General features: G+C 66.1%; 43 protein-coding genes and 1 riboswitch (1 of these 44 running past the window's edge). Of the genes, 19 read left to right on the top strand and 24 right to left on the bottom strand.

What is annotated here, in order from left to right; translation table 11 throughout:
* From mazG to gcvH, 4 genes are all read left to right on the top strand, one after another.
* On the top strand, window positions 1-273 hold the 3' end of the coding sequence (gene mazG / locus EGJ34_RS00215) for a nucleoside triphosphate pyrophosphohydrolase (RefSeq protein WP_125357902.1). 540 nt of this gene lie to the left of the window's left edge; only the last 273 of its 813 coding nucleotides appear in the window; its start codon lies beyond the left edge, outside the window; it ends in the stop codon at window positions 271-273.
* Entirely contained in the window at window positions 270-593 is a 324-nt protein-coding gene (locus EGJ34_RS00210) for a YnfA family protein (protein WP_125357900.1), read from the top strand. Before mazG ends, EGJ34_RS00210 begins: the two co-directional genes overlap by 4 nt.
* A gap of 84 nt (window positions 594-677) precedes the next feature.
* Window positions 678-1,790: a glycine cleavage system aminomethyltransferase GcvT gene (gene gcvT, locus EGJ34_RS00205; RefSeq protein ID WP_125357898.1), complete on the top strand. Its 1,113-nt coding sequence runs from the start codon at window positions 678-680 to the stop codon at window positions 1,788-1,790.
* 54 nt (window positions 1,791-1,844) lie between these two features.
* A complete protein-coding gene (gene gcvH, locus EGJ34_RS00200) occupies window positions 1,845-2,240 on the top strand; it encodes a glycine cleavage system protein GcvH (protein WP_125357896.1) in 396 nt (131 codons plus the stop codon).
* A gap of 807 nt (window positions 2,241-3,047) precedes the next feature.
* Here the strand turns inward: gcvH and EGJ34_RS22610 are convergent.
* Both EGJ34_RS22610 and EGJ34_RS00190 read right to left on the bottom strand, forming a co-directional pair.
* Complete coding sequence (locus tag EGJ34_RS22610) at window positions 3,048-3,554, bottom strand: hypothetical protein (RefSeq protein ID WP_260476855.1); 507 nt, start codon at window positions 3,552-3,554, stop codon at window positions 3,048-3,050.
* Between the two features lie 291 nt (window positions 3,555-3,845).
* Window positions 3,846-5,237: a serine hydrolase domain-containing protein gene (locus EGJ34_RS00190; RefSeq protein WP_125357892.1), complete on the bottom strand. Its 1,392-nt coding sequence runs from the start codon at window positions 5,235-5,237 to the stop codon at window positions 3,846-3,848.
* Between the two features lie 256 nt (window positions 5,238-5,493).
* Here EGJ34_RS00190 and EGJ34_RS00185 point away from each other — a divergent pair, with 256 nt between their 5' ends.
* Window positions 5,494-6,831 (top strand): MFS transporter, encoded by a 1,338-nt coding sequence (locus EGJ34_RS00185; protein ID WP_125357890.1) that lies wholly within the window; start codon window positions 5,494-5,496, stop codon window positions 6,829-6,831.
* Between the two features lie 28 nt (window positions 6,832-6,859).
* Window positions 6,860-7,216 carry a DUF1304 domain-containing protein gene (locus tag EGJ34_RS00180; protein ID WP_125357888.1) on the top strand — a complete coding sequence of 119 codons (357 nt, stop codon included), beginning with the start codon at window positions 6,860-6,862 and terminating at the stop codon, window positions 7,214-7,216.
* A gap of 645 nt (window positions 7,217-7,861) precedes the next feature.
* On the opposite strand, the gene EGJ34_RS00175 is transcribed toward EGJ34_RS00180, so the two are convergent.
* The gene (locus EGJ34_RS00175; RefSeq protein ID WP_125357887.1) at window positions 7,862-10,339 is read right to left on the bottom strand and encodes an acyl-CoA dehydrogenase; all 2,478 of its coding nucleotides are present in this window, start codon (window positions 10,337-10,339) and stop codon (window positions 7,862-7,864) included.
* The gene (locus EGJ34_RS00170) at window positions 10,336-11,256 is read right to left on the bottom strand and encodes an alpha/beta hydrolase (protein WP_125357885.1); all 921 of its coding nucleotides are present in this window, start codon (window positions 11,254-11,256) and stop codon (window positions 10,336-10,338) included. Before EGJ34_RS00170 ends, EGJ34_RS00175 begins: the two co-directional genes overlap by 4 nt.
* A gap of 143 nt (window positions 11,257-11,399) precedes the next feature.
* Here EGJ34_RS00170 and EGJ34_RS00165 point away from each other — a divergent pair, with 143 nt between their 5' ends.
* Window positions 11,400-12,002 (top strand): TetR/AcrR family transcriptional regulator, encoded by a 603-nt coding sequence (locus tag EGJ34_RS00165; RefSeq protein ID WP_125357883.1) that lies wholly within the window; start codon window positions 11,400-11,402, stop codon window positions 12,000-12,002.
* A gap of 121 nt (window positions 12,003-12,123) precedes the next feature.
* Here EGJ34_RS00165 and EGJ34_RS00160 read toward each other — a convergent pair whose 3' ends face one another.
* The 3 genes from EGJ34_RS00160 to EGJ34_RS00150 form a co-directional block, all read right to left on the bottom strand.
* Window positions 12,124-15,009 carry a TonB-dependent receptor gene (locus EGJ34_RS00160; RefSeq protein WP_125357881.1) on the bottom strand — a complete coding sequence of 962 codons (2,886 nt, stop codon included), beginning with the start codon at window positions 15,007-15,009 and terminating at the stop codon, window positions 12,124-12,126.
* 347 nt (window positions 15,010-15,356) lie between these two features.
* Window positions 15,357-16,181, bottom strand: a complete 825-nt coding sequence (locus EGJ34_RS00155) for a hypothetical protein (protein WP_185750017.1) — start codon at window positions 16,179-16,181, stop codon at window positions 15,357-15,359.
* Window positions 16,182-16,347: 166 nt separating this feature from the next.
* Window positions 16,348-17,244, bottom strand: coding sequence for an Hsp33 family molecular chaperone HslO (locus EGJ34_RS00150; protein ID WP_125358013.1), 897 nt, complete (start codon window positions 17,242-17,244; stop codon window positions 16,348-16,350).
* Between the two features lie 79 nt (window positions 17,245-17,323).
* Between EGJ34_RS00150 and mtgA the strand changes: the two genes are divergently transcribed.
* Genes mtgA through EGJ34_RS00135 form a run of 3 tightly spaced genes read left to right on the top strand, consistent with a single transcriptional unit; the run spans window position 17,324 to window position 19,529 of the window.
* Window positions 17,324-18,079 carry a monofunctional biosynthetic peptidoglycan transglycosylase gene (gene mtgA, locus EGJ34_RS00145; protein ID WP_125357877.1) on the top strand — a complete coding sequence of 252 codons (756 nt, stop codon included), beginning with the start codon at window positions 17,324-17,326 and terminating at the stop codon, window positions 18,077-18,079.
* 39 nt (window positions 18,080-18,118) lie between these two features.
* Window positions 18,119-19,138, top strand: a complete 1,020-nt coding sequence (locus EGJ34_RS00140) for a glycosyltransferase family 2 protein (protein ID WP_125357875.1) — start codon at window positions 18,119-18,121, stop codon at window positions 19,136-19,138.
* A complete protein-coding gene (locus EGJ34_RS00135; RefSeq protein WP_125357873.1) occupies window positions 19,098-19,529 on the top strand; it encodes a CBS domain-containing protein in 432 nt (143 codons plus the stop codon). The genes EGJ34_RS00140 and EGJ34_RS00135 overlap by 41 nt, the downstream gene beginning before the upstream one ends.
* A gap of 27 nt (window positions 19,530-19,556) precedes the next feature.
* Here the strand turns inward: EGJ34_RS00135 and EGJ34_RS00130 are convergent, their stop codons facing one another.
* The 4 genes from EGJ34_RS00130 to EGJ34_RS00115 form a co-directional block, all read right to left on the bottom strand.
* Window positions 19,557-21,506: an AsmA family protein gene (locus EGJ34_RS00130; RefSeq protein WP_185750016.1), complete on the bottom strand. Its 1,950-nt coding sequence runs from the start codon at window positions 21,504-21,506 to the stop codon at window positions 19,557-19,559.
* A 288-nt stretch (window positions 21,507-21,794) separates the two neighbouring features.
* Window positions 21,795-22,427, bottom strand: a complete 633-nt coding sequence (locus EGJ34_RS00125) for a hemolysin III family protein (RefSeq protein ID WP_125357869.1) — start codon at window positions 22,425-22,427, stop codon at window positions 21,795-21,797.
* A 59-nt stretch (window positions 22,428-22,486) separates the two neighbouring features.
* Window positions 22,487-24,091: a peptide chain release factor 3 gene (locus tag EGJ34_RS00120; protein ID WP_125357867.1), complete on the bottom strand. Its 1,605-nt coding sequence runs from the start codon at window positions 24,089-24,091 to the stop codon at window positions 22,487-22,489.
* Window positions 24,092-24,153: 62 nt separating this feature from the next.
* A complete protein-coding gene (locus tag EGJ34_RS00115) occupies window positions 24,154-25,029 on the bottom strand; it encodes a M23 family metallopeptidase (RefSeq protein WP_125357865.1) in 876 nt (291 codons plus the stop codon).
* Between the two features lie 144 nt (window positions 25,030-25,173).
* A riboswitch (SAM riboswitch) is annotated at window positions 25,174-25,294 on the top strand.
* Window positions 25,295-25,372: 78 nt separating this feature from the next.
* Here EGJ34_RS00115 and EGJ34_RS00110 point away from each other — a divergent pair.
* Genes EGJ34_RS00110 through EGJ34_RS00100 form a run of 3 tightly spaced genes read left to right on the top strand, consistent with a single transcriptional unit; the run spans window position 25,373 to window position 28,706 of the window.
* Complete coding sequence (locus EGJ34_RS00110) at window positions 25,373-26,401, top strand: homoserine O-succinyltransferase (RefSeq protein ID WP_125357863.1); 1,029 nt, start codon at window positions 25,373-25,375, stop codon at window positions 26,399-26,401.
* Complete coding sequence (locus EGJ34_RS00105) at window positions 26,398-27,642, top strand: O-succinylhomoserine (thiol)-lyase (RefSeq protein ID WP_125357861.1); 1,245 nt, start codon at window positions 26,398-26,400, stop codon at window positions 27,640-27,642. Before EGJ34_RS00110 ends, EGJ34_RS00105 begins: the two co-directional genes overlap by 4 nt.
* On the top strand, window positions 27,639-28,706 hold the full coding sequence (locus tag EGJ34_RS00100) for a homoserine dehydrogenase (protein ID WP_125357859.1): 1,068 nt from the start codon (window positions 27,639-27,641) through the stop codon (window positions 28,704-28,706). The genes EGJ34_RS00105 and EGJ34_RS00100 overlap by 4 nt, the downstream gene beginning before the upstream one ends.
* Before the next feature lie 29 nt (window positions 28,707-28,735).
* Here the strand turns inward: EGJ34_RS00100 and EGJ34_RS00095 are convergent, their stop codons facing one another.
* Window positions 28,736-29,734: an alpha/beta hydrolase gene (locus tag EGJ34_RS00095; RefSeq protein ID WP_125357857.1), complete on the bottom strand. Its 999-nt coding sequence runs from the start codon at window positions 29,732-29,734 to the stop codon at window positions 28,736-28,738.
* Between the two features lie 69 nt (window positions 29,735-29,803).
* Window positions 29,804-31,186: an L-serine ammonia-lyase gene (locus EGJ34_RS00090; RefSeq protein WP_125357855.1), complete on the bottom strand. Its 1,383-nt coding sequence runs from the start codon at window positions 31,184-31,186 to the stop codon at window positions 29,804-29,806.
* Between the two features lie 97 nt (window positions 31,187-31,283).
* Between EGJ34_RS00090 and EGJ34_RS00085 the strand changes: the two genes are divergently transcribed.
* A complete protein-coding gene (locus EGJ34_RS00085) occupies window positions 31,284-31,505 on the top strand; it encodes a glutaredoxin family protein (RefSeq protein ID WP_260476849.1) in 222 nt (73 codons plus the stop codon).
* A gap of 25 nt (window positions 31,506-31,530) precedes the next feature.
* Here the strand turns inward: EGJ34_RS00085 and EGJ34_RS00080 are convergent, their stop codons facing one another.
* The 3 genes from EGJ34_RS00080 to EGJ34_RS00070 are packed head-to-tail and all read right to left on the bottom strand — an operon-like array spanning window position 31,531 to window position 33,361.
* Window positions 31,531-32,103 (bottom strand): YceI family protein, encoded by a 573-nt coding sequence (locus EGJ34_RS00080; RefSeq protein ID WP_125357851.1) that lies wholly within the window; start codon window positions 32,101-32,103, stop codon window positions 31,531-31,533.
* A gap of 2 nt (window positions 32,104-32,105) precedes the next feature.
* Window positions 32,106-32,678, bottom strand: a complete 573-nt coding sequence (locus tag EGJ34_RS00075; RefSeq protein ID WP_125357849.1) for a cytochrome b — start codon at window positions 32,676-32,678, stop codon at window positions 32,106-32,108.
* Window positions 32,675-33,361, bottom strand: a complete 687-nt coding sequence (locus EGJ34_RS00070; protein WP_125357847.1) for a YceI family protein — start codon at window positions 33,359-33,361, stop codon at window positions 32,675-32,677. The genes EGJ34_RS00075 and EGJ34_RS00070 overlap by 4 nt, the downstream gene beginning before the upstream one ends.
* A 227-nt stretch (window positions 33,362-33,588) precedes the next feature.
* Between EGJ34_RS00070 and EGJ34_RS00065 the strand changes: the two genes are divergently transcribed.
* From EGJ34_RS00065 to EGJ34_RS00050, 4 genes are all read left to right on the top strand, one after another.
* Window positions 33,589-37,089 carry an ATP-binding protein gene (locus tag EGJ34_RS00065; RefSeq protein WP_260476854.1) on the top strand — a complete coding sequence of 1,167 codons (3,501 nt, stop codon included), beginning with the start codon at window positions 33,589-33,591 and terminating at the stop codon, window positions 37,087-37,089.
* A gap of 146 nt (window positions 37,090-37,235) precedes the next feature.
* On the top strand, window positions 37,236-40,730 hold the full coding sequence (locus tag EGJ34_RS00060) for an ATP-binding protein (protein ID WP_125357843.1): 3,495 nt from the start codon (window positions 37,236-37,238) through the stop codon (window positions 40,728-40,730).
* Window positions 40,730-43,921, top strand: a complete 3,192-nt coding sequence (locus EGJ34_RS00055; RefSeq protein ID WP_185750013.1) for a two-component regulator propeller domain-containing protein — start codon at window positions 40,730-40,732, stop codon at window positions 43,919-43,921. Before EGJ34_RS00060 ends, EGJ34_RS00055 begins: the two co-directional genes overlap by 1 nt.
* A 105-nt stretch (window positions 43,922-44,026) precedes the next feature.
* Window positions 44,027-47,563, top strand: a complete 3,537-nt coding sequence (locus EGJ34_RS00050) for an ATP-binding protein (RefSeq protein ID WP_125357839.1) — start codon at window positions 44,027-44,029, stop codon at window positions 47,561-47,563.
* 61 nt (window positions 47,564-47,624) lie between these two features.
* On the opposite strand, the gene mdtD is transcribed toward EGJ34_RS00050, so the two are convergent.
* The 6 genes from mdtD to EGJ34_RS00020 form a co-directional block, all read right to left on the bottom strand.
* The gene (mdtD, locus tag EGJ34_RS00045) at window positions 47,625-49,028 is read right to left on the bottom strand and encodes a multidrug transporter subunit MdtD (protein WP_125357837.1); all 1,404 of its coding nucleotides are present in this window, start codon (window positions 49,026-49,028) and stop codon (window positions 47,625-47,627) included.
* 10 nt (window positions 49,029-49,038) lie between these two features.
* Window positions 49,039-50,112, bottom strand: a complete 1,074-nt coding sequence (gene hemE, locus EGJ34_RS00040) for a uroporphyrinogen decarboxylase (protein WP_125357835.1) — start codon at window positions 50,110-50,112, stop codon at window positions 49,039-49,041.
* Window positions 50,113-50,145: 33 nt separating this feature from the next.
* Window positions 50,146-50,391: a WGR domain-containing protein gene (locus tag EGJ34_RS00035; RefSeq protein WP_125357833.1), complete on the bottom strand. Its 246-nt coding sequence runs from the start codon at window positions 50,389-50,391 to the stop codon at window positions 50,146-50,148.
* A 76-nt stretch (window positions 50,392-50,467) separates the two neighbouring features.
* Entirely contained in the window at window positions 50,468-51,589 is a 1,122-nt protein-coding gene (gene aroB / locus EGJ34_RS00030) for a 3-dehydroquinate synthase (protein ID WP_125357831.1), read from the bottom strand.
* On the bottom strand, window positions 51,582-52,127 hold the full coding sequence (locus EGJ34_RS00025; RefSeq protein ID WP_125357829.1) for a shikimate kinase: 546 nt from the start codon (window positions 52,125-52,127) through the stop codon (window positions 51,582-51,584). The genes aroB and EGJ34_RS00025 overlap by 8 nt, the downstream gene beginning before the upstream one ends.
* A gap of 37 nt (window positions 52,128-52,164) precedes the next feature.
* Window positions 52,165-52,983 carry a kinase gene (locus EGJ34_RS00020; RefSeq protein WP_125357827.1) on the bottom strand — a complete coding sequence of 273 codons (819 nt, stop codon included), beginning with the start codon at window positions 52,981-52,983 and terminating at the stop codon, window positions 52,165-52,167.
* A 60-nt stretch (window positions 52,984-53,043) separates the two neighbouring features.
* On the opposite strand from EGJ34_RS00020, the gene pdxH reads away from it, so the two are divergent.
* Complete coding sequence (gene pdxH / locus EGJ34_RS00015; RefSeq protein ID WP_125357825.1) at window positions 53,044-53,643, top strand: pyridoxamine 5'-phosphate oxidase; 600 nt, start codon at window positions 53,044-53,046, stop codon at window positions 53,641-53,643.
* Window positions 53,644-53,659: 16 nt separating this feature from the next.
* Here pdxH and EGJ34_RS00010 read toward each other — a convergent pair whose 3' ends face one another.
* Together EGJ34_RS00010 and EGJ34_RS00005 are read right to left on the bottom strand one after the other, a co-directional pair.
* Window positions 53,660-56,026, bottom strand: a complete 2,367-nt coding sequence (locus EGJ34_RS00010; RefSeq protein WP_125357823.1) for a hypothetical protein — start codon at window positions 56,024-56,026, stop codon at window positions 53,660-53,662.
* Between the two features lie 667 nt (window positions 56,027-56,693).
* Window positions 56,694-57,671 (bottom strand): sigma 54-interacting transcriptional regulator (locus EGJ34_RS00005; RefSeq protein WP_125357821.1); only part of this gene is annotated, 978 nt, incomplete at its 5' end.

Below are 57,671 nucleotides of genomic sequence, written 5' to 3'. Positions count from 1 at the left end.
GTCGCCGCCGAGTTCGCGCGTGGACCGGTACAGGACAACGCCGCTCGCCTGCAGGAGGAACTGGGTGATCTGCTGTTCGTGTGTGCCAACCTGGCCCGTCATGCCAAGGTGGATGTCGGTGCCGCACTGCGCCAGGCCAACCTGAAGTTCGAGCGCCGCTTCCGCGCCATGGAGGCGCAGGCTGCCCGTGACGGGCAGGCCATGCACGAGCTCGACCTGGACGCGCAGGAGCGGCTCTGGCAGCAGGTCAAGTGCAGCGAGTCCACCTCTTGAAGACGCTGCTGCTGTTCATCCTGACGGCGGTGGCGGAAATCGTCGGCTGCTATCTGCCGTGGCTGTGGCTGCGCAAGGGCGGCAGTGTCTGGCTGCTGCTTCCAGCCGCTGCCAGCCTGGCCCTGTTCGCCTGGTTGCTCACCCTGCATCCGGCCGCCAGTGGTCGGGTCTACGCCGCCTATGGCGGCGTCTACATCGGCACCGCACTTGCCTGGCTGTGGGTAGTGGACGGCATCCGCCCCGGTCGCTGGGACGTGCTGGGCGTTTCGCTGTGCCTGGCCGGCATGGCGGTGATCATGTTCGCCCCGCGCAGCGCCTGACGGGCGATACCGCATCGCCGCACGCGTTCGGGGGACGCATCGGCGATAATGGGGATCTTGCTTCTCATCCCCCGGACCGTGGTCATGACCCAGAAGACGCTGCTCAACGAAACCCACCGTGCACTCGGTGCCAAGATGGTCGATTTTGGTGGCTGGGACATGCCCATCCACTATGGCTCGCAGCTGGACGAGCACAATCTGGTGCGCGCCGACGCCGGCATGTTCGACGTGAGCCACATGACCGTGGTCGACCTGCACGGTGCGCAGGTGCGTGCGTTCCTGCGCCGGCTGCTGGCCAACTCGGTGGACAAGCTCAAGGTGCCGGGCAAGGCGCTGTACTCGTGCATGCTCAATCCGCAGGGCGGGGTGATCGACGACCTGATCGTCTACTTCCTGGCCGACGACTTCTTCCGCATGGTCGTTAACGCCTCCACCCGCGAAAAGGACCTGGCCTGGATCCGTGAGCAGGCGGCTGCCTTCAACGTGGAGGTCACCGAGCGCGACAACCTGGCGATCATCGCCGTGCAGGGTCCCAATGCACGTGCCAAGGTCATCGACCTGGTGTCCGAAGGTGACCGCGCTGTGCTGGAGAAACTGGGGCGCTTTGCGGCTGCCGAGGTGACCGGCGCGCAGGGAGAAGCCCTGTTCGTGGCCCGTACCGGCTACACCGGCGAGGACGGCTTTGAGATCCTCGTGCCGCAGGACAATGTCATCGCCTTCTGGAATGCCCTGGCCTCCGGCGGCGTGCGCCCGGCAGGTCTGGGTGCACGCGACACCCTGCGTCTTGAGGCCGGCATGAATCTGTATGGCCAGGACATGGACGAGGCGATCTCGCCGTTCGAAGCCGCGCTGGCGTGGACGGTCGCGCTGGATGAGGATCGCGCGTTCATTGGTCGCGATGTACTGGAAGCGCAGAAGGCCGCTGGCACCGCGCGCCAGATGATCGGGCTGGTGATGGACGAGAAGGGCGTGCTGCGTCACGGACAGACCGTACTGACCGCCAGTGGCGACGGCGAGATCCTGTCCGGCACGTTCTCGCCGACGCTTGGCAAGGGCATCGCGTTCGCTCGCGTACCTGCCGGCGACCTCGGCCAGGTGCGCGTGGACATCCGGGGCCGGCAGGTGCCGGTGCGCGTGGTCAAGTTCCCGTTCGTGCGTGAAGGCCAGGCGCAGCCCGGCGTTCTGGCTGAAGGTTGAGTTGGTTACACTACCCCCGTTTTTTGCCCTCCCAATATTTCCTGGAGCAGTTCCATGAGCGAGATCCCCGGCGACCTCAAGTTCCTCAAGTCCCATGAGTGGGCCCGTGTCGAAGGCGACGGCCGCGTCACCATCGGTATTTCCGACCACGCGCAGGGCCTGCTGGGCGACCTGGTCTATGTTGAACTGCCCGACGTGGGTGCCGAAGCGAAGGCGGGCGAGCAGATCGCCGTGGTCGAGTCGGTCAAGGCTGCATCGGACGTCTACAGCCCGGTCAGCGGCACCGTGGTCGAGGTCAACTCGAGCCTGACCGACAAGCCGGAAACCATCAACGAAGACGCCTACGGCGACGGCTGGATGTTCGTGGTTGAACTGTCCAACAAGGAAGAGATCAACGAACTGCTGGGTCCGGACGACTATGCCGAAGTGCTGGAGAGCGACGACCACTGAGGTCGCTTTTCCAGGAACGAGACGGCCGCCTTGTGCGGCCGTTTTTTTTTGCGCCGTCCCACATCTGTTATCCGCACGTGAGGGAAGTGGATGCGCTGCACGCATGCCACGGCGCCTTCAAGGGATCATCTGGACAGCATGAGCGGGGTCGACCGACACCCGAAAGGACATCCAGGCGGCACCCTTCGGCGTCTGATCGGCGGTCAAAAGTTTGCGCATTTCTGCCAAACCGGATGAAAAAAGTACCGACCCATGTGAAAAGTTTTCGTCGTTGTTTCGACCCGGTACTGCTTCGCCGTCGGACGCGGCGGCGCACGTTGGCGGCGGCACCGCAAAGACAGCGGGGGGCGTTCGCACGATTTGCGAAAGTGCTTCTTTTAAGTGTTTTTCTTTCAGTGCGAGGACATGAGGCGGGTTCGTTGCGCTGTCGCAACGGTGGTGTCCACGCCTCTGCCAGGCGTTCCGGACACGGCTTTGGAGCGCGCGCGGAAGGGGGGCGACGTGAAAATTTTTCGCGGGGGTTGTTGACAGTCAAAAAAAGCGTGATTAGGTTTCGCCCAGCAGACCTTGCCTGCCAAGAGAGTGAGCAGAATCGACATCCAGTCGCGAAGCACAACCAGGACATCCGCCTCGAGTCCGATGACGGTGGAGTCGGCTTCGCTTCCCTCGGTGAAAAGCAAGGGCACCCCTCATTCGATATCTGCCGGGTGGTACATGGCAGGCATCACCGTATCCGTCACGACGCGCATGACGCGACGGCGGTCCCCGCCAGGCAACAGCTGAGCGGGTTTGTTTCAACTGGGCGTTTCAACTCCATAGATCACTGACGAGGAGCCATCCCATGGCAACCAAGAAAGCTGCGAAGAAAAAGCCGGCCGCTAAAAAGGCCGTCAAGAAGGTCGCAAAGAAGGCTGCGGCCAAGAAGACCGTGAAGAAGGCAGCCAAGAAGGCAACCGCCAAGAAGGCTGTCAAGAAGGTCGCCAAGAAGGCCGCTGCCCGCAAGGCAGTGAAGAAGACGGCGAAGAAGGCCGTCAAGAAGGTCGCAAAGAAGGCGACCGCCAAGAAGGCTGCCAAGAAGACCGCAAAGAAGGCCGTCCGCAAGGTCGCCAAGAAGGCCGGTGCAAAGAAGGCAGTCAAGAAGGTAGCCAAGAAGTCGGCTGCCAAGAAGACCGCCAAGAAGGCCGTCCGCAAGGTCGCCAAGAAGGCCGGTGCCAAGAAGGCCGTCCGCAAGGTAGCCAAGAAGCCCGCCGCCAAGAAGGCCTCGGCCAAGAAGGCAGTGAAGAAGGTCGCCAAGCGCAAGCCGGCGGTCCGCAAGAAGAAGGCCGCACCGGTCGCTCTGCCGGCAACCCCGGCACCGCTGATCTGATCCATTCCCGATAGCCGTACCTGAAACCCCCTTCCCCGGATGCCCAGCGGGGAGGGGGTTTTTTTTGCGCCGCAGGCGCAAAAAAAGCCCCGCCCCGCTGACGCACCCACGCATGTGGGTGCGGACGGTAGCGCCGGCCGTTGGCCGGCCCAGGCGGTAAGGATGGCCGGCCAACGGCCGGCGCTACCAAAAAAGAAGCGGCCCTGAGGCCGCTTCTTCCATCCGCGTTGTCAGTTGACTCACCGCGGCGATGCCACCGCCCGATCCGCCGATGCACCCTTTCGCTTGCCCGGCGCGCCGTCTTCCACCATCAGGTTGTCGCTGCCGAAGTCGGTGTCGACGTCGAGCCAGCGCTGGCTCGGCAGACCGATCGCCTGGTCAAGCACGGTCGGCAGCAGGCCGCTGGGCAGGCTGCTCTCCCCGTTCCACATGATCGCAATGCCAAGGTCCCGCTCGGGCACCAGCGCGACCAGCCCGCGGTAGCCCTGCACCGCGCCGGCGTGGAAGATCACTTCATGCCCGGCATAGTCGAAGTTGCGCCAGCCCAGTGCGTAGCCCGCCGAGTGCAGGCGCTGGCGGCGCCACCCCGAGCGCATTTCGCCCGGAGTGTTGATCAGCGTCGAGTGCAGGGTAGCCAGCAGCGGTGCCGACAGCACATCGGGACGATGGCCGGTATGGGCGAGCAGCCATTGCGCCATGTCGCTGGCGCTGGCGTTGACGCCGGCGGCCGGGGCCAGACGGTAGTAGGTCGGCTTCGGATTGAGCGACACCCACCCGTTACGACTGCGCACGTGCGGGCGGGCCCAGCGCGAGCTGGCCTGGATGCCGGCCAGGCCCATGCTCGCGTCGTTCATGCCCAGTGGCTTGAACAACCGACGTTCCACCGATTGCTCGTAGAAGCTCCCAGAGGCCGCATACACCACGTCGCCGATCAGGCTGAAGGCCACGTTCTGGTAGGCGTAGCAGTCACCGGGCAGGCACTTGAGCGACGTAGAGGCCAGCTTGTGGGTAAGGGTGTAGTACTCCGCGTTGGCTTCGATGTCGCGGTCGTAGGCGTTGTAGGGCAGGCCAACGCGGTGGCTGAGCAGATCGGCCACGGTCAGGCGTTCGGTCGCCTCGGGCGAACTCAGCTGGAAGCCCGGCACATAGTCGGTGACCTTGCTGTCCCAGCGCAGGGTGCCGTCGTTGACCAGCAGGCCGGCCATGGTACCGGCGAAGGCCTTGGACAACGACGCCAGGCGGAACACGGTGTGGGCATCGACGATCTGCGGATTGTTGACGTCGGTGACGCCATAGCCGCGCGCGCTGAGCACGCGTCCGCCCTGCACGATGGCCACCGCCATGCCCGGCACGCGCTCGCCGTAGGTGAGTTGCTGGGCCATCGATTCAATGGCGGCCACGTTGAAGCTTTCGGCCGGCGGCTGCACCTTCGGCGCGAGCGAGGTCGTACGGTAGGCGGCCGGTTGTGTGTGCGGCACATGGGCGACGGCGCTGTTCTCGATGTTGACCGGGAACGCGGCCGGCGTGGCCGCCGGTGTCTGGGCGGTGGAGGACAGGGCGATGGGCATCAGCATGCCCAGCAATCCGGTGGCCGCCGAACGGATCGGTCGGCGCCTGGTGGTGTGTTTCATCGTGTGGGGCCCGTGCGCGACAGCTGTGACCGATTCTAGCGCCGCTTTTCGTGATTGCACAAACAAAGCGAAGATGAATGCGTATCACATTGAAAAATGGTGATTTTTGTTCGGTTTTGACGCGCAGCGTCACCTGCCTGTTCAGATCAGCGAGACTGGCGGTGTTGCAGTGCATCGTTTACCGTTTCGCGCACTGCCTGCCCGGAATGTTCACGATGCTGTTCCCGCCAAGCTCCCTGCGCTGGGTCCGCGTCGGATGAGCGTACCTGATGCTTCCGGTCACGCGCGCCCGGGTCTGCGCCAGGCATTACGCCAGTCGCCACCGCTGCTGTGGGCGGGGCTGTACTTTTTCTGCCTGCTCAGCGGCTATTACGTGCTGCGTCCGGTGCGCGAGGCCATGGCCGCTTCGGCGGATCCGCATACGGTGTTCCCGCCGGCGCTGATCGCCTGGTTCGCCGGCCACGGCATTGCCCTGAAGGACTTCGTGCTGCAGTTCCTGTTCACCTGCGTGTTTCTCATCATGCTGGTGCTGCAGCCGCTGTACGGCGCGCTGGTCAGCCGCTACCCGCGCCGTGTGTTCCTGCCGGTGGTATACGGCTTCTTCATTGTCACGCTGCTGGGGTTCTACGGACTGTTCAACAGCAACGTGCCCGGCCGCGGCATGGCCTTCTTCTTCTGGGTGATGGTGTTCAACCTGTTCGCGGTGGCGGTGTTCTGGAGCTTCATGGCCGACGTGTTCTCCAACGTGCAGGCGCGCGCCTACTACGGCTATATCGGCGCTGCAGGCACGATCGGTGCGTTTCTGGGCCCGATCCTGACCGCGTCGCTGGTGCAGCGGGTGGGCATCGCCAATCTGATGCTGGTGTCGGCAGGCTTCCTGTGCGTGTGCCTGGTCTGCATCTGGCGGCTGCGCCTGTGGGCGGTGGCCCGCGAGCAGCAGGCGCAGCTGGTGTCAGGTGAAACGCCAATGGGCGGCAGCGTGCTGGATGGGCTCAAGCTGATCGCACGTGAGCCGCTGCTGCGCTGGCTGGCGGCGATGGTGGTGTTCGGGGTGGGCGTGGGCACGCTGCTTTACAACGAGCAGGCGTCGATCGTGCGCCGGCTGTACACCGATGCGGCGGCAAGCACGGCGTTCTTTTCACGGGTCGACCTGGCGGTGAACGCGCTGACCCTGGTGCTGCAGCTGGGGCTGACGCGCTGGCTGCTGTCGCGCTTCGGCATCGCGCCGGCGTTGTTGATTCCCGGCTTCGCGATCATCGCCGGCTTCTCGGTGCTGGCGGCTTCGCCACTTCCGGTGATGGTGGCGATCGTGCAGGTGATGACGCGCGCAAGCGAGTTCGCACTGGGCAAGCCGGCCCGCGAGACGATCTACACGCGGGTGGACCGCCAATGGCGCTACAAAGCCGGTGCGGCGATCGACACGGTGGTGTACCGCGGTGCTGACCTGAGCTTCACCTGGCTGCACAAGGGGCTCTCACTGTTCGGCTCATCGGCGGTGTTCGCCGGTGGGGTACTGGCTGCTGCGATCATGACGGCGTCGGCATTCGGCGTGCTGCGCGAAGAAAAGAAGCTCCCGGTGGAGCGGGCGGAGTAAGCTGTCAGCCTTCCTTCGAGGCTAGCCCATGTACTGGACCGCGCTGATCCTGACCCTGGTGGTCGCCCTGCTGCACGTGTACTTCCTGGTGCTGGAGATGTTTCTCTGGACCCGACCGCTGGGCCTGAGGACCTTCCGCAACACGCCGGAGAAGGCCGAGCTCACCCGCGTACTGGCCGCCAACCAGGGCCTGTACAACGGTTTTCTCGCCGCCGGTCTGTTCTGGGGTCTGTTCGATCACCTGCCGATGCTGGTCAACTTCATGCTGGGCTGCGTGATCGTGGCCGGCCTGTACGGCGCGTACAGCGTCAACAAGCGCATTTTCTTCATCCAGTCCGTCCCGGCCATCCTCGCCGCCATCGCCTGGTGGTTTGTCCCGGCGTGATCGCGTGACGCGGCCCCATCGGGCTGCGACTGCGCTTGGTACGTAGAGCCGGGCTTGCCCGGCTGCTGTTGGTTCTGGGCGAACAGCCGGTGGTCATCGGTTTCCGTGTTTGGGCGTGCCGGGGTGGGTTTGCGGGACACGCCGTGAATACATCCTTGTAGGCTCGTCAAAAACATCCTTGTTTTTGACGGTCCCGCAAACCCACCCCGGCACGCCCCATACGGTGGGCCGATGGCCATGGGAAAGGCCGAATCAACGGCAGTGTCGTTTCGGGGGCATGCGTTACCGAATGTTGAGGATTTCACGGCGATCGTCTGTCGACCGATCCCACCGGGGCACTGCGCGCGCTTTTGATCTTCCATGGCCGCCGGCCCACTATCGGGGGCGGGTCGGGGTGGGTTTGCGGGACACTCCACGGCATGGATGCCGTGGAGTAGCCTCCATGGATGGATTCACGGCGTGTCCCGCAAACCCACCTCGATTCGCCCACACATGTATGCCGTCCGCCGAGCGCTGTTCGCCCAGATCCAACGGCAGCCGGGCAGCGCCCGGCGACGCGGATCGTCCGCAATCTCATGATGCCGTGCGCGCAATAAAAAACGGCGGACCGAAGTCCGCCGTTCTCATGTAACCCTCAACCGCGCATCACGCTGCCTGCGACTGCGGGTCCTTGCCCTGGCGGTCGTAGTAGGTGGCCGCGCGCAACTCATGCGGATCGAAGTCGTCCACCGTGATGGTGTCCAGGGTCAGCGTGCGCAGCTCTTCCAGCAGCGTGCGCTCGTCCTGGCTGATCACGCCTTCGGCCACCGCTTCGTCCAGCTGCGAGGCGAAGTCCAGCGCTTCGATACCCTTGGTCTTCAGCGCCTTGAGGAACTTGCGCTCCACCGGCTCGGCCATGATCGCCTTGGCCAGGTAGCTGTTGATGCGGCCACCCGGATTGTTCTCGCACGGGGTCAGGAACACCCCATTGGCCAGACGCTCGCGGGCTTCGTTCGGGGCCATCAGCAGCGCGGCGACGCGACGGCTCAGACGGTCGCCCGGGGCTTCGGCGCGGCGGCCGAACGGGAAGATCAGCGCCCACATCAGCCAGCCGATCGGACGGATCGGAAAATTGCGCAGCGCCGCCGACAGCGATTCCTCGATCTTGTGCACGCTGTCATGGAAGGCCCAGGCCAGCAGCGGCTGGTCGGCGGTCGGCGCGCCTTCGTCGTGGTAACGCTTGAGCATGGCGCTGGTCATGTAGATGTGGCTCAGCACGTCGCCCAGGCGACCGGACAGCGATTCCTTGAACTTCAGCTTGCCGCCCAGCGTCATCATCGAGATGTCCGCCATCAGCGCCAGGTTGGCCGAGTAACGGTCCAGCTTGCGGAAGTAGCGACGGGTGTAGGCGTCGCCCGGGGCGGCACCGAAACGGGCACCGGTCAGACCGAACCAGAACGAGCGCACCGCGTTGGAGATGCCGAAGCGGATGTGCCCGAACAGGCTGCGGTCGAACGCCTGCAGACCGGCACGGGTGTCCGGGTCCTGCGCCGCCTTCATTTCCTGCAGCACCCACGGGTGGCAGAGGATCGCACCCTGGCCGAAGATCAGCAGGCTTCGGGTCATGATGTTGGCACCTTCCACGGTGATCGCGATCGGTGCCGCCTGCCAGCTGCGGCCGGCGAAGTTGCGTGGCCCCAGGATGATGCCCTTGCCACCGATCACGTCCATCACGTCCGAGATGACTTCACGGCTCATGCTGGTGCAGTGGTATTTGGCAATCGCCGACGGCACCGACGGCACGTCGCCACGGTCCACCGCGGCGGCGGTGGCCTGCGACAACGCACTGATCTTGTAGGCCTTGCCGCCGATGCGGGCCAGCGCTTCTTCCACGCCCTCGAAGCGGCCGACCGACAGGCCGAACTGCTTGCGGATGCGGGCGTAGGCACCGGTCACCACCGCGCCGGCCTTGGCACCGCCGCTGGCGGTGGAGGGCAGGGTGATCGAACGGCCGACGGCCAGACACTCATTGAGCATGTTCCAGCCCTTGCCGGCCATCTCCGCGCCGCCGATCAGCTGGGTCAACGGAATGAAGATGTCCTTGCCTCGGATCGGGCCGTTCTGGAACGTCGAGTTCAGCGGGAAGTGGCGACGACCGATTTCCACGCCGGCGGTATCACGCGGCAGCAGGCCCAGGGTGATGCCGATGTCGCGGGTCTGCCCGATCAGGCCGTCCGGGTCGTACATGCGGAAGGCCATGCCGATCAGGGTCGCAACCGGGGCCAGGGTGATGTAGCGCTTGTCGAAGGTCAGCTTGACGCCCAGCACCTGCTCGCCGTTCCACTCGCCTTTGCAGACGATGCCGTAGTCGGGAATCGAGGTGGCGTCGGAGCCGGCGAACGGGCCGGTCAGGCCGAAGCAGGGCACTTCGCGGCCATCCGCCAGGCGCGGCAGGTACAGATCCTTCTGCGCCTGGGTACCGTAATGCACCAGCAGTTCACCCGGGCCCAGCGAGTTGGGTACGCCGACGGTGGAACTGACCACGCTCGACACCGAGGCCAGCTTCTGGATCACCTTGTGGTGTGCCAGTGCGCTGAAGCCCAGGCCGCCGTATTCCTTCGGAATGATCATGCCGAAGAACTTGTTCTTCTTGATGAAGCTCCACAGCTCCGGCGGCAGGTCGGCGTGGACATGGGTGATTTCCCAGTCGTTGACCATCCGGCACAGCTCTTCCACCGGGCCATCCAGGAAGGCCTGTTCCTCAGCAGTGAGCTGCGGCTTGGGGTAGTTGAGCAGCTTGTTCCAGTCCGGGTCGCCGGTGAACAGCTCGCCTTCGAAACCGACCGAACCGGTTTCCAGCGCGATCCGCTCGGTCTGCGACAGCGGCGGCAGCACCTTGCGGAAGACCTTCATCATCGGTCCGGTCAGCAGCGGCTTGCGGATGAACGGCAGCAGCAGCGGCACGGCGATGACCGCGACAATGGCCGCAGCGACAATGGTTGCGGTCTGGTTGACGTAGGGGATGAACCAGCAGGCCGCCAGCAGCGCAAGGCTGATCAGCGTCCAGGTGACAAGCCGCATCCGGTGGTAGGCGACGAACGCGCCCGCCAGCAGGATGGCGAGGAAGGGAACGACAAAGCTCATGAGCGTGCTCCGGTGACGTGCTCGGTTGTGGCGGACAGTGCCACGGCGGAGGCCGAGGGCAACACGTCCAGATAGTCCAACACAGTGGCGGTAAAGGCATTGTTGTCATCGCCGGCGACCATGTGTGTGGCCTCCGGCAACTGGACGTGCCGCGCGTGCGGTACCAATGCCAGGAATTCGGCCACCGTCTGCGGGGTGACCAGGGTGCTGCGCCCGCCGCTGACGAGCAGCACCGGGGATTTCACCTGACGCGCGGCTTCGGCCAGTGCGTCCTGGTGCTGTTCGCTGTCGCGTGCCAGTTCGGCGACCAGGCGCGGGTCCCAATGCCAGCGCCAGCGGCCGTGGCCGTCCTCGCGCAGCAGGGCGCGCAGCGAACTCTCCGACTTGCGCGGGCGATGCGGCATGTAGGCGGAAATCACGTTGGCGGCCTGTGTCAGGGACTCGAATCCCTGTGGGTGCGCGGTCATGAAGGCCAGAATGCGCTCCACGCCGGCGGTGTCCCAGCGCGGCGTGATATCCACCAGCACCATCGCCGAGAACAGGCCCGGCCAGCGTGCTTCTGCCAGCAGGCCGAACAGGCCGCCCATCGAGGCAGCGACCAGGATCGGCGGCTGCGGCTGTTCGCCGGCCAGCACGATCAGGTCGTCGGCAAACTGTTCGCCGTGATAGGGCAGGGCGTCGGCATTCCAGTCCGAATCGCCGTGACCACGGGCGTCGTAGGCCAGGGTCTGGTAGCCAGCCGCCAGCAGTGCCTGCGCGGTGGCCGTCCAGGCATGCCGGGTCTGGCCAAAACCATGCGCGAACAGCACGGTGCCACGACGGCCCGGGCCGGACCGGCTGACCCCCAGGAGGCTGTCGTGCGCGGCGGTGACGCGCGCATCGGTGAAGTCGGTTGATGTAATGACGGGCGTTACCATACTCGCTAGTATGGACCTGCCATCCGGCAAGTCAATACCCATCGGTATGGTGGTCGTGAAGGCCCGCCCCATCGGGGTCTTCGCGGTCACCCGATCTTTCAATTCCACACAAACCAACCTCGGCGTATGGTTAAATCATCAGCATGAATGAACCTGAAGCTTCCGCCGGCGAGCCCCGTGCCGGCCGCAACAGCCGCCTGAGTGCGGAGGACTGGGCCCAGGCGGCTCTGGATCTGATCGCTGAACAAGGCGTGGGCGCGGTCGCGGTGGAGCCGCTGGCGCGGCGTCTGGGGGTCACCAAGGGCAGTTTCTACTGGCACTTCCCGTCGCGCGACGCGCTGCTGCAGGCCGCGCTGGAGCGTTGGGAGCTGTTCGAACAGGAACAGGTGTTCGGCAGCCTGGAAGACGTGCCCGACCCGCGTGCGCGCCTGCGCCAGCTGTTCCAGGTGGTCGCGCATGAAGTGCAGCCGCACATCATCTACAGCGAACTGCTCAAGGCCCTGGACCACCCGATGGTGCGCCCGGTCATCGACCGCGTCTCGCACCGTCGTCTGGAGTACCTCGTGGCGTCGTTCCGCCAGGCTGGGCTGAGCCGCACCGATGCGCAGCACCGTGCGCGGCTGGCCTATGCGGCCTATGTCGGTTTCCTGCAGCTGTCACTGCAGCTGCAGCAGCCCAAGCAGGCCCGCGAGGACTTTGAGGCCTATGTGGAGCATGTGATCGAGACGTTGATTCCGATCGGATAAGCGCACGGGCAGGTCACGTGCAAAGGCCGCGGCGACGCGGCCTTTTTTATGCCCGCGCACAACAAAAAACAACGGCCCCTTGCGGGGCCGTTGCTGCATCAGGTGCTGATCAGTGGATCGATCAGAACTTCTGCTTGTACTGCATGTAGATGAAGCGACCGATGTCGTAGCCGCCGTAGTACGAGTACTGCGAGTTCGGAGCCGAGTACATCTGCGGACCGTAGTGGTCGAACACGTTGCGTGCGCCGACGGCGACGGTGGCATTCCACGGGGCGTTCCAGGAGAACTGGACGTCGTGGAAGGTGGTGGAGCCGCGCTCGTTCATCGGACCATTGCGGACCGGATCCGGCGACTGGAAGTCCGGCAGGGTGCACTCGTCGTCGAAGAAGCAGTCTTCCTTCACGCCGGAGAAGTAACGGGTACCCCAGGTGATGCCGAAGTCGCCCAGCTCCCAACCCACGGTCAGGTTCGAACGCAGGCGGAAGTTGCTTTCGAAGCCGTTGTAGACCTGCACCGGAGAATCATCGTTGGCCGTCTTGAGGATGTTCTTCGTGACGTACGTGTTCTGCAGGTTGAAGGTGAAGTTACCGGCGGTGTCGGTGTTGTAGCGGTAGGCGACGTCGAAGTCGAAACCTTCGGTCTCGATGAAGCCAGCGTTGCGGCTGCCGAAGGTCATCGAGTTGACATAGCCCAGCGTGGCATCACGGGTGAAGGTGGTGCAGCGCTCGGCCACGCCCAGCACGTAGCAGTCGTTCAGCTGGTCGTCCGGCGTGTCATCGACGATCGTGTTTTCGATCTTGATGTTGAACCAGTCCAGGCTGACGTTCAGGCCTTCCACGAAGGACGGGCTCCACACCAGGCCCACGGTCTTCGACTTGGAGGTTTCCGGGGTCAGGTTCGGGTTCGAGCCGGAGGTGAACGGCACCGGGCTCTGCTGATTACGACCATCAACCGGCACGAAGCCCTGTTCCAGCTGGCGGTAGTTCGCCGGCAGGCCAGCCGCGGAGCAGCGCGCCGCAGTGCCGGGGTCGATCGCAGCCTGGCCGTAGACCGAGTCGCACGGATCGGTGAAGTACGCGAAGGTCTGCGAGCTGCCGCCGTACAGGTCGGCAATGGTCGGCGCACGGAAGCCTTCGGCGTAGGTGGCACGGACCAGCAGCTGATCGATCGGGCGCCACTTCAGGCCGAACTTGCTGTTGACGGTGTCGCCGAAGGTGCTGAAGTCGGAGTAGCGGGTGGCTCCGCTCAGGCTCAGTTCCTTGGCGCCCGGCAGGTCAGCCAGGATCGGGACGTTCAGTTCCAGGTAGAACTCATTGACGTCGTACGTGCCTTCGGTCGGACCAGCGGCCAGATCGGTGGAGTAACCGGTCTGCGACAGCGCGTCCGGGTTGAACTCGCCCTTCTCTTCGCGGTACTCGTAGCCGAGTGCGAAGCCCAGGTCGCCGGCCGGCAGCGTGACGATGCTACCCGCGACGTTCGCGAAGTAGGACGTCATCGTGGTTTCGCCGGTGGCGTGGGTCGTCGGGAACAGGAACTGCTGCAGGTCGCTGTTGCCGGTCAGGCCACCGTCACCGGTACGGCCGTACGGGATCAGCGGGTTCCACGGCACGCAGCCGCCGGCACCCGGGCCGTAGGTCGGGTTCGTGCCCGCGAGCAGGCCCTCGGGTGTGCCGCATTCCACGCGACCGGTGGCCTCGTTGTAGAACGACGCTCCGGTGGCGGCGTTGGCGGCCAGCACGTTGTAGTTGCCGGTCTGCTTCTGCAGGTTCTCGGAGTTCTGATACAGGTAGCCGACTTCCCAGTCGAAGTACTTGTCATTGAACTGGAACGAACCCTGCACCGCACCGCTGAAGCGGAACGTGGTCAGCTGGTTGGTCGACACGCGCGGCACTTCCCAGCCGCGGCGGACATAGTTCATGTCTTCGCCGAAGGGGTTGTAGTAGCTGTCTTCCGACCAGATCGCACCGAGGTCACCGTAAGCAGCGGACTGCAGCGGGTAGCCGGCCACCTGAGCCTGCGATTCACGGCGGGTGTACATCAAGTCACCGCTGAAGCGCACGTTGTCGGTGATGTCGTACTGCACGTTGGTGAACAGGCTGCGACGCTCGGTCGGGGTGACCAGGTGCATCTGCTGGTTGGAGTTGCTGACGTCGCCGGTGATCGGCGTTGCATCCAGCACGTGGTAGTTTGCCGCGTCGTACGGGTCCGCACCGCGGTTCAGGACCAGCTGCGGGCCGCCGGTCAGGCGCTGCGCAGAGCCCCACTGGCTGACCGTGGTCCAGCCGTTGCGCGGGTGGAAGCTGGTCAGCGAGGACTCGGAGAACCAGCGGTCCTTGGCCCACACTTCCTCTTCATTGGCGTACTCGGCACCGATGGTTATCGAGCCGCGGTCACCGGTGAAGCCGGCCACGAAGTCGAAGCTCTGCTTCTCGCCGTCACCTTCGCTGTACTGGCCGGTGTAGACGTTGACTTCCATGCCTTCGAAGTTCTTGCGGGTGATGATGTTCACCACGCCGGCCATCGCGTCGGAGCCGTAGATCGAGGAGGCACCGTCCTTCAGCACGTCGATGCGTTCGACGACGACCGACGGGATCTGCGAGACGTCCTGGTAGCCGCTCGTGCTGCTGCCCAGACGCTTGCCGTCGACCAGGATCAGGGTGCGCTGGGCACCGAGGTTGCGCAGGTCGATGTAGAAGCCGCCGACGTTTTCGCCGGAGGACAGCGGCTCGGAACGGCTGATCGCCGGGGAGCCGGCAGCCGAGATGTTCTGCAGCACGTCGGCGACCGTCTTGAAGCCGCTCTTCTCGATCGAGGCGCGGCTGATGCTCAGCACCGGCTGTGCGGTTTCAGTGTCAACCTGGCGGATGCGCGAACCGGTGACCGAGATGCGGTCCAGGTCGGTCGTGGTGCCGGTGGTTTCCTGGGCATAGGCAGTGCCGCCGGTGGCTGCGCTGGCAACCAGTGCAACGATCACTGCGTCACGCAGCTTGTTGGACTTAAAGTTCATTGCTCTCTCTCTCCAAGGGAATCTTGGGTATTCACTGGGGTGTTTGCCTGGAGGCGATGCCAAACGGAGCACCAAAGACCACAAGGCTGACTCGATACTAACTCCCGTTTCGCAAGAATTAAAGTAGCGTTAATGATTGCTGTGATCTGTGTGAAATTCGGCAAAGTCCTTGTGGATCAAGGCATTCACTGAGCAGATGGGTCGAATGTTAAAAAAACGTTATGAAAATAGTTTCAGCTGATTTGTCACGCTTTGTATCAAGGCGGGCGTTGTGCCTGTCACAGGACAATCAAAAAGGCGCGCCAGTGGCGCGCCTTTTTCGTACAGAGGATGGTGGGTGAACCGGCCTACAGATCCTGCTCGTAGCGGACGTAGGGCACGGTGCCCTCGTCATTGCTCTCGTTGCGCGGAGCGAAGGGGTTCTTGCCACGGGTGATGACATTCTCCGCACCAACCGTCAGCTGGCCACTCCACGGGGTGCGCCAGGTCAGGCCCAGGCCCAGTCCTTCCCACTTGCCGGGCTGTCCCGGCACGTCGACCACGCGGCCGATGATGTTGCCGCTGAAATTGCCGTAGCCGGCTCCCAGCGACAGGCTCTTGCTGTCCCAGCGGTCGACCAGCGCAGGGGAGACGTCGGACAGCGGGACCAGCCGTGCCTTGGCATAGGTGCCGCCAATGGACACGAAGCCTTCGCGGCCGATGTTCTTCTGCCCGAAAACGGTGAGGTCATTCTGCTCGGCGCGCAGCGCCGGCGACTTGTTCGGGCCGGCCAGCCAGGCGGGGAGGGTCTCGCGACCGGTGCCGGCGGTGATGCCGAGGCGGCCGCCGGGACGATTGAATGCGGCCGTACCGGTCACCCGGCGGCTCAGCGGACTGTCGTCGTCATCACCCAGGCTGGCCAGCATGCAGTGGCTGGCCAGGCTGCTCATGCTGGCACCGCCGCTGCTGCTGCAGAGCAGCCCCAGCGAGTCGCCCGAGGACAGGCCGAAGGCGGCGTCCAGCGAACTGCGGCCGAAATGCCAGCGCGCCCCCGCTGCCTGTTCTCCGGTGGGTTCCAGGTACAGCAGGGCTTCCACCTTGCCGCTGCCCTTGTTCCACACCGGCAGCACGGTGCTGTCGGCGCGTGCCTTGCTTTGCGCATACGCGCCCGGGATCGCGGCAACGGCGATCATCAGGGCCAGCGGTAGACGCAGGAGGGCACGCATGGGACTTCTCAGACAGCAGGGGTGAGCACAAGTTCCCGCCGAAGCAGGAACCTGATCCTAGGGTGTTTATGATTTCTTAACAAGTGTTGGTTGACAAGTCTTGGTTCTCCCCAGAACAAAACTCGCGCGGCCCTTACTGAAGCCGTTCAGGAGCCGGCGAGGCAACCCCGGCGTCCTGGAACATTATGTCCAGGTCCGTCAAAGAAAAGTGATACTCCCGTCCGCAAAACTCGCATCGGACTTCCACCTCGCCGGTCGTTTCGGCGGCGGCCCGGGCTTCGTCCTCGCCCAGCGACTGCAGCATGCCTGCGACCCGCTCACGTGAGCAGGAGCAGGCAAAGCGCAACGGGCGCTCGCCAAGCAGCTGCGGGGCTTCCTCATGGAACAGCCGGTGCAGCAGGGTCTGCGCGGGGGTGTCCAGAAGCTCCTGCTTGCCCAGGGTCTCGAACAGGGCGCTGGCGCGGTCCCAGCCGTCGACGTCGCCCTCATCGCCAGGCAGCTTCTGCAGCAGCAGGCCGGCGGCATGGGAGCCGTTGGCCGCCAGCAGCAGGCGCGTGGGCAACTGTTCGGACTGCCGGAAGTAGTCCTCGAATGCCTCGTCCAGCGCGGACGCGTCCAGCCCGACCAGGCTCTGGTAGCGCTGCGGTTCGCGCGGGTCCAGGCCGGGATTCTCGATGGTGATGGCCAGCAGCGCGTCCGTGCCCAGCGCGGTCAGGTCGCGCGAGACATCGCCACCGCCTTCAGCCAGCTGGACCACGCCGCGCAGGGTGCCGGCGGCGGTGCATTCGGCGAACAGGGTGCGCAGCACGGTGCTGCTGCGCAGCTGGATGGACAGGCGTCCGTCCACTTTGGTGTGTCCGGTGAACAGCGCCGCCGCCACGCTCGCCTCCCCGAGCAGCTCGGTGGCGGCTGGCGGGTAGCTGGCCGGCGCAAGGATGTCCTGCCAGGTCGCATCCAGGTGTACGTGCACACCGCGCACGCCGGCGTCAGGAAGCAGGAAACGGGTCAGGGAATCGGTCTGGGCGGTCATCGGGTCGGGGCGCTTAATGAAAGGAGGCATGTTGCCGGATAATGCGCCGACAACCGTGCAAGCAGAGGATGCACCAGTAATGGGGGCAGAGCGTAGCAACCACAAGGCCGGGCATGGCCTGGATTCCCCGCGGCCGCGCCGCTGGCGCAGGCGCTGGAAGCTGCTGCTCTGGCTGCCGCTGCTGTTCGTGGTCGGCAGCGTGCTGCAGGTCGCGGTGCTGCGTTTCGTGGATCCGCCGTTGTCCACGGTGATGCTGTGGCGCTATGGCGAGGCGCTGGGGCAGGGCGACCGGGACTATCGGCTGCACTACCAGTGGCGCGACCTGGAGCAGATGGCACCCAGTCTGCCCATCTCGCTGGTGGCAGCCGAAGATCAGCGGTTTCCCCAGCACAATGGCTTCGACCTCAAGGCCATCGAGAAGGCGCGTGACCACAATGCACGCGGCGGCCGGCTGCGTGGTGCCAGCACCATCAGCCAGCAGGTCGCCAAGAACCTGTTCCTCTGGCAGGGACGCAGCTGGGTGCGCAAGGGGCTGGAGGTCTGGTACACCCTGCTGATCGAGACCCTGTGGCCGAAGTCGCGGATCCTGGAGATGTACGCCAACATCGCCGAGTTCGGCGATGGCATCTACGGCGCGCAAGCCGCCGCGCGGCAGTACTGGAACAAGGATGCCGCGCGCCTGAGCCCTGGCGAAAGCGCGCGGCTGGCCGCCGTGCTTCCCGCGCCGCGACGCTACAGTGCGGCGAAGCCCGGCCCGTACGTACAGCGTCGCGCGGCGTGGATCCAGCGCCAGGCACGCCAGCTGGGTGGCGCGGGTTACGTGCGTGAGGAATGACGGTTCATGCATGTGATGGCCTGACGTTACAATCCACACATGACAGCCCAACGCCTGACCCTGGTCATCGCCGCCCACAACGAAGCAGCGGCACTGCCGCTGCTGCACCCGCGGCTGCGCGCGGTCCTGGATGGGCTGGACGACATCGTCGGCCATGTCCTGTATGTGGACGATGGCAGCACCGATGAGACCTGGGCGGTGATGCAGGCATTGGCCGCCCAGGACCCTTCGGTGGGCACCCTGCGGCTGTCGCGCAACTTCGGCAAGGAGGCCGCGCTGACGGCCGGACTCGACTTCGTCGACGACGGCGCGGTCATGCTGCTGGATGCAGACGGGCAGGATCCGCCGGAGTTGATTCCGGAATTCGTGGCGCTGTGGCGCGAAGGCTACGACAACGTCTATGGAACGCGCCTGGTCCGCGACGGCGAGAGCTGGCTCAAGCGCAGTACCGCGGCAGCGTTCTATCGGGTGATCGGGCGCCTGTCCAGGACGCCGATTCCCGCCGACACCGGCGACTTCCGCCTGCTGTCCCCGCGTGCGCTGCAGGCGCTTGGTCAGCTGCGTGAACGCCACCGTTTCATGAAGGGCCTGTTCGGCTGGGTGGGTTTCCGCCGCAAGGCCTTGCCCTATCACCGTCACTCGCGGATGGTGGGTGACAGCAAGTTCGGGTTCTGGAAACTCTGGAATTTCGCGCTGGAGGGCATCACCAGTTTTTCCACCGTGCCGCTGCGCGCCGCGACCTATCTGGGCCTGGCGACGGCGAGCTTCGCCTTCGTGTTCGGAATGTGGGTGATCGCCAAGGCGGCGCTTTACGGCGATCGGGTGGCAGGCTATCCGACCATGATGTCGGTGATCCTGTTCCTGGGCGGTGTGCAGTTGATCGCGCTGGGGTTGATCGGAGAATACCTGGGGCGTCTTTATGAAGAGTCAAAGCAGCGCCCGCTGTATCTGGTTGACACCTGGCATGCACCGGCCGTGGCACACTCGGCGGTGTTTCCCACCGCTGGAGGGCAGGCAGATGACCACGGTACGGCAGCTGTTGGAAGGCAAGTCTCCTGAGGTATTCGAGGTCCGCCCTGACGCGGCGGTGATCGACGCGATCCGGCTGATGGCTGAGAAAGGCATCGGCGCGGTCCTGGTGATGGATCAGGGTCACCTGGTCGGGATCCTGTCCGAGCGCGACTATGCGCGCAAGATCGTGCTGCACGAGCGCTCCTCGCGAACCACCCAGGTGCGCGACATCATGACCGCCCAGGTCATTACGGTCGCACCGGCACAGCAGGTGGAACACTGCCTGCAGCTGGTCACCGAGCATCGCATCCGCCACCTGCCGGTGGTGGATGAAAGCGGAGTGATCGGCGTGATTTCCATCGGCGATCTGGTCAAGTCGGTCATCGACGACCAGGCCCGGAGGCTGGATCAGCTGCAGCAGTACATCGTGACCGGTTGAGGCGGGTTCTGGCGTCTCCTCGCCGGATTATTTGGCGTAGCGGCCGCCGCAGTTGGTGTCCTTGCCAGGGCCGGTCTCGATCGTTGCCAGCAGGGCAGCCGGCGGTGTGATGCTGCCCAGCGTGAGCGCGATTGCACCGCGCACGCCCAGCGCCTTGAAGTCGGGCCGGAACGAAGGATCCTTGAACGTACCGCCAATGCGCAACGGCGAACGCAGCGCCAGGATGCTGATGTCCTTCGGTCGCGGACGCAGCAGCAGGTCCAGCTGTTCCTGCTTGAGGTCCACGGTGCCCTCGCCCAGGATCAGGGTGTCCTCGGTATCGAACGCCAGCGCCTTGGAATTCATCACCCCGCCTGCGACGCCAAAGTCGCCCCATGCGCAGCGCAGAGGGATCTGCCGATCGCCGGTGAACAGGAATTTCAGCGACTCGGCGACATCCAGTCCGGCCAGTTCCATGATCAGGTTGCCGATATGACCGCGACCCATGCCCACGGCCACCGCACCGTCGGAACTGCCCAGCATCGCCGCCACTGAGTTGCCCTGGCCCCTGAGGTCGATGTCTCCGCTGATCCCTCCCGAAGCCTGTTCGGCCAGCTTCGCATCCGGGAACAGCTTGCCCAGCTGCACCCTGCGGATGCTGGCCTGCAGGCGGGTGTCGATGGTGTCCTTGCGCGCGTCCAGACGGATGTTGCTGCGGATGTCGCCACCTGCCACACCAAAGTTCAGGGGCTGCAGCTGCAGCAGGCCGGCGTCCAGGGTGAGATGCGCATCCATGTCGTCCAGCGGCAGGGAGGGGGCGTTGATCCGCTGCGCCTTCCAGCGCACGTCGGCATCCATTGCGCGCAGTTTGGTCAGGTTGTAGGGCGTGTCCGGGAGGATGCGCGCGCTGGCCTTGAGCGCAGCGGCCTCCGCTTTCTGTTCGGCATTGGCCGACTCGCCGCCGCCGGTCTTCGGCGGGGCTCCCACGAAGCCGGCTAGGTCGTCGAAGTCGAGCCGTTTGGAGACAAGCTCGGCCTTCAGGAAGGGGCGCTCACGCCCCACTTCGATCTGCGCGGTGCCGCCGAGATCGCTGTCACCGGCGGTACCAGTGAAGTTCTCGTAGCGCCAGACGTCGTTGTTGCGCTTCAGGCGTCCCTTCAGTTTGTAGGGTGGCGTCGACGGAATGGCTAATCCGATCAGCGGGTACAGATCTTCCATGTCCTGGCCGCTGAGCATGAAGTCCAGGTCGAACGTGCGCAGCGCAAACGGGTTGGTCAAGGTACCACTGGCGATGGCGTGGGTCCCGCCAGCGCGCCCGTCCAGGTGGATCCGGAAGGGATGATCGCTGTTGGTCAGTTCCAGCGGCGATTCGGTGTTGCCATCCAGGGTGAAGGGATTGCCCTGCCAGCGCCCCTTGCCATTCACCAGCAGCGGGGGAGCGCTGTCTGCGGTCTTGGGCTTGCCGCTGTTCAACGACACCAGGATGTCCGTCCTGCCGGCCGCGTCCAGGAACTGCAGCCGACCATCATCGATCAGCAGGCGCTGCAGCACCGGTGGCTTGCCGTCACTGGGACCCAGGAAATCCCAGTTGCCGGGCTGGTCCTTTTGCGGCGCGGTCTCCAGAAGCAGATCCGGCCGGGTCATGCGGATTTCCGGAATCAGCACGTCGCCGCGCAGCAGCGGCCAGAAACGAACATCGATTTCGGCGCGATCAGCACTGGCCATCTTCGGCTGCTTGGACCACTCCGCATTGGCGAACGTCAGGCCGTCGCCACGCACGGTGACAACGCGTCCGAGATCGACGTCCAGATTGCCGTTGATATGGAACTCACGCCCGGTCTTGGCCTGCACCGCCCGCTCCACCGGCCCCTTGAACCAGTTCCAGTCCCAAAGCGCGATCACCAGCAGCACCAGTGCGAACAGAAACACCAGCACGGCCAGCCATCGCTGCCCCCGCTTGCCGGGACGACGCCACTGCCAACGCGAGCGGGAGGACACCACCTGAGCGGATTCAGTATTCACCGCCGCATGGTTGCCCGCCCCCCGTGCACAAAACGCGAAGCAAAGGTAACCGCCATGTCAGGAGCACACCCAACGCCATCGTCCTGCGCACGTAACAATTCGTAGGTACCACGCCATGCGTGGTACCCGCGCGCAGCGCGGCACAAGCGTCCGAAGTCCTGATCCACGGCGTTGCGAATCATCGACCAACGTTTAGCAGTGGCCGAAGACGTGTGTCAGGCGTTCATGACGCCCGAACGAAGAGCAGCCACGCAGGGCGTGGCTCTACAGAACCTGGGCGGTCACGGCCACAAAGTGGCAGACGCTTCCACCAATCACAAACAAATGCCAGATCGCATGCGAATAAGGAATCGATTCGCGGTGATAAAAATAAGTGCCCAAGGTGTAAGACAGCCCACCCGCAAACAGCCAGCCCAGCGTCCAGCCATCAATCGACGCCCACATCGGCTTGATTGCCACGACCACCAGCCAGCCCATCGCAATATAGATCGCCGTGGAAAGCAGCTTGAAGCGGCCGGTGTAGAACAGCTTGAAGATCACCCCGAACACCGCCAGTGCCCAGATCGCGGTGAACAAGCCCCAGCCCCAAGGCCCGCGCAGACCGATCAGGGTAAAGGGCGTATAGGTGCCGGCGATCAGCAGATAGATCGCGCAGTGGTCGAACACCTTCAGGCGTCCTTTGGCGATGGGATGCTGGATCGCGTGGTACAGCGTGGACGCGGTATACAGCAGCAGCAGCGCGATGCCGAACACGATGGCGCTGGCCAGCTGCCAGCCGTCGCCATAGATGGCGGCCAGCGTGATCAGCACCGCACTGGCGGCGAGGGCGGCTACAGCGCCGAGACCATGGGTCAGGGCGCTGGCGATTTCTTCACGGACGGAAGCAACGGTGGTCATGGGCGATGCGATCCGCGGGGAGGGGGATCCCGCTCCCCCCTATCATCGCATGGCGGTGCTCAGGCCACCGAAATGCTGTGCGCTGCTTCGCGGGTGGCGGCGAAACGCACGTCCGGCGCGCGTTCCTGGGCCAGCTGCAGGTTGACCCGGGTCGGAGCCAGGTAGACCAGGTGGCCGGCCGCGTCGATGCCCAGGTTGTTGGCGTTCTTCTCGCGGAACTCTTCCAGCTTCTTCTCGTTGTCGCAGGTCACCCAGCGTGCGGTCGTCACGCTGACCGGCTCGAACACCGCTTCGACCCCGTACTCGTCCTTGAGCCGGTAGGCCGCCACGTCGAACTGCAGCACACCCACCGCGCCCAGGATGAGATCGTTGCTCATCAGCGGGCGGAAGAACTGCGTGGCCCCTTCTTCGGACAGCTGCGCCAGGCCCTTCTGCAGCTGCTTGAGCTTGAGCGGATCGCGCAGGCGTGCGCGGCGGAACAGTTCCGGGGCGAAGTTGGGAATGCCGGTGAAGCTGACCGCTTCGCCTTCGGTGAAGGTGTCACCGATGGAGATGGTGCCGTGATTGTGGATGCCGATCACGTCGCCCGGCCAGGCTTCGGCCGCGATTTCACGGTCGCTGGCCATGAAGGTCAGCGCGTTGGCCAGCTTCATCTCCTTGCCGGTGCGCACATGGAACGTCTTCATGCCTGCGGTGAACCGGCCCGAGCACACGCGCATGAACGCCACGCGGTCGCGGTGCTGCGGATCCATGTTGGCCTGGATCTTGAACACGAAGCCGGTCAGCTTGTTTTCCTGCGGGGCGATCTCGCGGCCGGTGGTGGCGCGTGCCTGCGGAGAAGGTGCGTGCTCGACAAAGAAATCCAGCAGCGGCTGTACGCCGAAGTTGTTCACGCCCGAGCCGAAGAACACGGGAGTCTGCTTGCCGGCGCGGTAGGCGTCCAGGTCGAATGCGTGGCTGGCCCCCTGTACCAGGTCCAGTTCATCGCGCAGTTCGGCCAGCATCTGCTCGCCGATCCGCTCGACCAGGCCGGGCGCGTTGATGGACGGGAAGATGGTCGAGTCCTGGCGGGTGAAGTTCCGGCCCTGTTCGTACAGGTGCACTTCGCCGCTGATCAGGTGCACCACGCCCTTCAGGCGCTGGCCCATGCCGATCGGCCAGGTCACCGGTGCGCACTGGATCCCCAGCACGCTCTCGACTTCGTCCAGCAGGTCAATGGGCTCCTTGCCTTCGCGGTCGAGCTTATTGATGAAGGTCATGATCGGGGTGTCGCGCAGGCGGCACACCTCCATCAGCTTGATGGTGCGTTCCTCCACGCCCTTCGCCACGTCGATCACCATCAGCGCCGAGTCCACTGCGGTCAACACGCGATACGTGTCCTCGCCGAAGTCGGCGTGGCCGGGGGTGTCCAGCAGGTTGACGATCTTCCCCTCATACGGGAACTGCATCACCGACGAGGTGACCGAAATGCCGCGCTCCTTTTCCAGCGCCATCCAGTCGGAAGTCGCGTGACGCGCGGCCTTGCGGCCCTTCACCGAGCCGGCCATCTGGATTGCGCCCCCGAACAGCAGCAGCTTTTCGGTCAGCGTGGTCTTGCCGGCGTCAGGGTGGGAAATGATGGCGAAGGTGCGGCGGCGCGCAGCTTCGGTAGCGACTTCGGACATGGCGTGGCGCGCCCGCCCGGGGCGCTCTTCAGAAAGATAAGCCGCTGATTATACCTGAGCGCTCAAGGGCTTGCGGCCGGGCCGGTGGGGTCGTCTTCACGCGCGAAGTGCAATTCGCCGCGGTCGCTGACGATGCGCACCGGGATCGAGCGCAACTGCATGCCGGTATTGGCCTGGACCACGAAGTGCAGGTGCGGGGCGGTGCTGTAGCCGGTGTTGCCCGACACCCCGATGCGCTGTCCGGCTTCGACCTGCTGGCCACTGCGTACCAACACGCCATTTGCGCGTAGATGGGCATAGACCGCCATGCTGCCGTCCTCGTGCAGGACGCGGATGAAATTGGCGCGGTCGCGATCCCGGGCCGGATCGGTGCCGTTCTCCGTGTAGTTGCCCTGGACCTGCATCACCTTGCCGCGGCGCGCGGCCAGTACCGGCGTGCCTTCGGGCAGGGCGAAGTCGATCGCGTCGCGGTTCTCGGCATCGGTATGGCTGTAGCGGCCCTGCGGGGCCTGGGTGACCTGGAAGCGGGTGGCGATGAACGGAAGCTGGTACGCCACATCCTGGGGGCGGGCCGATGGGTCGCCTGGTACGGCTTCCAGCTGGACCTGCAGGCGCTGCGCATGGGGCGGCGGCGACAGCCGCGCGACGACAACACTGGCGGTCGGCAGCAGCACGGTCTGCACCGGCAGGCCTGGCAGCAGTGCGGTACCGGCGTCCGGGCCCAGGGTGATCTGAACCGGACCGGACAGGTGATTGTGCACCCGGGCTTCCCACCCGCTGTCGGTGTTCTCCAGCCTGACCGAGGCGATGCCGTTGGCAGGCTGCTGCGGCCCCTGGTGGACGTCCTGCACCATGCCCCAGCCTGAACGCCAGTCCGGCCCGGCTGCACTGGCGTGAAGAGGGGAGAGCAGCAGCGGCAACAGCAGGGTCCAGCGCATGGTCGATCTTCCAGTGAATGTCGGCGGACTCTACGCAACCGGATCGAATCCTGAAAGACCTGGACGGCCACATATGCGAAAAAAATATATCGCTTCATCGAGATGGAGGGATTGACACGCGGATTCCGGGCTGGCATCGTGGACTCACCATCGAGACCGGCAGAGGGACAGGCCCTTTGAAGCCGGGGCAGCCCGCAGCGTGCGCAAGCACCCTGCGTAGGTGCCAAATCCTGCGGGGACCGTGGCGTCCACCGAAAGATGGTTCGAACCGTGCACACTGCGTGCGCTTCGAACGCGAGCTCCGCGAAAGCTCGATGGCCGTTTTCCTTTCCGGGATACCGCCATGACGTTCGCCATTGCTGCCGCCGCCTCCGAATCCTTCGTACCGCTCAGTGCACCCCTCGATACCGGGCGCAGTGCCGTGCGCGGCGAGTTCCACACGGTCCTGACGCTGCGTCACGCCGGTGCGCGTCCGGTCCGTCTGCGCTACGAGCTGGTCGGCCGCGCCGACGCGCCGGTGGTGGTGCTGGCGGGAGGCATCTCCGCGCACCGGCACGTTGCCGCCAATGACGGATTTGCCGAGAAGGGCTGGGCCGAGGGCCTGGTTGCAGCGGGACGCACGCTCGATCCGGCGTCGGTGCGCATTCTGGCTTTCGATTTCCTGGGTGCCGATGGGGCGCTCGACGTGCCGATCGACACATCCGACCAGGCCGATGCGTTGGCCGTGCTGCTCGCCCACCTGGGCATCGAGCGACTTCAGGCCTTCGTTGGCTACTCCTATGGTGCGCTGGTGGGCCAGCAGTTTGCGATCCGGCACCGGACACGCGTCCTGAAGCTGGTGGCTGCAAGCGGCGCGCACCGCCCGCATCCGTATGCCGCCGCCTGGCGCGCGCTGCAGCGTCGTGCGGTGGCGCTGGGACAGCTGCAGTGCGCGGAAAGCCACGGGCTCAGCCTGGCGCGCCAGTTCGCGATGCTCAGCTATCGCACCCCGGAGGAATTCGGTGAGCGCTTTGATGCCGCTCCAGAAGTGGTCAATGGCCGGGTGCGTGTTGCCGCTGAAGATTATCTGGACGCAGCCGGTGCGCAGTACGTCGGGCGCACCCCGGTGGACGCCTATCTGCGCCTTTCCGAATCCATCGACCTGCACCGCATCGACCCGGCTGCGATCAGCGTGCCCACCGTTGTGATCGCCGTGGAAGGCGACCGGCTGGTGCCCTTGGCCGATCTGGTCGGTCTGGTTGAAGGGCTGGGGCCGTTCGGCAGCCTGCGCGTGCTGCGCTCACCGTACGGACACGACGCTTTCCTGAAAGAAACCGATCGCATCGACGCGATCCTCGCCAACGCATTTCGTACCCCGGGAGAAAACGCATGAGCCTGTCCGCCGGTTCCGAGCCGACCTGTAGCCGTGTCACCGCCGCTGTGCGCGCCGGTATCGATCGCGATACCGCCCACGGCGCGGTGACACCGCCGATTGTGCTGTCGTCGAACTTCAGCTTCGACGGTTTCGGCAACAAGCGCCAATACGACTACACCCGCAGCGGCAACCCCACGCGCGACCTGCTGGGCGAGGCGCTGGCCGAACTCGAAGGCGGAGCGGGCGGTGTGATCACCTCCACCGGCATGGGCGCGATCAACCTGGTGCTCAATGCGCTGCTGCAACCGGGCGATACCCTGGTGGTGCCTCACGACGCGTACGGCGGCAGCTGGCGCCTGTTCAATGCCCTGGCCAGGAAGGGTCATTTCACCCTGGTCACCGCGGACCTGACCGATCCGCGTTCGCTGGCCGACGCGCTGGCCCAGTCGCCGACGCTGGTGCTGGTGGAAACGCCGTCCAACCCGCTGCTGCGCATCACCGACCTGCGCTTCGTCATTGACGCTGCACATCGTGCCGGAGCGAAGGTGGTCGTCGACAACACCTTCCTGTCACCCGCGCTGCAGCAGCCCATCGCCTTCGGGGCCGACGTGGTCCTGCATTCCACCACCAAGTACATCAATGGCCACAGCGACGTGGTGGGCGGTGCCGTGGTCGCGCGTGACCCGCAACTGCACGAACAACTGGTGTGGTGGGCCAATGCGCTGGGCTTGACCGGCTCGCCATTCGACGCCTTCCTGACCCTGCGCGGTCTGCGCACGCTGGGCGCGCGCCTGCGCGTGCACCAGGAGAATACGGCCGCCATTGTCGACCTGCTCGCCGCCAGTGACGCGGTGGCGCAGGTGTACTACCCGGGGCTGGCCGACCACCCGGGCCATGCCATCGCCGCGCGTCAGCAGAACGGATTTGGTGCCATGCTGTCATTCGAGCTGGCGTCGTGTCCGGGCGATGACCCGCACGCGGCCGTGCGTGCGTTCGTCGACGGCCTGCGCTGCTTCACCCTGGCGGAATCGCTGGGCGGTGTGGAGAGCCTGGTGGCACATCCGGCGACCATGACCCATGCCGCGATGACGGCGGAAGCCCGCGCGCATGCGGGTATCAGCGAGGGTCTGCTGCGCCTTTCGGTGGGCATCGAGGATGCGCAGGACCTGGTGGCTGACCTGCAGGCCGGACTGGCCCGCGCGCAGGCGGTCATCGATGCGCAGTCTCACGCCGCGCTGCGCAAACAGGTGGACGCATGAGTGCGGTGCTGCCGCTGGTGCATGAACAGCCCCGGCGTCTGGCATTGCTGGGCACCGGCACGGTGGGCAGTGCATTCGTGCAGCGCTATCAGGCCTTGCAGTCGCGAGGCGTGACCTTGCCGCGGTTCTCCTGGCTGGCCAATTCGCGCACCACCTTCCGCTGCAGTGCCGAACCGGTGCTGGAGCTGGAGCAGGCCAAGCGCGCCGCACGGACCGTGTCTGCGCTGCAGCCCTGGGCCGAGGCGGAAGGATTGCAACGCGGCGACGTGGTGGTCGATGCCACCGCCAGCGATGACGTCGCCAACTGGCACGAGCAGTGGTTGGCGCGCGGCGTGCACGTGGTGACCGCCAACAAGCTCGGGCAGGGCACGCACTGGTCGCGTGCCGAGGCTATTGCAGAAAGTGGTACGCAGGGCGGTGCCCGCTACGGCGACAGCGCCACGGTCGGCGCGGGGCTGCCCCTGCTCAGCAGCCTGCGTGCGCTGGTGGCCGGCGGCGACCACATCCATCGGGTGGAAGGCGTGTTGTCCGGCTCACTGGCCTGGCTGTTCCATCACTACGACGGGCAGCGGCCGTTCTCGGCGTGGGTGGGCGATGCGCTCAGTGCCGGCTACACCGAACCGGACCCGCGCGTGGACCTGTCCGGTGAGGATGTACGCCGCAAACTGCTGATCCTGGCGCGGGCAAGCAGCTTTGCGCTGCGAAGCGAGCAGGTTGAGGTGACCTCGCTGGTGCCGGACGCGCTGGTCGGTCTGCCGCTCGAGGATGCCCTGGAACAGCTGTGCGTGCTCGACGCACCCATTCAACAGCAGTGGCGACAGGCACGGCTGGAAGGCGGCTGCCTGCGCTTCATCGGCGGCTTCGATCATGCAGGAGCGCGGGTCGGACTGCGCATCGTGCCGCAGGATCATCCGCTGGCCGGCGGTGCCCAGACCGACAACCGGGTCGCCATCCACAGCGACCGCTACAACGCCCAGCCGTTGTTGATCCAGGGGCCCGGTGCCGGGGCCGAGGTCACCGCCGCCGCCTTGCTGGATGACGTGCTCTCCATCACCCGGTTGTAGGGACGCGCCATGCGCGTCCGCTCCCGGCGTCATTTCCCCGCAGCCAGCGCCTTCAGCAGTGCTGTATTGAACTGCGCCGGATCCTGCACCTGGGGCGAATGCCCCAGATCGTCAAAGGTCACCAGCGTCGCGCCGGGAATCGCCGCGGCGGCGGCTTTGCCCAGCGCCGGGTAATCACCGAGCGTGGCCTTCAGCGCCGCCGGGGCCAGGTCCCGACCGATCGCGGTGCGGTCCTTCTGCCCGATGAACAGCGTGGTCGGCACGCGCAGGTTCGGCAGCTCGTAGACCACCGGCTGGTTGAACACCATGTCCGACGTCAGCGCCTGGCTCCAGGCCACGGCCTGCTGGCCGGGCCCGGCGTACATGCCGGACTGCATCAAGGCCCAGTGCTCATACTCCGGCTTCCATTCGCCGCCGTAATACACCTCCAGCTGGTACTTCTTGATGGAGTCGAAACTGGTCTTCAGTTCGTTGGCATACCAGGCGTCCACGCTGCGCCACGGCACCCCCTTGGCCTTCCAGTCTTCCAGTCCGATCGGGTTGACCAGCGCCAGCTGACGCAGCTGCTGCGGATACTGCAGCGCAAACCGCGTGGCCAGCATGCCGCCCATCGAATGGCCGACCAGGTCCACCTTGGTTCCGTCCAGATTCAGGTGGGCCAGCAGGGCCTGGGTATTGGCGGCCAGCTGACCGAAAGAATACTGGTACCGCAGCGGCTTGCTGGATTTGCAGAATCCGATCTGATCGGGTGCGATCACCCGGTAACCGGCCGCGCTCAGCGCGGTGATCGCCTCTTTCCAGGTACCGGCGCAGAAGTTCTTGCCATGCAGCAGCACCACCGTGCCGAGCGGCCGGCCACTGGCAGGGACGTCCAGGTAGGCCATCTCCAGTGACTGGCGTTGTGAGTCAAAGGTGAAGGTCTTGACCGGCCAGCCGTAGTCGAAGCCCTGTAGACGGGCATCGTAGGTCGGGGCGGCAATGCCGGTGAGGGGCAGGCAGGCGAGCAGGGCGGCGGCCAGAATGCGCATGGCGGTCTCCAGGAAAAGATTCCCGAGCATAACCGCCTGCGCGCATTCGTGCCGGGCCCGGCACCATGCTCAGCACTCGATCACGTTGACCGCCAGTCCGCCGCGGCTGGTTTCCTTGTACTTGTCCTGCATGTCGCGACCCGTGTCGCGCATGGTCTTGATGACCTTGTCCAGCGACACCTTGTGCTTGCCGTCGCCGCGCATGGCCATGCGCGATGCATTGATGGCCTTGACCGCGCCCATCGCGTTGCGCTCGATGCACGGAATCTGGACCAGACCGCCGATGGGGTCGCAGGTCAGACCCAGGTTGTGTTCCATGCCGATCTCGGCAGCGTTTTCGATCTGGCTCGGGTTGCCACCGAGTGCGGCAACCAGCCCGCCGGCAGCCATCGAACAAGCGACGCCTACTTCCCCCTGGCAGCCGACTTCGGCCCCGGAGATGGAAGCGTTCTCCTTGTAGAGGATGCCGATCGCGGCCGACGTCAGCAGGAAGTCGAATACCCGCTGCTCATTGGAGCCCGGGCAGAAGCGGTCGAAGTAATGCAGCACGGCGGGCAGCACCCCGGCCGCACCATTGGTCGGGGCGGTCACCACGCGCCCACCGGCAGCGTTCTCCTCGTTCACTGCCAGCGCATAGAGGTTCACCCAGTCCAACGTCGTCAACGGATCCTTCATCGCCGCTTCCGGCTTGGAGGACAGTTCGCGGTACAGGGCGGGCGCACGGCGCGACACATGCAGGCCACCGGGCAGGGTGCCCTCCTGGCGGATGCCGCGCGTAACGCAGGCCTGCATCGCGTCCCAGATCTCGCGCAGCTGCGCGCGGATGTCCTCTTCGCTGCGCCAGCATTTTTCGTTTTCGAACATCAGCTGGGCAATGCTCAGGCCGCTGCGGGCGGTCTGGGCGAGCAGCTCGTCGCCACTCTTGAACGGGTACGGCAGCGGCGTTTCATCAGGGACGATGCGATCGTCAGCGGCGTCGTCCTGATTGACCACGAAGCCGCCACCGACGGAATAGTAATCGCGCGTGGCAATGACCTGCTCCTGCGCGTCGTACGCCGTGAAACGCATGCCATTGGTGTGATACGGCAGCTTCTGGCGCTTGTTCAGGCCCAGGTCGCGCTTTTCATCGAAGGCGATCTCATGGGTGCCCATCAGGCGGATCCGCTTGGTGCTGCGGATGCGCTCCAGCGTTCCGGGAATGATGTCCGGGTCGATCAGGTTCGGACGCTGGCCTTCCAGGCCCAGCAGCACAGCCTTGTCGGTACCGTGCCCACGACCGGTAAGCGCCAGCGAACCGTAGACGTCGGCGCGGATCCGCACCACGTCCTGCAGGCAGCCCGGGTCCAGCAGCCATCGATGCACAAAGCGTTCGGCGGCCTTCATCGGTCCGACCGTATGCGAGGAACTCGGGCCAATGCCGATCTTGAAGACGTCGAACGTGCTGACAGCCATGATTGCCAAACTGCGGGTATCGGATGGAGCGCTATTCTATGCTGTCTGCGGCGGCCACCCTGGCTGCGGCGCAACATTTCCGACAACGGGTGGGCCGGTGTTTACCTTGTTCCAGCGCGACGACTGTCATCTGTGCGACCAGGCCCTGATCGTCCTGGCCCAGGCTCGGGTGACGGACCTGGAAAGTGTGTTCATCGACGACGCACCGGACCTGGAGTCCCGCTACGGGGCCCGTGTGCCGGTGTTGCGCGACAGCCAGGGCCGCGAGCTGGACTGGCCGTTCGATGTGGCCAGCGTTGCCGCGTGGCGGGCTCCGTAGAGCGGGGCTCTGCCCCGCGTCGGACTCACCTGGCCTGAAGCTTCACAACCGTGCTGATCGCGGTTTCATCCGGAATGGTCTTGGTGTCGGCCCAGTCGCCGCCGCCGACGCCGAAGTCCAGGCGCTTGACGGTCGCCTTGCCGGTCAGCACCGGGGTGACACCCGGCTTCCAGTCGAAGGTGAAGGTGACCGGCTTGCTCACGCCGCGCAGTTCCAGAGTGCCCTTGGCCACATATCTGCCGGACGCGTCCTTGGTGAAGCCCGACGCGGTGTAGCGGGCGGTGGCGAACTTGGCCACGTTGAAGAAGTCCGCCCCCTGCAGCGTCGAGTCGCGGTCGCTGTTGCCACTTTTGGCACCGGCCAGCGGAATGGTCACGTCCAGCTTTCCGGCGGCCGGGTTGGCCGGGTCGAAACTGACCGTCGTCGTGAAGCCCGGGAAGCTGCCGGTGAACACCTCCCCGTCATACTTTGTCGCGAAGGCCAGGTGCGAACCCGCACCGGGAGCCTGCACATAGTCCGCCGCCAACACTGGCGCAGTGGCCATCAGACCGGCCAGGGCGGCCGCGACGGCCGCAGGAGAGGTGAGCTTGATGTTCATGGTCAGTCCTTCTGGGGCGAGGTGATCCAGCCTTGCGGCAGCATGCGCGCCAAGGTGGCATCACGTTGGAAAAGATGGTGGTACAGCGCGGCACCCGCATGGGCCACGACCACCGCGATGAGCAGCCAGAATCCCCATTCGTGGATGGCGTGTGACACATCACGGGCGGTCGGATCCGGCGCAACCAGTTTGGGCACGTCGACCAGGCCGAACCAGCGGAACGGGCGCAGTCCGCTGGCCGAGTCGTAGATCCAGCCCGACAGCGGCAGGGCGAACATCAGCACATACAGCAGCCAGTGCGTGGTTGAGGCAACTCGTTCCTGCCAGGTAGGCGTTCCCGGCACCGGTTCGGGCGCTCCGGCATACACGCGCCAGGCGAGCCGTGCGGCGACCAGTGCGAGCACGGTGATGCCAAGCGATTTGTGCGCGGTGTACACCCAGAAATACTTCGGTGTCCTGGGCAACTCGCCCATGGTCAGACCAACGATTCCCAGCAGCAGAATGAGCAGGGCGATGAGCCAGTGCAGGCCCTGGCTGACGCCGCCCCACCGGTGGGGCGTGTTCTTGAGAGTCATGGCGTGGGCTTCATGATCGGTGGGGAAGGTGGCGGGTCAGAGTCGTTCGCGGCCGGCGGAGTTCCGGTGTTGCTGTCGGACGGTGTGTCCTGCATATCGTCCGCATTGCGGTCGCGCACCGCCTCTGCTTCGATTCGAAGTTCAACGGTGTCGCCGATCATGGACGGCCAGCCGTCCACGCCGAAAGCTTTGCGGCTGAGCGTGGTGGTCGCGGAAAAACCTGCGGTGCGACGGAACGGCGGCATCGGATGGCGCTTGACCGCATTGACGGTGACTGCCAGTTCCACGTCCTGGGTGACTCCGCGCAGGGTCAACTGACCAAACACACGTGCGTGGCTGGCATCGACGGGTTCCACCCGCGTGGAGACGAACCGCGCATCCGGATGGCGGTCGGTATCGAGCAGATTGCCGGCCATCACCGCCTTGTTCCATTTTGCGTCGCCCAGGTCCAGGCGCTGCAGCGGTACGCTGACGGTCAGGCGGGCCCCGGTCCAGTCATCCGGATCAAACAGAAGCTGGCCTTCGCTCCCGGACACCGTTCCCAGTGCCTGGGAGAATCCGGCATGCTCAACGGCGAACAGCACCCGCGTGTGCACCGGGTCCAGACGCCAGGTCTGGGGTGCGGCAAGGGCGGCGATCGGGGCCGCAGCGAGCAGCAGGGCAAGTGTCAGGCGCACGGGCACGGCGTCCTCCGGAATGAACGTGGCCGATCATACGCGCAGCGCCGTGATGGCTGGCAGCACCATGGCTGCAACAGTTCGTGGTGCGACCGTGGTGACCTGGAGCGGCCGGAGCCGGACGAAGCCCCCTGTGCTGTGTGACAATCGTCGGGTACAGGGAGGATTCGATGGCGTTGGTCACGCGCGGTTGGCGGACTGGCATCGTGTTGCTGGCAGGGGTGTTGTGCCTCATGCCGACCGTGCTGTGGGCCGCAGGGACATCGGCAGAAACACCGCGCATGCGCCGCCTGGGTGCCGCCGAAGGCATGCCTTCGCGCATGGTGCTGGCGCTGGCGCAGGACCGTCAGGGGTACATATGGGCCGCGACCGATGATGGCCTGGCACGCATCGACGGGGTAGGGCTGCGTGTGTGGCGCAACGAGCCGGACAACCCTGACTCCCTGGCGGGCAATGAAGTAGAGAGCCTGCTGGTGGATCCGTTCGACCGGGTATGGGTCGGCGTCAATGGTGGCGGGCTGAGCATGCTCGATCCGGCGCGCAAGCGTTTCCAGCGCTTCCACGATGTTGATGCAGCCTGTGAAGGTCAGTTCTGGTCATTGGCCTACTCCGGCAAGGCGTTATGGATCGGTACCAATGCCTACGGGCTGTGCCGGCGCGACGAGAACGGGCACCTGGTCCGCTACCGCGCCGATCCCGCCAACCCGGACAGCCTGCCCGACGACACCATCTATTCGATGGTGAGCGACCCGCACGGGCAGTTGTGGATCGGCACCGGTAGCGGCGTGGCGCACTGGGACGGTAAACGGCTCACCCGGGTTGCTCCCGAACTGCTGGCCGGCAAAAGCGTGATCCGCCTGACCCGCGACAGCGATGGTTCGGTGTGGGCGGGCACGCAAGGCGGGCTGTTCCAGATTCTTCCCGATGGCACGGCGCGGCGCGCACCGTGGGCCCTGGGCGCGGATGTGCGTTCCGCCATCGTGCTGCATGACCGCCATGGCGGGTATTGGGTGGGCACCGCCGATGGACTGTATCGTGGCGATGCGCAGCAGGCGCACCTGCTGGCGGGAGACGCGGGAAGTGGTTTCCTGACGGAACGCAGTGGTGTGCTCGATCTGCTGCAGGACCACGAAGGCGGCCTGTGGGTGGCCACCCTGTCACAAGGCCTGGCCTATCTGCCGCCGGACTGGAAGCGCTTTTCGACCTGGTACCAGCTTGACGGCAAGCCGATGGACAGCCTGTATCTGCTCAATGCCGCAGCAGCAGGCGACGCCTATTTCGTGGTTGGAGCGCATGGCGTCTACGAACTGGACCCCAGCGGCCGCCTGCACCAGATCGCCTTCGAAAAGCAGCTGGGCGTCGGTGCCATCTGGTCGGTGCTGCCACGCGCTGACGGTGCGCTGTGGCTGGGCCGCGCCGGACGCCTTGCTCTGTACCAGCCACGCACCGGATCGCTGCGCGAATGGAAGCTGGGTGGCGGTGCGGACGTGCGCCAGCGCATCGACATCATCCGCCAGGCCCCCAATGGCGACATCTGGCTGTCCATCATCAATTACGGTATCCAGCATCGCGATGCCGACGGCAACCTGCTGCAGACCATTCGCATCGACGAGGACCGTGGCCTCGACGAGACTCCCATCGAGCAGATGGATTTCGACGCGCGTGGCCAGTTGTGGATCATGGGCGACATGGGCCTGCTGCGTTGGCAGCATGATCGTTTCGAGCCGGTGCCGGGCGTCTCGAAGGGCCAGATTTTCGACATGGTCTGGGTCAATGAGGCGGAAGTCTGGATGGCGCGCAGCGGAGCGCTGGAGCGCTACCAGTGGGATGGTCTGAGCATGACCCTGCGCGAACGCGTGGGGGCCGCGCAGGGGATGCCCCCGGTATCCATCGGTGGTCTGGCCCTGGGCAAGGCGGGACAGGTCTGGGCGACCACGCCGCGGGGACTTGTGAGCTGGCTCCCGCATGAGCGGCATCTGCGGGTGTACAACGAACGCGATGGATTGCCCGATATCGAGTTCAGCGGACGCCCGCCGGTGCAGGGGGCGCGGGGGCGCGTGCTGGCCCTGACCGCGACCGGCTTGACCGGGTTCGACCCGGATGCGGCCGATCTGGTCCTGCCGCCTTCGCAACTGGTCATCGACAACATCCAGGTGCGCCGCGACGATGCCGAGGGCCAGCAGTCATTGCCGGTCGACGCACCGCTTCGGCTCGGGCCCGACGACCGCGACCTGATCATCACCGCGCGCCTGCTGTCCTACGCCAGCCCGCTGGGCAACCGATATCGCTACCGCGTGGCCGGTTATGACCAGAACTGGGTCATGCAGAGTGCCGGCGGCGAACGGTTGCTGTCGCGTCTGCCCGCCGGCGACTATGCCATCGAAGTGCAGGCGGCAACGGCGCAAGGTGAGTGGACGCCTTCGCGCGGCATCAGCGTTCATGTGCAGCCACCGTGGTGGCGCAGCAATGCCGCGCTGCTGGGTTACATCGTGCTGGGCCTGCTGCTGGCACTGGGCGGTGCGGCGTTCGCGCGCGCACGCCTGCGCCGTCGCCAGCAATGGCAGCTGACGGTGCACAAACAGCAGATCGCCGAGCAGGCGTCCCAGGCCAAGAGCCGCTTCCTGGCGACACTGGGCCATGAGGTGCGTACGCCCATGACGGGTGTGCTTGGCATGAGCGAACTACTGCTGGCTACGCCGCTGGATGACCTGCAGCGGGGCTATGCCGCCTCGATCCAGCATGCGGGGACACACCTGCTTCGTCTGGTCAATGATGCCCTCGACCTGGCCAGGATCGAGGCCGGTCGCCTTGAACTGGACATCCGTCCGTTCGACCTGATGTCGATGCTGGTGCAGGTGGAGACCCTGATGGAACCCATGGCCCACCAGCGCGGCCTGGCATTCGAGCGGAGTTTCAATCTGCCCGGACCGGTCCAGGTCAGCGGCGACGAGATGCGCGTACGTCAGATTCTGATGAATCTGCTGGGCAATGCGATCAAGTTCACGGAAAAGGGCCATGTCGGACTCGGCACGGAATTAAGTGACAGCGGCCTCGGTGTGTCTTTCGAAATCTCGGATACCGGGCCGGGCATCAACCAGGACCAGCAGCAGCGACTGTTCCACCGCTTCGAGCAGGCCGATGGTCCTCGCACGGCATCGCGCTACGGTGGCAGCGGCCTGGGTCTGGCGATCTGCCAGGAGCTGGCCGTCGCGATGGGCGGCCGTATCGATATTGACAGCCAGCCCGGGCAGGGCGCGACCTTCACCGTCACCCTGCCGCTGCCGTGGCGGGTGCACGCGACGGGCGGAAGAGCGCCGCTTGAAGCGACGCAGCCGCAATTGCCGCCACTGCGCATCCTGCTGGTGGAAGACGATGCGACCGTGGCCGAGGTCATCACCGGACTGCTGCGTGCACGCGGGCACAGCGTCGTGCACGTGATGCATGGGCTGGCTGCATTGTCGGAAATGGCCGCTGATGGCTTCGATGTCGGACTGCTGGACCTGGACCTGCCTGCACTGGATGGCATCGCCATTGCCAGCCAGCTGCGTGCCATGGGTTACACGCTGCCGTTGGTGGCGGTCACGGCGCGCTCGGACGCCTATGCGGAACAACAGGTGCTCGCTGCAGGATTCGATGGATTCCTGCGCAAGCCGGTGACCGGAGAACTGCTGATAAGCGCGATCATCCAGGCACGCGCATCGCGGGGCGTTCTGTTGACAGATACCCTGGAGTGAGGGGCCGCCAGTAACGCGGAGCAATTGCTGTTCGTCGGCATCGCCGTCTGCCATCGCGAGACAGCGTGACGCAAATGGCGCGGCAGCGCGCCGCGCAGATCGATATCGTTTGCCGCATTGAACCAACGTTGCTGCGGTAGAGGTTGATGCGCGTGCAAGATGCCCTGCGTGGGCTGATGACCTGCCTGATCTGGGGGCTGCTGATGGCGTGGTCCGATCCCGGGTCCGCGATGGTGATGCCTCTGCCCTGGCCGCGGCCACTGGGGGCCGCTGACGGCTTGCCGACGCCTGACATCCGCGCAGTGGCCGAAGATGCCACCGGTTATCTCTGGCTGGCCAGCAGCGACGGACTCCTGCGCTATGACGGGCAACGCTTCCGGACGCTGCATCGCGCGGAGGGATTGCCCGACGCGGACCTGATCGACCTGCACATTGATGCTGGCGATCGCGTCTGGCTGGCGACGGCCAACCAGGGCGTGGTCGTGCTGGGCGTCGACCGCACCACGTTCGAACGTGCGGACGCAGCGGCCCCGACGGCAATACGCCGCGGTCGCATCCGTCAGGTCACCAGCGGCCATGACGGTCGTGTCTGGGTCATTGGCGACGACGAACGCCTGTATCTGCGAGCGTCCACGCATGCATCCTGGAAGCGCGTGATGCTGGATGACCAGACGGTGCGGCAGGTGGTGGTTGATCGCGACAATGTGGTGTGGGTCATCAGCGCAAACCGGCTGTGGCGTGGACAGGGCACTGACTTCAGCGAGCGGGCATTGCCCGCGTCAGCGACCGGGCCGCTGCTGCACGTGTGGCCGGACCCTGCCGGCGGCGTCGAGATCACCCTGGGCAAACAAAGCTGGGTATTGGATCGTGGTGGCCAGAGGGTGGCCGGGCCGCAGGCGGTGCGTACGCTGTTGCGCGACAAGCAGGGCGTGGTCTGGCAACAGGCAGGCGCGGAGCTGCAGTGGCGGCTGGGAGGCACGACCTATCCGGTCGGGATGTGGCCGCACAGCGTTGAAGGACACGCGCCGCTGCAGATCCGGCAGCTGCTGCAGGCGCGCAATGGCGACCTGTGGTGGGTCAGCGAACATCGCGGTCTGTGGTGGCTGCCGTCGAACTGGCAGCAGTTCACCCTGATGCCGGCCATCGGTGTGACCCCGCCCAATCGTGGAATTCAACCCGTGCGCGCGCTGGCCGCGTCGGGGCAGCACCATGCGTGGGTTGCCGGAGCTGACGGCCTTCTGCAGCGGCTGGATCTGCGCAGCGGCCGTACATCCCACCCGGTGGCACTGATTGCGGCCGGTGTGCAGCCGATGTCCGTCGCCCTGGATGAAGACGCGCTGGGGCGTGTGTGGGTAGCGCTGCCGGGCCAGCTGCTTCGCTACGATCGTGCCTCAGGGGTGACACGACGCTGGGCGCTGCGGGCCACGTCGAACGTCGCGGTTTCCAGTGTGCAGGCCTGCGCGCAGGGAAACGTCTGGCTGGCGGCCGGCGACACCGTATACCGATGGTCCGAAGACAAGGCTGAGCTGCGTGCCGCAACGGCCACGCAGTTGGGCTTGAGCGGCGACGGAAGTGAACGCCAGGTGCTCTGCACCGACAGGGGTGAGGTATGGGTGACCGATCCGCAGGGTCCCCTGCGCTGGAGCGTTGTGCAGGGCCGGTTCCTGCGTGTCGGTGCCGCAGGTGGCGGCATGGCAGCGGCACTGGCTGAGGCCGACGATGGCACGGTCTGGGTATCCCGAGATGCAGCACTTGAACAGTATGGTGCCACCGGAGATGGTACGCAGCGGCTACGGCGTATTTCGGCGGACCAGGGCTTTCCGCTGCTGCGCGCCGCGGCCCTGGCACTGGATGCCAATGGCGTGGTCTGGGCGGGGGCGACCCGGGGATTGGTGCGCGTGGATCCTGGCAGCGGCGAGATTCGTGTGCTGGGAGTGCCGCAGGGGCTGCCAGCGCAGGAAATTCTGCCGCGCCAGCTGTTGCGACTGGGATCGGGAGCCCTGCTCGGAGCGGTGCGCGAGGGCGGAGTGCTGGCCTTTGACCCGTCGACCGTGCCGATGCCTTCGCCTGTACCCGTGCTGGTCGTGGATGCCATGACCCGGCATCGCGGTGGTCGGATGCTGGCCCTTCCACTGGGCCGCGACACCGTCTCCCTGAGCACGGTTGACCGCAACGTGCGTGTGTCGGTGAGCCTGCTCGGACGAGGCGATCCCGATCGCATCCGGCATCGCTTCCGGCTGCTGGGTCAGGATGCGGGTTGGGTGGACACCGGGCCGGTTGCGCAGCGGATCTTCGCCCGCCTGCCGGCGGGCGAACACGTGCTGCTGATCCAGGCACGTCATGCCGGCGGCCCGTGGTCGGCCGTGCGCGAGCTGCGGCTTCGGGTGGAGCCACGCTGGTGGCAGACGGCCATGGGGCGCACCCTGCTGGGTCTGCTCGTATGCGCGGGCGTGATGCTCGCAGGGCGGCTGCTGCATGCGCTGCAGCGGCGACGCGAAAGACGTCGGCAGTCCCGTCAACACCGTGATCTGGCAGAGCTCGATTCGCTGGACCGTTCGCGTTTCCTGGCGCGATTGGGGCGCCAGATCCGCATGCCGATGACTCCGGTGCTTGGATGGAGCGAGCTGCTTCTGCATTCCCCGCTTTCGCCCACCCAGCATACCCAGGTCGGTAGTCTGTATCAGGCCGGGCATCATCTCCTGCAGCTCACCGATGACGCACTCGACCTCGCCAGCATCGAGGGCAGCCGGTTGCATCTGGTCCATGCGCCTGTCGCGGTGTCCACCCTGCTGGACGAACTGCACGCCTTGTTGTCACCGGTAGCGCAGAGCAAAGCCATCTCCCTTCATTGGCACTGTGCACTGGACGCCGGGCAGCATCACCTCGGTGACGTGCAGCGGCTGCGCCAGGTTCTGCTCAATCTTCTGGGAAATGCGTTGAAGTTCACCACGCGGGGGCAGGTCGCGGTCACCGTGCGCAGTGGCGATGATGGACACGGCCTGGCGATCTGCGTTGCCGACACGGGGCCGGGCATGTCCGCCGAGCAGGTGAGGCGTCTGTTCCAGCGCTTCGTGCAGGCAGACGGTGCCAGAACGCTGGCCCGTCATGGCGGCAGTGGGCTCGGGCTGGCGATCAGTCGCGACCTGGTGCACGCCATGGGCGGGGATCTCCAGGTGGACAGCCAGCTCGGCCGGGGCACGCGCATGACCGTGACCCTGCCTTGGAGGAGGGCACCACGCAGCGGCACCGTGCCGGAACTGCCCGTTCTGCTCGACGAAAGACGCTGCCTGCGGGTGATGGTGCTGCTGCCCTCCACCGCATTGTCGGACGTGGTGTGTGCCCTGCTGCGGGCCAGCGGTCACCAGGTGCTTGGTGTGGACGACGCCAGCCACTGGCTGACCCAGGTCGATCCCGGCCCCTGGGACCTGATTGCCGCTGATCCGGACATGCTCGCCGGAGGCGAACGCGTCAGTGCGCGGCTGCCCCTGGCATGGCCTGGCGTGGCCCGGCTGGCACTGAGTCCGCGCGCCGATGCCTGTGCCGAACGCGAGGCCCTGGCTGCCGGATTCGACGTTTTTCTGCGCCTGCCGCTCACTGCCCAGCGGTTGCAGATGGCGGTGGCCCGTTGCCGGAGGTGCTGATGGATCGTCTTCGGGTGCCTTGGGTCTGCCTGCTGCTGGGGCTGCTGCAATCGTGGGCTGCACAGGCAGTGCCGGACAGTGCCAAGCGCTTCACGACCGTCGATGGCCTTCCGTCCAATCTGGTTCACGCCCTGCTTGAGGATCGTCACGGGTACCTGTGGTTTGCCACCGATGACGGTGTGGCCCGTTTCGATGGACGCCGTTTTCGAACCTGGAGGCGCGAGCAGGGGTTGCCCGACAATCAGATCCTGGCGATGGCACGCGACGTCCATGACCAGCTCTGGCTGGGAACCGGACAGGGACAGCTGGTCAGGGTGTCCGCCGACCGCCAGCAGTGGGACACTTTCGACGCACAGCGCTTTCCGGCAATGGGACATGCAGCGGTGCTGGTGATACTCCCGGGGCTGGCGGGCGAGGTATGGTTCGGCACGCGCGGCGCGGGATTGTTCCGTCTGGGCCCGGACCACCGCCTGCGCCAGTTCCTTCCTACTGTGCGTGGCGACGGTCTTCCAGACCGGGTCGTTGAGCACCTGGCCTTTACTGCCGATGGCAGTCTGTGGGTCGGCACCCCAGGTGGCCTGGCCCGTTGGCACGACGGACACTTCTCCCGGCCATCACCCTCGCTCCTGGCGAATGCTCCCGTCGCCGCGCTGCTGGTCGATGAGGCAAGGCAGCTGTGGGTCAGCGGGGCAGCAGGACCATGGCGCGGCAGTGGAAGCGCGGCATTGGAGCCGATGGATCTGGCGACCGAGTCGCGCGCGCTGGGAGCCGCCCGCCAGGGGGGAGCCTGGCTGGCGCGCGGCGCGATGGTCTGGCGGCACGGAGGGGCATCCCCGCATATCTCACTGGCTTCGCTCACCGCTCCGCTTGCCCCGCAGTTCCGCACTGTATTCGAGGATCGTCATGGGGGTCTCTGGTTGCTGGGTCGGCATCTGGGCGTATGGCGGCTGCCTCCGCACTGGCAGCACTTTCGTCCGGTATCGCTTCCGCAGGCTCCTGTCACTTCGCTCACGGGCATACGGCTGGAAGGCGAGCAGTCGCATGCACTGCGATGCGCCGATGGCACCCGCTGGCGGGTCGACGGGCAGGCGGTGGAGCGTCACCGCGACGCGCCGCCGCGTTCCCGTCGGTGGCGATGGGACGCGGCCCATCCGCGCCCGGAAGGTCCGCAGGCGTTGCATTGTGATGCGAGCGGTGGTTTGTGGTGGGGAGGCGCACAGGGTGTGCGGCGATGGAAAGATGGGCGATTCGCGTCCCCCTCGGGCAGCGACGAGGAAACCAACGCGCTGCACGTTACCGCTGACGGTGCGCTATGGGTCGCCGGTCCTGGCGTGCTGCGGCGCTATCGCATCAGTGACGAGGGCCTGCAGCACACGGTCCGCATCGACGAGCGGCACGGCGTGCCGCCACTGCGTTTCCATGCCTTGGCCGAGGACGCCCACGGTGTGTTGTGGGCCACCAGCGCACGCGGTCTGCTCCAGGTCCTGCCGCGCGAAGGCCAGGTGCGGGTGTATACCCGTGCTGACGGGGTTCCCGCGGCGTTGCTTTCGTCGCATCTGCTGGCGCAGGGGATGCACATGCTCGCGCTGGACAAAGAGGGACGCGGCGTCCGCTTTGATCCCCTGGGTCTGGATGGCGGGATGCCAGACCCTGCTCCCGTGGTGGAGCGGGTGCAGGTACGCCGTGACGACGGACTGCAGGTGTTGCCGTTGCGTTCCGTGCTTCGCATGGACACAACTGATCGCGATCTCCAGGTCACCGTTCGCCGGCTGGGGCCGGCTGTGGAAACCCAGCAGTATCGCTTCCGCCTGCACGGGTTTGATCGCGACTGGATCCGGGTGGGCCGTCGCGGCACGCGCGGATTCCCGAAATTGCCGGCCGGCCATTACCGGTTGGAGTTCCAGGCCCGGCAGCCGGACGGCCACTGGTCGGGCAGCGAGTGGATGCAACTGGTGGTCCAGCGAGGTGGCTGGGATCACCCGCTGTGGGTGGGTCTGCGCCTCGGTCTGGCGACATTGCTGCTGGTGGGGGCGGCGTGGGTCACGCTGCGCCAGGTGCAGCGGTCCAGGGGGCGGCAGCAGTCGATGCAGCGCCGGCTGCTGGCCGAGCAGTCCGCGCGGGCCAAGGAGCGCTACCTGGCCACGTTGGGGCATGAGATCCGGACACCCCTGACCGGCGTGTTGGGGTTGAGTGAGCTGCTGCTTGCGTCGCCGTTGGCACCGGCCCAGCGACAGCAGCTGGAACGGATCCGCCAGGGCGGGCAGACCCTGCTGCACGTGCTCGACCATGCGCTGGACGAGGCACGCATCGATGCGGGACAGATGCCATTGCAGGCACGGGGCATACGCATCGCAGATCTGTGCCGCCAATGGCAGGCCCGCAGCGTGCTCACACTGTGCCCGCAGGGCAGCGGGGTGGGGCTCTGTGTCCACCTGGCTCCGCAGGCGCAGACCTGCGGTGATCCCGAACGACTGCTGCAGCTGCTGGACGAGGTCACCCACATTCTCGTCACCCGCACCGGATGTGCCGGGCTGGTGCTGCAGGTCTGGTGGCAACCCGGGCGGGAGAGCGTGTTGATGGAGCTGGCCACCACGTCGGCGCGTCCGGCACGGCGCGCTGATCCCGCGCAGGCGGCGCGGCCACGGGCTATTCCTTCGCCGTCCCGAAGCGTACTCAACGAAGCGCTGGATGCGACACAGGGTCTTGTGCGTACCCTGGGCGGCACGTTACGACTGCATGCCACCGACGGCGGGCGCTGGACGGTGCTCATGCGACTGGGATTGCAGGAACTGGGAAGGGCGCGCGTGGCAAACGGTTTGCGCGTGCTGGTGGTGGAAGCTGATGCGGAACAGGCATTGATCCTGTGCCAGCTGCTGCAGGCGCAGGGCCACGGGGCCGTGCACGTTGCCCACGCACTGGCGGCGATGGCGGAACTGGAATCGGCACCCTTCGATGCGGTCCTGCTGGCCCTCGAACTGCCGGGCCTGGGCGGCCTGGCCGTGCTGGAGATGATCCGGGCACGCAACGCGCGGGTCGCAGTCCTTCTCACTGCCGGGCCTGTCGGCGATCCGGCGGCGTTGCTGTCGGCCACCCATGCGGCCGGCGGCAATGCAGTGCTGCCGCTGCCGATCGACCCTGCCGGGCTGCAGCAGGCACTGCAGCAGGCAGTGGGCGAGGAGGGTTCGTCGTAGCGGGAGGAACCGTTTACCATGCCCGAGTGGGCGGGCTGCGACAGGTTTGCCCCAATGTCGGCCGTATCGGGCTGGCATGTCCGATTCGCCTCAGGAGATCCATTGGTGGTGCGCTTGCGTTGGCTGCTCCTGCTGGCCCTGGTGATGCTTCTGCCGGAGAGGGTAACGGCGCAGCCCGTTCCGCCCACGCCGCGGCAGCTGACGGTGTTCGATGGTCTGCCGTCCAACACCGTCAACCGCATGGCCGAGGACGGCTACGGCTACCTGTGGCTGGCGACCAACGATGGTCTGGCGCGCTTTGATGGGCGCAATTACCGGATATGGCGCGCCGAGGACGGTCTGCGCGACAACCACGTGTGGAGCGTGCATGTGGACGCGCGCAACCAGCTGTGGATCGGTACCGAAAACGCCGGGATGGCGATGATGTCGCCGGATCGACGCGAGCTGCGGTTCTTTGATCGCAGCAGTCATCCCGAGATGACCAGCAACACCATCTGGTCAATCACCTCCACCCCGGACGGGGCGGTGTGGTTTGGCACCTACCTGGGGGGGCTGTATCGACTTCGACCCAATGGCGATCTGACCCGCTACATGCCCGAACCAGGCAATGCACGCAGTCTCCCATCGGCATCGGTGGTGCAGCTGGCGACTACCGTGGACGGCAGCCTTTGGGTCGCTACCAAATCCGGACTCGCGCGCTGGACAGGCAAGGACTTTGAAACGATCCCGCCGGGCACCCTGCCTGAAGACAACATCAATGGCCTCACCCCCGAGCTGGATGGCAGCCTGTGGATCAGCACCAATCGCGGGGTCACTGTCCGCCGACCCGACGGCCGCTTCGAGCCGGCACCCTGGAAGGTCAGCCAGGGTGACCAGGTGCTTGGGATGCTGTTGCGCGACGAGCAGGGCGGCTACTGGCTGGACACACTTTCAGGTCTCGGGCGCGCCTATGACGGTCAGTTCCAGCAGGTGCCGCTGTACAGCGCACTGGCACGTGGGCAGGTGCGGCCGAACTGGGCGGGAGCCTACGAAGACCGTGAAGGCGGCATCTGGCTGGCCAGTACCAACGGGGGGCTGTGGCATCTGCTGCCGCGCTGGTGGCAGTTTTCGGTGCTTTCACGTCTGGAAGACGACCCGACCTCGCTGCGCAACGGATATGTGCTGGGTGTGGCCGCGTCGGCGGATGGCGGCGTCTGGACCGTAGGCACGCACGGGGCGCTGGACAAGTTCGACCCTGGCACCGGGCGGGTGGAGCAGCATCGCACCTGGGTGGACGGGATCAACTGGCTGATGTCGGTGACGGAGGATCCGCGTGGGCGCGTCTGGATCGGGTCGAACGGGGCGCTGCTGCGCTACGACCCGCGCGACCGCTCGATGCGGCGCTGGGGGAGTGACGCCGGCACCGACGCCAGCCTGGCCGGCGTGGTGGATTCGATGGTGATCTGTGATGACGAGCACCTGTGGGCAGCGGCCGTCGGCGGTGTCCAGCAGCGCACCCTGGAGGGCCGGGTGACCCAGCGGGTTGCGCCCGGTCAGGCCGGGCTGGGCAGCGGGCAGGTGGTACAGAGCCTGTTGTGCGGTCCGCAGGACCATCTTTGGCTGGCGACCAGCCAGGGCATGATGCACTGGGTGCCGGGACGGGAGCGCTTCGAGCCGATGCCTGGCGGGCCGGTGCGCGGCGTGCACGCCATGGCGCGGGCCGATGACGACTCGGTCTGGGTTTCCGAAGAAGGCCGGCTCAGTCGGTATCGGTGGAGCGGTACCCAGCTGCAGCGCCTGGCGGTGGTGGGTGCGGCCGATGGCTATCCCGAGCTGGCCGCGACCGGGCTGGCCGTGGATGCCCAGGGCGTGGTGTGGGCCGCGAGCGCCCGCGGCTTGATCCGGGTGGACACCGCGCACGCCAACGTACGCCAGTACGGCGTGCATGATGGCCTGCCCAGCCAGGAATTCCGCACCAACACCCTGGTCCGTACCGCCAGCGGACACATCGTCGGCGGCACGCCCGCAGGCGTCGTCCTGTTCGATCCGGACCAGGTGCGCCCGGCGTCGCGCCGCGCGCCGCTGGTCATCGAACGGGTCGAGGTGCGTCGTGGCGAGCGTGTGCTCGACCTGACCCACCTGGCTCCCCTGGAGATCGCCGATGCCGATCGCGACCTGCGCATCGTGGCGCGGCTGCTGTCGTTCGCCGATTCCTCGTCCAACAGTTACCGCTACCGGTTGGCCGGCTATGACCCGGATTGGGTGGAAGTGGGGCCAGGCGGTGAGCGTGTGTTCTCGCGTCTCCCACCCGGGCGCTACCGGCTGGAAGTGCAGGCGCGCTCGGCCGACCTGGTCTGGTCCCGCGTGCAGGCATTGGATTTCCGGGTCCTGCCGCCCTGGTGGCGCAGCTTGTCCGGTTTGCTGGTGCTGACCTCGATGGCGCTGCTGCTGTTGAGTCTGTTTGCGTGGCTGTACCGCCGCCGCCTGCAGCGCCGGCATGCCTACCAGCTCGCGTTGCACAAGCAGGAGCTGGCCGAGCAGGCCTCGGCGGCCAAGACCCGCTTCCTGGCCAACCTCGGTCATGAGGTGCGCACGCCGATGACCGGGGTACTGGGCATGAGCGAGCTGCTGCTGTCCTCGACGCTGGACGCAAAACAGCGCAGTTACACCGAGTCCATCCGGCATGCCGGCGAGCATCTGCTGCATCTGGTGAACGATGCACTGGACCTGGCCCGCATCGAGTCCGGTCGGCTGCAACTGCAGCAGCAGCCGTTCCCGCTGCAGCCGTTGATTACCGATGTCTGCACCTTGATGACCGCGCTGGCGGAACAGAAACAACTGCGGTTCGTCGTCGACAACACGCTGCCGGAAGGAACCTGCAGCGTCGGCGACGCCCTGCGCCTGCGTCAGATACTGCTGAATCTGCTTGGCAATGCGGTCAAGTTCACCCGCCAGGGTGAAGTGCGACTGACGGTGCGTGCGCTGACCCCCGAGCATGGGCTGTATCTGGAGGTTTCCGATACCGGGCCGGGCATCAGCAGCGACCAGCAGGAACGGCTGTTCCGGCGGTTCGAACAGGCCGATGGTGCGCGCACCGCGGCGCAATATGGCGGAAGCGGGCTGGGCCTGGCCATTTGCCGCGAGCTGGCGCTTGCGATGCAGGGGCAGATCGAAGTGGACAGCCAGTTGGGCGTCGGTACTCGATTCACGGTCACGCTGCCCTTGCCCCTGCAACCGGCAATGGCGGCGGTGCTGGCCGGCGCGGGTGGCGTGGTACAGGGGCAGCCGTTGCCGCCCCTGCGTATTCTACTGGTAGAGGACGACGAGACCGTCGCCAGTGTGATTACCGGGTTGCTGGGCGCGCGCGGACATCACGTCGAGCATGCGATGCATGCGTTGGCTGCGCTTCGTGAGGTGAGCGCGGCGAGCTTCGATGTCGTCCTGCTGGACCTGGACCTGCCCGGTCTGGGGGGCATGGAACTGGCCGGGCACCTGCGCAACCAGGGCTATCGGATGCCGCTGCTGGCGGTGACCGCGCGGACCGATCCCGGCATCGAGGACCAGGTCCGCGAAGCCGGCTTCAGCGGCTTCCTGCGCAAGCCGGTCACGGCCGATCTGCTGGAAGAGGCGATTGCGCGGGTGCTGCTGGACGGCTCCCGGTAGCAGCGCACCGTTGGTGCGTTGAGCCGTCAGCGTACCAACGGTGCGCTGCTACCGAAGTCGCCTATTCGGCGACTTCCTCCACATCGCGCGGCGACGGGCGGGTGTCGGGCAGCTGCCAGAAAATCACGGTGGAGGTCAGCGTGATCGCGCCGACGCACACGAACGTGGCGTGCAGGGCCGCCGTCGCCCCGTGCAGTACATCCAGATGATCGAAGGCGGCCAGCAGGCTGCCGGCGGCGGCCGCACCAAATCCGGTGGCCAGCATCATCACCATTGACAGCAGGCTGTTGCCCGAGCTGGCGAAGTCACGGTCGAGATCGCGCAGGGTGACGGTGTTCATGACCGTGAACTGCAACGAGTTCACCGCGCCGAACAACGCCAGCTGCACGATGCGCAGCCACATCGGCTGGCCCGGCAGCATGAACATGAAGCTGGCCATGGCCACGCCGACCAGCACCGTGTTGACCATCAGCACGCGGCGGTAGCCGAACCTCTCTACCAGCTTGACCGCGTAGCGCTTGGACAGCATGCCGGCGGCAGCCACCGGGATCATCATCAGCCCGGCATTCATCGGACTCATGCCCAGCCCCACCTGCAGGAGCAGCGGGATCAGCAGTGGCATCGCGCTGCTGCCGATGCGTGAAAACAGATTGCCCAGAATGCCGATCCGGTAGCTGGGCACGTGGAACAACGCCAGCGAGAACAAGGGGGCAGTGGAATTGGCGGCGTGCAGCCAGTAGCCGACCAGGGCCGCCAGTCCGGCCACGGTCATCAGCATCACCAGCGCATGCGGGGTGCCCATGCCGGAAATGCCGTCCAATGCCAGCGAAAGAACCACCATGCCGAAGGCCAGCATCAGGTAGCCGGCGATGTCGAAGCGGGTGCGATGCTCGGCGTAGTGATCCGGCATGACCTTCATGGCCCAGACATAGCCGATCGCGCCGATCGGCAGGTTGATCAGGAATACCCAGTGCCAGGACGCCACCTCGACCAGCCAGCCGCCGAGGGTCGGGCCGATCAGCGGGCCGATCAGTGCCGGGATGGCGATGAAGCTCATCGCCCGCAGGAACTGCTCGCGCGACACCGAGCGCATGACGGCCAGTCGACCCACCGGCAGCAGCATCGCGCCGCCTACGCCCTGCAGTACCCGTGCGCCCACCAGCTGGTGCAGGGTCTGCGCCAGTGCGCAGGCCAGCGAGCCCAGGGTGAACAGGATGATGGCCACGAGGAACGTGCGGCGCGTGCCGAAACGGTCCGCGATCCAGCCGGAGGCGGGAATGAAGGTGGCCACCGCCAGTGCGTAGCTGAACACCACCGACTGCATCTGCAGCGGGCTTTCTCCTAGGCTGCGTGCCATCGCCGGCAGTGCCGTATTGACGATGGTCGAGTCCAGCATCTGCATGAAGATCGCCAGCGACACCAGCCACAACAAGGGGCGCATCGAGGCATAGCTGGCGGTCGTCATGGCGGTTTCCTCAGCGCCGGCTCAGGCGGTGCACGGCCTCCACCAGCACCTGCACGTGTTCGGGATTCATGTCCGGAGACATGCCGTGGCCCAGGTTGAAGACATGACCTTCCCGCGAGCCCCCATTGCCCTGTGCGTAGCTGTCCAGTACCTGGCCCGCGGCGCGTTCGATCGCCTCCGGATTGCCGTACAGCGTGGCCGGATCCAGATTGCCCTGCAGCGCGACCCGACCGCCGGTTCGTGCGACGGCGTCGGACAGGTCAAGCGTCCAGTCCACGCCCAGCGCGTCGGCACCGGTGTCCGCCAGTGCGCCCAGATGCAGACCGGTGCTCTTGCCGAACAGGATCAACGGCGTGCGCTCCTCACCCTGGCCGCGGTCCAGCTCCTGCGCGATGCGGGTGAGGTAACGCAGCGAGAACTCCTGGTACATCGCCGGGCTGAGCACGCCGCCCCAGGTATCGAATACCTGCAGGACCTGCGCACCGGCCGCGCGCTGCGCGGCCAGATACGCGACCACCGCATCGGTCACCACCGACAGCAGCTGGTGCAGCGCGGCCGGCTCGTTGAGTGCCATCGCCTTGATCCGTGCGAAGTCCTTGCTGCCGCCACCTTCCACCATGTAGCAGGCCAGCGTCCACGGGCTGCCCGAGAAGCCGATCAGCGGCACGCGGCCATCGAGTTCGCGGCGGATCACCCGCACCGCGTCCATCACGTAGCGCAGTTCCGTTTCCATGTCCGGCACCGCCAGGCGGGCAATCGCCGCAGCGTCGCGGACCGGGTGGCGGAACTTGGGGCCCTCGCCTTCAACGAAGTACAACTCCAGCCCCATCGCGTCGGGCACGGTCAGAATGTCCGAGAACAGGATCGCCGCGTCCAGGTCGTACCTGCGCAGCGGCTGCAGGGTCACCTCACAGGCGATCTCCGGATTTTTGGCCATCGCCAGGAAGCTGCCGGCCTTGGCGCGGGTGGCGCGGTATTCCGGCAGGTAGCGGCCGGCCTGGCGCATCAGCCAGACGGGGGTGCAATCCACCGGTTGCCGACGCAGGGCGCGCAGCAGGCGATCGTGGCGGGTGTGGCTGGTCACGGAGGGCTTCCTTGAAATGGGTGCTGCCGCGGCTCACGGCAGCAGGGGATGCGAAAGAATCTGGAACTGGCGCGTGAGCAGCGCATCGCGTTCGTGTTCGAATGCGCGCTGCGCTTCCTCGGCCAGCTCGAACTGGCTCACCCGCAGTTGTGAGCGTCGGCCAGGGCTTCCGCTTTCGCGCAGCAGCTCCCAGCAGCCGAACAGGTCCGGTTGCAGGGTCAGCCGCACGAAGCGGACGGGCTCGGAGCCGCCCAGTTGTTGCTGCAGGTAAACATGCATGGCCGCAATTGTAACGGTCGGGCGTGCAGGCGACCGTCACTCCATCAGGTCAGCCCGTGCGGCGAACGGTCGCAGTTCAGCCGGCCTGCAGCCCGGCCAGAACGTCGGCTTCGTCGACGTCCGCGACGACTTCGGCGCGGCCGATCCCGCGCCACAACACCAGCCGCAGGCGGCCGGCCACGTTCTTCTTGTCCAGGCGCATGCGTCCCAGCAACGCCTGCGGATCCAGGCCTGCGGGGATCGCCACCGGCAGGCCATAGTCGGCCAGCAGGTCACGAAGGGTCTGGGTATCGGCTGGGTCGCTCATGCCCAGCCGCGCCGACAGCCGCGCGGCCAGCACCATCCCCACGGCGACCGCTTCACCGTGGTTGAGGTTGTCGTTGCCCGGTGCCCCGTAGCCCTGTTCGGTTTCAATGGCGTGACCAAAGGTGTGGCCCAGGTTCAACAGCGCACGCTCGCCACGCTCAAGTGGATCGCGCGCGACAATGTCGGCCTTGTGTTCGCAGCTGCGGGCAATCGCCTGTGCCAGCGCGGCATCGTCGGCCGCCAGCAGGGCGTGGCGTTCAGCCTGCAGCCACTGGAAGAACAGCGGATCGCGGATCGCGCCGTACTTGATCACTTCGGCCAGGCCGGCGCGCAGTTCGCGGGCGGGCAGGGTGCGCAGTGTGGCGGTGTCGGCGATCACCGCGCGTGGCGGATGAAACGCCCCCACCAGATTCTTGCCTTCCGGAATGTCCACGGCGGTCTTGCCCCCCACCGACGAGTCCACCATCGCCAGCAGCGAGGTGGGCAGCTGCACGCAGTCCACGCCGCGCATCCAGCAGGCGGCCGCAAATCCGCCCAGGTCGCCCGGGACGCCGCCGCCGAGCGCCATCACGCAGGCGTCGCGGGTGGCCCCCAGCGCGGCCAGCGCGGTCATCGCCGCGCCGAAATTGGCCAGCGTCTTGGAGGCTTCTCCGGCCGGCAGCACCAGGTCGCCCACGATCAGGTCGGGCCGCTGCGCCAACAGGGTCTGCCTGACCCCGGCCAGATACAGCGGGGCCACCTTGCTGTCACTGAGCAGCAGCACGTGACGCCCACGTACCTGCGAAGCCAGCAGCTGGCCCTGGTTCAACAGGCCCGGACCGATGTGGATGGTATAGGGGACCTCGGCACCGACGGCGACGGTACGGGGAGCAGAAGCGGGGGCATTACTCATGGGGGATGTCCAGGCGTTGCCACTGGCCGGCCAGGCGCAGCACCAGCTGCGCGGTGGCCTCGGCGGGCGTGTAGAGATCGGTATCGAGCGTGAGGTCGGCCAGCGACCGGTACAGCGGGTCGCGCAGGGTCGCCATCTCGTGCAGAACCTGCTCGCGATCGGGACGCTGCAGCAGCGGTCGGGTCCGGTCGCGTGCCAGGCGTTCCAGCTGCGCCTCCACGCTGACCCGCAGATACACCACGAATCCGCGCCGGGAAATGGCCTCGCGGTTGTCCGGATCGAGCACTGCGCCGCCGCCGGTGGACACCAGCCGGCCGCTGCCGGCCAACAGGGTGTGCAGCACCTGGCGTTCGTGCTGACGGAAGCCGGCCTCGCCAGCCAGCTCGAAGATGGTGGCGATGCTGGCCCCGGCCTTCTCCACGATGGCCTGGTCGGCGTCGACGAAGTCCAGCGTGAAGCGCTCGGCCAGTCGGCGTCCAATGCAGGTTTTTCCGGCCCCCATGGGGCCAACAAGGATCAGGTTCGGAGCGGGATTCATCACCGCCGATGCTACCACCTCCGCACCGATCTCCCGCTCAGCCGGATGCGGTTTCCAATGCAACTACCTGGCGCTGATCGTCCAGCACCACCACGCGGTCGGCCTTCGAGGGCAGGCAACGCAGGGCCTGTCTGCTGACGCGTTCGTAGTACTGTACGAAACGCTCCAGCTGCGGACGGCTCATGCTGCTGCGCTCCGGTTGTGCCGCCTGCAGGTGCTGTTCCTGCTGCCAGCGCCACCGAGGAACCACCGCGAAATCGGGCGGCTGCAGAAACCACAGGCGGTCACAGCGGTGCCAGAGTGCCGGGTAGTGCTCGGCCAGGGCCTGGTTGCACCATGAGCGCCAGCGGCCATCCGCATCGGCCTCCCGCTCCAGCGCGTTCAGCGGTGCAGCGAGTTCCTCCGGTTGCTGCGCGGGCGTGCCCAGGAACCAGCCCTCGAACACCAGCAGGTCCAGTGCGCCTTCCAGCCTCCATTGTGTCTGGGCGATGCGCTCGTCGGCCAGCTTGTCAAAGCGGGGCAGGGCCACCGGCTGCCGCGCCCCAATGGCATCCAGCGTGGCATGCGCCAGCGGCAGGTCGTGAGTACCCGGTGGGCCACGCGTCAGCAGCAACGGATGTACCTGCCGGGCAAGGCGTTGCCGTTGTGCCCGGGTCAGGTAGAAATCGTCGATCGACAGGGCGGCGGCGCGCAGTCCGCGCGCGGCGGCCAGCGTCACCACCTGGGCGGCCAGCGTCGATTTGCCACTGCCCTGCAGGCCGCTGATGGCCAATACTGGGACCGGGCTGGACACGCCCAAGGCGTCTTCCAGCGCCTGTGCCACCAGTTCGGCCGGAAATCCTCTGTCGCGGGGCATGTACGGCTCGGTACGCATGCGACGACAATAAACCCACTGTGTGAAGAATCCAAACCGCTCATGACCGATCTCTACACCGAAGCGCTGACCACTTTCGCCGCGTTGTTCGACGAAGCCAAAGCCAGCGCCGAGCTTGAACCCAATGCCATGACCGTGGCCACCGCCGACGCCCAAGGGCGCCCGTCGGCACGCACCGTGCTGCTCAAGGCGTTCGACGCGCGCGGCTTCGTGTTCTACACGCATCTGGACAGCCATAAAGGGCGCGAACTGCAGGTCAATCCGCACGCTGCACTGCTGCTGCTGTGGCGCAGCCTGCGTGAGGCAGGCATCCAGGTCCGGATCGAAGGGCGTGTCGAGCAGGTGGACGCAGCCGAAGCGGATGCCTACTTCGCTTCCCGCCCGCGCATGAGCCAGATCGGAGCGTGGGCTTCGCTGCAGTCGCACACCCTTGGCTCGCGTGAGGAGTTTGATGCGCGCGTGGCCAGTGCAGAAGCCAGCTTTGCCGGTCGCGACGTACCGCGACCGGAGGGCTGGAGCGGGCTGCGCGTCGTGCCGGAACGGATCGAGTTCTGGTACGGCGCGCAGTTCCGCCTGCATGAGCGGTGGTGCTACGAGGTCGGGGTCGACGGCCAGTGGAGCAAGCGCCAGCTGTATCCCTGATGCCGACGGTCAGCAATCATCGCAGCGGGGAGGGCGGCAGCACCGCCGCACCGATGAGCGGCGAGGCGCGCTTGGCGCGCAGGGTCACCTCGGAAACCGCCAGGAACAGGCGGTGCATCTGCGAGCGCCGCGCCGTGGGATCCTGGAGGTGCCCCAGCGTCGTCAGCTCGGCCAGCGCCGCACGCTGTGCCCGGGTCGGACCTTGCTGACCGACCTCCCGGGTCAACCAGTAGCGCGCCTCGCTGGCCGGTACCGACCCTGGAACTGCGAGCGTCCTGGCCAGCCGGTCCACGTCCGCTCCATGGCGTTCCAGCATCGTGGCCCAGGTCGTCGCCTCATCGGCGTCGGGGGTGCGCAGGGAGATGTAACGGAGCAGCGGCCCGGTGAGCGTGCCATCGTGCAGCCATTCCAGCTGTGGCACTTGTTCCACGCGCCGGTAGTGCAGGCCTGGTTTGATCGATACACCCGGCGCGACCGGTACCGGCGCGACCAGATTCAATCCCTGGGTGCTGCCTGCGGACAGCCGCACGGCCTGCAGGTGCGTGCCTTTGCACCACGCAGGGAAGCCGGGCTCCTGCTGGAATCGCGGCCGGAACAGGCGAACGACGCACCGTGTGTTGAGCGTACTGGGGAACGAGGGTGAGAGATGCATCAATACGTGCTCGATCTGCTCGGTCGGCAGGCGATCGCCTGTGCCTGCGACGCTGCGCTGGATCTGCGCCAGCAGTTCTCCCAGCGCCGGGGTGAGCTCGCCGGTCAGGGTGAGGTCGATGTAGGTGCCGGCGCGCAGCGGATCCGGGTCATCGCGCTCGATGCGTGACACGGTAGCGCGCATGGCGGCATCCAGACCCGGTATGGCCAGTGAGGAGGTCAGGCCCACCGTGCCTTGGCGGCTGGCGACCCGCTGGGTCATCGGGCGGATCGCGTGCGTGGCCTGGTGCACCCGCTGGCGGTCGTGCGGAATCGCACTGCCATGGATGCGGTTGGCCAGCTGCTGCACGCATTCCTGCAGTCGCTCCCAGTCTTGCCGGGTGGGATCTGCCGTTGCCGGGGCAGGAGTGGCCTGCAGCCAGGCCAGCGTGTCGAGCATGTGCACCATGACCGGTTCGTGGTGTAGACCGTCGCCACCCCAGTCGCGGCTGAGCGACGCCAGCGGGGGAGCTGCCACGCGCGGAGCCTGCAGCGCGTGCCGGGCCAGGGCTTCGAGATGATCGAATTCCGCGCCCAGGTACTTCACAGCGTCCAGGCGTGTTGCCAGCGCGCTGGCACCTGCGGGTGTGCAGCGCAGCCGCTGCACAAGTTGCAGTGTCAGTGATCGTGGCCCGGACTGGCGCTCCAGCAGGTGTGCGACGCGCTCGTCCAGACGACGCTGCACCATGATTTCCTGGCGCACCGCGCACGCTTCCGCCGACATGTCGGTCAAACGCAACGGCAGGTTGATCGTGACTTCGGTGCGGGCAGCGTGCGCCGAAACTTCTGCGCCCAGCAGGGCGATGCCCGCGCAGGCCGCCAGCTCGCCGCCTACGGTACGCAGGGTGGCGGGAATCGGCACCGGGGCAGCGGGATGGAATCTTGGGGTGCGCAGCGGGGCGCTGTGTCCCAGCAGCATGGGCAGGCGGGTCTGCCACGCCAGTGCCGTGCTGATGCGTTCGGCATAACGGTCGCGCCGCGGCCCGACCAACCGCTTGGCGATCCGCAGCAGGCGGGACCCCCCCAGTCGGCGCGCAACCGACGCCCGCGCCAGTGACAGTACATGGTCCTGCATCTTGTCATCCACCTGTCCGCTGCCACGGGTGGTGTACACGCCGGCCTGCGCGCCTGCTGTCACTTCGGCAGGCAGTCCAACCTCGAGGGCGGCCCGACCGGTCACCGTGGTGGTCGAGAAGTGGGCCACTGCCAGGTCGTCATAGGTGGAAGTGCTGTCGGTTCGATGCGCGCTGCCGGTGAGGCTCACCTCGCCGATCCCCGGCAATCCGGCGGCAGCGCCCAGGCTCATCCCACGCGAAGTTTCCACGTGCGCCCCCGGGTAGTGGTTCTGCGCCTGTTCCCGGCTGTGCTTGTTCACCTGGTACTCAAGCAGCAGCTCGGCATCGGCGGCGCGCGCCAGAACGTGGGACGCTGTCCGCAGCATCTGCTGTCGCGAAGTGCGCGCGCGCGGCAACGCCTTGAGCAGGTGCTTGACCTGGTGCTCCATGGAGTCTCCCTGGTGGATATCCGGATCCGGTTGGAGCTGCTCAATGGCACGGGCAAATGCCCCGTGGCCGCCGGGAGCAAGCGCATGCAGTGCAGCGCGGATCTGTGTTGTCAGTACCTCCACTGCATTGTCCGGTGCCGGTGTGACCTCCGGCGCGTTGGCTGGACCGGCATCGGTGAAATGACCCATGCTCAGGCGGCGTGCGTGAGGGGAGGGGAGTGCTGGCACGACCGGGACTTCGCCGTTCCGGATATGGACAAGGTCCAACGCTGTGGCGTTGGTCGCTTCCTTCTTTGCGGAAACGGTTCGGCCCGTGGGAAAGCGCACCGCCGGAGCGGTGGTAAGAGACGAAAGACGCATGAGTTACCTCGTAGCAACGAGCGGGCCACAGGGCCGGACGGGCATCGGTTGGGTGTTGGCAGCCAGGCTGACCGTGACCGAACCTACCGTTGCAGGCGCAGCGGAGATATCGCGACGAAATGGCAGAATTCACCTGCGGTTTGGTCTGCTGAACGCGTTTCAGCTTAGTTCGGGCTGCTCGCGTCAGTGCGCGGACGTCTCCGCGCAACGCGCGCCGCCACGCCAATGTCCATTGCGCCACTGCGCTGAATCTGCGCAGCGCTTGCGGGCGTGAGGTGTGGAACCCACGAAGGGGCAGCCGCGACATTGAGCGGACTTTACTGCCTGCCAGATGCAGACAGCACCGACTGCGGCGCAGGCCGCTGGCTGGATGAACGCGATGCTGTGCACAGGGAGGGTTCAATGCGACAGATTTTCACGGCGTGCGACGTCGGAAAATGCCGAAAAGTTCAGTAAGAAGTCCCTTGGTCGGGCGAAAAGCGTCAGTACATGAAGATCAGCTGCTGCTGCGCAACCAGCGCCACAGCGTCGTACGTGACACGCCGAGGCGCGCGGCGGCCTGTTCGCGATTGCCGCCACAGGCGCCGAGCACTTCGCTCAGTACGTGCGGATCGGGACGGTACCCGGGTATCGGCGTGTTGCTACGGACGGGCCGTTGAGCCGAGGGAATGCCGCTCCCGGCAGGTTGCAGCTCCGGTGCCCACTCCAGCAGTTGTGGCAGCCCCAGGGTGCCAGCCCCTACCGGCCAGTGCACACGCAGGCGGTCCACGAGGTTGCGCAGCTCGCGCACGTTGCCCGGCCAGGAATAAGCGCTGAGGACGTCCAGTGCGGTCGTGTCCAGTGGACTGCCACGATGGCCGAGCTGTCGGAAGAAATGTTCGACCAGCGCCGGCACGTCCTCGGCATGCTCCCGCAGCGAGGGCAGGGCGATACGCAGCGCGGCAAGGCGGTAGTAGAGGTCGCGGCGGAAGCGGCCGGCCTCTACCAGTGCCTCCAGTGCCTGCAGCGTGGCGGCGACCACCCGCACATTCACTGCCACCGGTTCGGTGGCCCCCACTCGCAGCACCTCGCGCTCCTCGAGTACGCGCAGCAACCGCGTCTGCAACGGCAGTGGCAGTTCGCCGATCTCGTCCAGAAACAAGGTGCCGCCTTCGGCCGCTTCCACCAGACCGACGCGGCCGCCGCGCCGCGCACCGGTGAACGCGCCCTCGGTGTAGCCGAACAGTTCCGCTTCCAGCAGCGATTCACTGATCGCACCGCAGTTGATGGCAACGAAGCGGCCACGTCGTCCGCTTGCGGCATGCAGCTGGCGCGCGACCAGTTCCTTGCCGGTGCCGGTGGCACCGCTTACCAGGACCGTGCTGTCGTGAGGCGCGTAAAGGGCAGTGCGCTCACGCACCTGTTGCATGGCGGGACTGTCGCCCAGCAACGCCGTGGCGCGGTCGCGCTCACGCGCGGCCACCCGGCGGCGGAC

The organism is Stenotrophomonas sp. 278, assembly GCF_003935715.1.
GTDB classification, from domain to species: domain Bacteria; phylum Pseudomonadota; class Gammaproteobacteria; order Xanthomonadales; family Xanthomonadaceae; genus Stenotrophomonas; species Stenotrophomonas maltophilia_AH.
Note: the sequence above shows the minus strand (reverse complement) of the source record. Positions and strands in the feature narration are given on the sequence as shown.

Coding starts and splice junctions, on each gene's coding strand:
- EGJ34_RS00110 (WP_125357863.1), top strand. CDS start 25,373: ATGACGTTCGCCATTGCTGCCGCCGCCTCCGAATCCTTCGTACCGCTC.
- EGJ34_RS00020 (WP_125357827.1), bottom strand. CDS start 52,983: ATGCCCCGCGACAGAGGATTTCCGGCCGAACTGGTGGCACAGGCGCTG.
- gcvH (WP_125357896.1), top strand. CDS start 1,845: ATGAGCGAGATCCCCGGCGACCTCAAGTTCCTCAAGTCCCATGAGTGG.
- EGJ34_RS00155 (WP_185750017.1), bottom strand. CDS start 16,181: ATGATCGCCGTTGCCGCGATCCCGGGCGCGTATGCGCAAAGCAAGGCA.
- EGJ34_RS00170 (WP_125357885.1), bottom strand. CDS start 11,256: ATGGTAACGCCCGTCATTACATCAACCGACTTCACCGATGCGCGCGTC.
- EGJ34_RS00075 (WP_125357849.1), bottom strand. CDS start 32,678: ATGACTCTCAAGAACACGCCCCACCGGTGGGGCGGCGTCAGCCAGGGC.
- EGJ34_RS00090 (WP_125357855.1), bottom strand. CDS start 31,186: ATGGCTGTCAGCACGTTCGACGTCTTCAAGATCGGCATTGGCCCGAGT.
- EGJ34_RS00080 (WP_125357851.1), bottom strand. CDS start 32,103: ATGAACATCAAGCTCACCTCTCCTGCGGCCGTCGCGGCCGCCCTGGCC.
- mdtD (WP_125357837.1), bottom strand. CDS start 49,028: ATGACGACCGCCAGCTATGCCTCGATGCGCCCCTTGTTGTGGCTGGTG.
- EGJ34_RS00125 (WP_125357869.1), bottom strand. CDS start 22,427: ATGACCACCGTTGCTTCCGTCCGTGAAGAAATCGCCAGCGCCCTGACC.
- EGJ34_RS00190 (WP_125357892.1), bottom strand. CDS start 5,237: ATGAAACACACCACCAGGCGCCGACCGATCCGTTCGGCGGCCACCGGA.
- EGJ34_RS00160 (WP_125357881.1), bottom strand. CDS start 15,009: ATGAACTTTAAGTCCAACAAGCTGCGTGACGCAGTGATCGTTGCACTG.
- gcvT (WP_125357898.1), top strand. CDS start 678: ATGACCCAGAAGACGCTGCTCAACGAAACCCACCGTGCACTCGGTGCC.
- EGJ34_RS00055 (WP_185750013.1), top strand. CDS start 40,730: ATGGATCGTCTTCGGGTGCCTTGGGTCTGCCTGCTGCTGGGGCTGCTG.
- aroB (WP_125357831.1), bottom strand. CDS start 51,589: ATGAGTAATGCCCCCGCTTCTGCTCCCCGTACCGTCGCCGTCGGTGCC.
- EGJ34_RS00010 (WP_125357823.1), bottom strand. CDS start 56,026: ATGGGTCATTTCACCGATGCCGGTCCAGCCAACGCGCCGGAGGTCACA.
- EGJ34_RS00100 (WP_125357859.1), top strand. CDS start 27,639: ATGAGTGCGGTGCTGCCGCTGGTGCATGAACAGCCCCGGCGTCTGGCA.
- EGJ34_RS00060 (WP_125357843.1), top strand. CDS start 37,236: ATGCGCGTGCAAGATGCCCTGCGTGGGCTGATGACCTGCCTGATCTGG.
- mtgA (WP_125357877.1), top strand. CDS start 17,324: ATGGGGGCAGAGCGTAGCAACCACAAGGCCGGGCATGGCCTGGATTCC.
- EGJ34_RS00105 (WP_125357861.1), top strand. CDS start 26,398: ATGAGCCTGTCCGCCGGTTCCGAGCCGACCTGTAGCCGTGTCACCGCC.
- EGJ34_RS00135 (WP_125357873.1), top strand. CDS start 19,098: ATGACCACGGTACGGCAGCTGTTGGAAGGCAAGTCTCCTGAGGTATTC.
- EGJ34_RS00165 (WP_125357883.1), top strand. CDS start 11,400: ATGAATGAACCTGAAGCTTCCGCCGGCGAGCCCCGTGCCGGCCGCAAC.
- EGJ34_RS00035 (WP_125357833.1), bottom strand. CDS start 50,391: ATGCATGTTTACCTGCAGCAACAACTGGGCGGCTCCGAGCCCGTCCGC.
- EGJ34_RS00120 (WP_125357867.1), bottom strand. CDS start 24,091: ATGTCCGAAGTCGCTACCGAAGCTGCGCGCCGCCGCACCTTCGCCATC.
- EGJ34_RS00115 (WP_125357865.1), bottom strand. CDS start 25,029: ATGCGCTGGACCCTGCTGTTGCCGCTGCTGCTCTCCCCTCTTCACGCC.
- pdxH (WP_125357825.1), top strand. CDS start 53,044: ATGACCGATCTCTACACCGAAGCGCTGACCACTTTCGCCGCGTTGTTC.
- EGJ34_RS00180 (WP_125357888.1), top strand. CDS start 6,860: ATGTACTGGACCGCGCTGATCCTGACCCTGGTGGTCGCCCTGCTGCAC.
- EGJ34_RS00140 (WP_125357875.1), top strand. CDS start 18,119: ATGACAGCCCAACGCCTGACCCTGGTCATCGCCGCCCACAACGAAGCA.
- EGJ34_RS00065 (WP_260476854.1), top strand. CDS start 33,589: ATGCCGACCGTGCTGTGGGCCGCAGGGACATCGGCAGAAACACCGCGC.
- EGJ34_RS00185 (WP_125357890.1), top strand. CDS start 5,494: ATGAGCGTACCTGATGCTTCCGGTCACGCGCGCCCGGGTCTGCGCCAG.
- EGJ34_RS00175 (WP_125357887.1), bottom strand. CDS start 10,339: ATGAGCTTTGTCGTTCCCTTCCTCGCCATCCTGCTGGCGGGCGCGTTC.
- EGJ34_RS00025 (WP_125357829.1), bottom strand. CDS start 52,127: ATGAATCCCGCTCCGAACCTGATCCTTGTTGGCCCCATGGGGGCCGGA.
- EGJ34_RS00150 (WP_125358013.1), bottom strand. CDS start 17,244: ATGACCGCCCAGACCGATTCCCTGACCCGTTTCCTGCTTCCTGACGCC.
- EGJ34_RS00095 (WP_125357857.1), bottom strand. CDS start 29,734: ATGCGCATTCTGGCCGCCGCCCTGCTCGCCTGCCTGCCCCTCACCGGC.